37 protein-coding genes are annotated in these 46690 nt (G+C 71.2%); 15 read left to right on the forward strand and 22 right to left on the reverse strand.

Features of this window, described 5'->3' with window-relative positions:
* Positions 1 to 54: 54 nt before the first annotated feature.
* Entirely contained in the window at positions 55 to 3219 is a 3165-nt protein-coding gene (locus ACFVYS_RS38340; RefSeq protein WP_389509759.1) for a BTAD domain-containing putative transcriptional regulator, read from the reverse strand.
* Positions 3220 to 3710: 491 nt separating this feature from the next.
* Here ACFVYS_RS38340 and ACFVYS_RS38345 point away from each other — a divergent pair, with 491 nt between their 5' ends.
* Complete coding sequence (locus ACFVYS_RS38345; RefSeq protein WP_389509761.1) at positions 3711 to 4259, forward strand: GNAT family N-acetyltransferase; 549 nt, start codon at positions 3711 to 3713, stop codon at positions 4257 to 4259.
* Between the two features lie 116 nt (positions 4260 to 4375).
* Here the strand turns inward: ACFVYS_RS38345 and ACFVYS_RS38350 are convergent, their stop codons facing one another.
* Complete coding sequence (locus tag ACFVYS_RS38350) at positions 4376 to 5281, reverse strand: Ppx/GppA phosphatase family protein (RefSeq protein WP_389509762.1); 906 nt, start codon at positions 5279 to 5281, stop codon at positions 4376 to 4378.
* A gap of 578 nt (positions 5282 to 5859) precedes the next feature.
* On the opposite strand from ACFVYS_RS38350, the gene ACFVYS_RS38355 reads away from it, so the two are divergent.
* On the forward strand, positions 5860 to 6402 hold the full coding sequence (locus ACFVYS_RS38355; protein WP_389509763.1) for a GNAT family N-acetyltransferase: 543 nt from the start codon (positions 5860 to 5862) through the stop codon (positions 6400 to 6402).
* Positions 6403 to 6542: 140 nt separating this feature from the next.
* Here ACFVYS_RS38355 and dmpI read toward each other — a convergent pair whose 3' ends face one another.
* Positions 6543 to 6725 carry a 4-oxalocrotonate tautomerase DmpI gene (gene dmpI / locus ACFVYS_RS38360; RefSeq protein WP_389509765.1) on the reverse strand — a complete coding sequence of 61 codons (183 nt, stop codon included), beginning with the start codon at positions 6723 to 6725 and terminating at the stop codon, positions 6543 to 6545.
* A 138-nt stretch (positions 6726 to 6863) separates the two neighbouring features.
* Between dmpI and ACFVYS_RS38365 the strand changes: the two genes are divergently transcribed.
* Entirely contained in the window at positions 6864 to 7748 is an 885-nt protein-coding gene (locus ACFVYS_RS38365) for a LysR substrate-binding domain-containing protein (RefSeq protein WP_389509767.1), read from the forward strand.
* Between the two features lie 144 nt (positions 7749 to 7892).
* On the opposite strand, the gene ACFVYS_RS38370 is transcribed toward ACFVYS_RS38365, so the two are convergent.
* From ACFVYS_RS38370 to ACFVYS_RS38395, 6 genes are read right to left on the reverse strand one after another with little or no spacing between them, the layout of a single operon-like run.
* Entirely contained in the window at positions 7893 to 9125 is a 1233-nt protein-coding gene (locus ACFVYS_RS38370) for a cytochrome P450 (protein ID WP_389509769.1), read from the reverse strand.
* A gap of 2 nt (positions 9126 to 9127) precedes the next feature.
* Positions 9128 to 10345, reverse strand: coding sequence for a cytochrome P450 (locus ACFVYS_RS38375; protein WP_389509771.1), 1218 nt, complete (start codon positions 10343 to 10345; stop codon positions 9128 to 9130).
* Entirely contained in the window at positions 10342 to 10968 is a 627-nt protein-coding gene (locus tag ACFVYS_RS38380) for an ATP/GTP-binding protein (protein ID WP_389509773.1), read from the reverse strand. Before ACFVYS_RS38380 ends, ACFVYS_RS38375 begins: the two co-directional genes overlap by 4 nt.
* Positions 10949 to 11296, reverse strand: coding sequence for a DUF742 domain-containing protein (locus ACFVYS_RS38385; protein ID WP_314225445.1), 348 nt, complete (start codon positions 11294 to 11296; stop codon positions 10949 to 10951). Before ACFVYS_RS38385 ends, ACFVYS_RS38380 begins: the two co-directional genes overlap by 20 nt.
* Positions 11293 to 11700: a roadblock/LC7 domain-containing protein gene (locus ACFVYS_RS38390; RefSeq protein WP_020126464.1), complete on the reverse strand. Its 408-nt coding sequence runs from the start codon at positions 11698 to 11700 to the stop codon at positions 11293 to 11295. The genes ACFVYS_RS38385 and ACFVYS_RS38390 overlap by 4 nt, the downstream gene beginning before the upstream one ends.
* On the reverse strand, positions 11697 to 13277 hold the full coding sequence (locus ACFVYS_RS38395; RefSeq protein WP_389509775.1) for an ATP-binding protein: 1581 nt from the start codon (positions 13275 to 13277) through the stop codon (positions 11697 to 11699). Before ACFVYS_RS38395 ends, ACFVYS_RS38390 begins: the two co-directional genes overlap by 4 nt.
* Positions 13278 to 13817: 540 nt before the next feature.
* Here ACFVYS_RS38395 and ACFVYS_RS38400 point away from each other — a divergent pair.
* On the forward strand, positions 13818 to 14612 hold the full coding sequence (locus ACFVYS_RS38400) for an SDR family NAD(P)-dependent oxidoreductase (RefSeq protein WP_389509777.1): 795 nt from the start codon (positions 13818 to 13820) through the stop codon (positions 14610 to 14612).
* Between the two features lie 79 nt (positions 14613 to 14691).
* On the opposite strand, the gene ACFVYS_RS38405 is transcribed toward ACFVYS_RS38400, so the two are convergent.
* Positions 14692 to 15270 carry a dihydrofolate reductase family protein gene (locus ACFVYS_RS38405; RefSeq protein ID WP_389509779.1) on the reverse strand — a complete coding sequence of 193 codons (579 nt, stop codon included), beginning with the start codon at positions 15268 to 15270 and terminating at the stop codon, positions 14692 to 14694.
* 514 nt (positions 15271 to 15784) lie between these two features.
* Positions 15785 to 16363 carry a helix-turn-helix domain-containing protein gene (locus ACFVYS_RS38410; RefSeq protein ID WP_389509781.1) on the reverse strand — a complete coding sequence of 193 codons (579 nt, stop codon included), beginning with the start codon at positions 16361 to 16363 and terminating at the stop codon, positions 15785 to 15787.
* Between the two features lie 95 nt (positions 16364 to 16458).
* On the opposite strand from ACFVYS_RS38410, the gene ACFVYS_RS38415 reads away from it, so the two are divergent.
* Positions 16459 to 17859, forward strand: a complete 1401-nt coding sequence (locus ACFVYS_RS38415; RefSeq protein WP_389509782.1) for an MFS transporter — start codon at positions 16459 to 16461, stop codon at positions 17857 to 17859.
* A gap of 112 nt (positions 17860 to 17971) precedes the next feature.
* Here the strand turns inward: ACFVYS_RS38415 and leuE are convergent, their stop codons facing one another.
* Positions 17972 to 18622, reverse strand: coding sequence for a leucine efflux protein LeuE (gene leuE / locus ACFVYS_RS38420; RefSeq protein ID WP_389509784.1), 651 nt, complete (start codon positions 18620 to 18622; stop codon positions 17972 to 17974).
* A gap of 566 nt (positions 18623 to 19188) precedes the next feature.
* Between leuE and ACFVYS_RS38425 the strand changes: the two genes are divergently transcribed.
* Positions 19189 to 20118 carry an ADP-ribosylglycohydrolase family protein gene (locus ACFVYS_RS38425; RefSeq protein WP_389509785.1) on the forward strand — a complete coding sequence of 310 codons (930 nt, stop codon included), beginning with the start codon at positions 19189 to 19191 and terminating at the stop codon, positions 20116 to 20118.
* 238 nt (positions 20119 to 20356) lie between these two features.
* Here the strand turns inward: ACFVYS_RS38425 and rox are convergent, their stop codons facing one another.
* On the reverse strand, positions 20357 to 21904 hold the full coding sequence (gene rox, locus ACFVYS_RS38430; protein ID WP_389509787.1) for a rifampin monooxygenase: 1548 nt from the start codon (positions 21902 to 21904) through the stop codon (positions 20357 to 20359).
* A gap of 469 nt (positions 21905 to 22373) precedes the next feature.
* On the opposite strand from rox, the gene ACFVYS_RS38435 reads away from it, so the two are divergent.
* Positions 22374 to 23621, forward strand: a complete 1248-nt coding sequence (locus ACFVYS_RS38435; RefSeq protein WP_389509789.1) for an Ig-like domain-containing protein — start codon at positions 22374 to 22376, stop codon at positions 23619 to 23621.
* Positions 23622 to 24136: 515 nt separating this feature from the next.
* On the opposite strand, the gene ACFVYS_RS38440 is transcribed toward ACFVYS_RS38435, so the two are convergent.
* Positions 24137 to 25000, reverse strand: a complete 864-nt coding sequence (locus ACFVYS_RS38440) for a hypothetical protein (RefSeq protein ID WP_389509791.1) — start codon at positions 24998 to 25000, stop codon at positions 24137 to 24139.
* A gap of 56 nt (positions 25001 to 25056) precedes the next feature.
* On the reverse strand, positions 25057 to 25764 hold the full coding sequence (locus ACFVYS_RS38445) for a GntR family transcriptional regulator (RefSeq protein WP_389509792.1): 708 nt from the start codon (positions 25762 to 25764) through the stop codon (positions 25057 to 25059).
* 166 nt (positions 25765 to 25930) lie between these two features.
* Between ACFVYS_RS38445 and ACFVYS_RS38450 the strand changes: the two genes are divergently transcribed.
* The gene (locus ACFVYS_RS38450; RefSeq protein ID WP_389509794.1) at positions 25931 to 26470 is read left to right on the forward strand and encodes a YbhB/YbcL family Raf kinase inhibitor-like protein; all 540 of its coding nucleotides are present in this window, start codon (positions 25931 to 25933) and stop codon (positions 26468 to 26470) included.
* 378 nt (positions 26471 to 26848) lie between these two features.
* The gene (locus ACFVYS_RS38455) at positions 26849 to 28900 is read left to right on the forward strand and encodes a PA14 domain-containing protein (RefSeq protein ID WP_389509795.1); all 2052 of its coding nucleotides are present in this window, start codon (positions 26849 to 26851) and stop codon (positions 28898 to 28900) included.
* A gap of 82 nt (positions 28901 to 28982) precedes the next feature.
* Here the strand turns inward: ACFVYS_RS38455 and ACFVYS_RS38460 are convergent, their stop codons facing one another.
* Complete coding sequence (locus tag ACFVYS_RS38460) at positions 28983 to 29240, reverse strand: hypothetical protein (RefSeq protein WP_389509817.1); 258 nt, start codon at positions 29238 to 29240, stop codon at positions 28983 to 28985.
* Between the two features lie 232 nt (positions 29241 to 29472).
* Here ACFVYS_RS38460 and ACFVYS_RS38465 point away from each other — a divergent pair, with 232 nt between their 5' ends.
* The 3 genes from ACFVYS_RS38465 to ACFVYS_RS38475 all read left to right on the forward strand — a co-directional run bounded on the left by ACFVYS_RS38465 (position 29473) and on the right by ACFVYS_RS38475 (position 35786).
* Positions 29473 to 30561, forward strand: coding sequence for a PP2C family protein-serine/threonine phosphatase (locus ACFVYS_RS38465; protein WP_389509819.1), 1089 nt, complete (start codon positions 29473 to 29475; stop codon positions 30559 to 30561).
* Positions 30562 to 30719: 158 nt separating this feature from the next.
* Positions 30720 to 34115 carry a hypothetical protein gene (locus tag ACFVYS_RS38470; RefSeq protein WP_389509797.1) on the forward strand — a complete coding sequence of 1132 codons (3396 nt, stop codon included), beginning with the start codon at positions 30720 to 30722 and terminating at the stop codon, positions 34113 to 34115.
* 1263 nt (positions 34116 to 35378) lie between these two features.
* Entirely contained in the window at positions 35379 to 35786 is a 408-nt protein-coding gene (locus tag ACFVYS_RS38475; RefSeq protein WP_389509799.1) for a hypothetical protein, read from the forward strand.
* A gap of 125 nt (positions 35787 to 35911) precedes the next feature.
* Here the strand turns inward: ACFVYS_RS38475 and ACFVYS_RS38480 are convergent, their stop codons facing one another.
* From ACFVYS_RS38480 to ACFVYS_RS38505, 6 genes are all read right to left on the reverse strand, one after another.
* Positions 35912 to 36202 (reverse strand): hypothetical protein, encoded by a 291-nt coding sequence (locus tag ACFVYS_RS38480; protein WP_389509801.1) that lies wholly within the window; start codon positions 36200 to 36202, stop codon positions 35912 to 35914.
* A 198-nt stretch (positions 36203 to 36400) separates the two neighbouring features.
* Positions 36401 to 37834, reverse strand: a complete 1434-nt coding sequence (locus ACFVYS_RS38485) for a cellulose binding domain-containing protein (RefSeq protein WP_389509803.1) — start codon at positions 37832 to 37834, stop codon at positions 36401 to 36403.
* A 63-nt stretch (positions 37835 to 37897) separates the two neighbouring features.
* Positions 37898 to 39427, reverse strand: coding sequence for a beta-N-acetylhexosaminidase (locus ACFVYS_RS38490; RefSeq protein ID WP_389509805.1), 1530 nt, complete (start codon positions 39425 to 39427; stop codon positions 37898 to 37900).
* A gap of 42 nt (positions 39428 to 39469) precedes the next feature.
* The gene (locus tag ACFVYS_RS38495) at positions 39470 to 40309 is read right to left on the reverse strand and encodes a carbohydrate ABC transporter permease (protein WP_389509807.1); all 840 of its coding nucleotides are present in this window, start codon (positions 40307 to 40309) and stop codon (positions 39470 to 39472) included.
* Positions 40306 to 41325, reverse strand: coding sequence for a carbohydrate ABC transporter permease (locus ACFVYS_RS38500; RefSeq protein ID WP_389509809.1), 1020 nt, complete (start codon positions 41323 to 41325; stop codon positions 40306 to 40308). Before ACFVYS_RS38500 ends, ACFVYS_RS38495 begins: the two co-directional genes overlap by 4 nt.
* A gap of 62 nt (positions 41326 to 41387) precedes the next feature.
* Positions 41388 to 42653 carry an extracellular solute-binding protein gene (locus ACFVYS_RS38505; RefSeq protein WP_389509811.1) on the reverse strand — a complete coding sequence of 422 codons (1266 nt, stop codon included), beginning with the start codon at positions 42651 to 42653 and terminating at the stop codon, positions 41388 to 41390.
* A gap of 321 nt (positions 42654 to 42974) precedes the next feature.
* Between ACFVYS_RS38505 and ACFVYS_RS38510 the strand changes: the two genes are divergently transcribed.
* From ACFVYS_RS38510 to glpK, 3 genes are all read left to right on the forward strand, one after another.
* On the forward strand, positions 42975 to 43817 hold the full coding sequence (locus ACFVYS_RS38510) for a GntR family transcriptional regulator (protein WP_142270388.1): 843 nt from the start codon (positions 42975 to 42977) through the stop codon (positions 43815 to 43817).
* 462 nt (positions 43818 to 44279) lie between these two features.
* Positions 44280 to 45125 (forward strand): MIP/aquaporin family protein, encoded by an 846-nt coding sequence (locus tag ACFVYS_RS38515; RefSeq protein WP_389509814.1) that lies wholly within the window; start codon positions 44280 to 44282, stop codon positions 45123 to 45125.
* Positions 45126 to 45149: 24 nt separating this feature from the next.
* Complete coding sequence (glpK, locus tag ACFVYS_RS38520) at positions 45150 to 46667, forward strand: glycerol kinase GlpK (RefSeq protein WP_389509816.1); 1518 nt, start codon at positions 45150 to 45152, stop codon at positions 46665 to 46667.
* Positions 46668 to 46690 lie beyond the last annotated feature (23 nt).

A 46690-nucleotide genomic window follows, 5' to 3' on the forward strand; every position in this document is an offset into this window, starting at 1 on the left:
CCGCACCCACAGTGCGGACCCCGCCCGGCTGTCCGCATGACCGCGCACGCCTCGTCAGATCCGCGGCACCGCCCGCAAGGTCTCTGCCTCCAGCCACCGCAGCGCGTCCGCACGGGAGTACGCGGCCCCCTCCTCGTACGCCTGCTTGAAGCCGTCCTCTCCCAGCGTCGCCACGATGCGGTCGACCAGCTCGCGCCACTCCGGCTCGCCCCAGTCGAAGGCGCCGCGCATCACCTGGCTCATGCCGAGTGCCCTGGCGCCCTCTTCCGGAGCACCCTCCAATGCCCGCAGTCCGCCGAGCAGTTCGGCCACCCAGGCGAGCGCTGCGCCCGCTCCCTGGCCGAACAGGGCGCCGGCCGCCTCGGGCAGCAGGGCCCTGGCCCGCACCGCGTCTCCCTCGGCGAGACGATTCTCGACGCGGGTGCTGACGATGAGGTCGCGCGCCAGCTCTCTGAGGGAGGGGCGCCGGGCGCTCAGCGCCTCGAGACGGTCGAGGGTCGCGTCGGACTGCTCCAGGTCACCGGCCCTGCGGTACACGTTGGCCAGGCCGACGAGGATGTTGGCCTCCAAGCGCAGCTGTCCGTGCTCCCGGGCCTGCCGGTGGGCGGCGCGCAGGTCACGGAAGGCGCCTGCCAGGTCGCCGCTGCGGCGCCGTTCGCGGGCGAGCCTGGCCTTGCTGAGGTAGAGGTAGTCCTCGGTGCCGAGTTCGGAGCTGAGTGCCACGGTTCGTTCGAAGGTGGCAATGGCCTGGGGGTACTCGCCGCGCAGGGAGTGGTCGCGGCCGATCGGGAGCAGGCTCATCACGAGCCCCCAGCGGTCGCCCACCTCCTCGAAGCCACGCAGGGCCTCGATCCGGGACTCGGCGCCGGTGACGAGATCGCCCTGTTCGGTGAGGGCGAAGTCCCGCGCCAGGTGGGCGCTGGCACGCACCCAGGGATCGGGCGCGTCGAGCGCGCTCTGGTCCGCGGTTCCGACCGACCCCGACGCCCCGGCAGGGAAGGAGACCTGGGACATCCGCAGGAGCAGTACGGCCGGGTGGAACTCACGTGCCGTCGCCGACTCGCCCTCGACGGCAGCCCGTTGGCCGACCACGGCCCGTACGGAATTCCGCGCCCGTACGGAATCCGGTGCCGGTGCGGAGTCCCGTGCCGGTGCGGAGTCCGGTGCCTCCATGGCATCCGGTCCGGCGACCTCCGCCAGATACCTGTCGAGCCGAGTGCCCATCCCCCTGATCCCCCAGTACCAGAACATCGCCTCGGCGAAGCGTGCGGCCAGGCCCGCGTCCCGCGCGTCGACGACCAGGCGCAGCGCGAGGACGAGGTTGTCGTGTTCGGCGTCGAAGACCTCGATCGCACGCAGCTGTTCGCCGGTACGAAGGCGGGGTTCGTGTTCTTCCGCGAGGGCCAGGAAGTACGCGGCATAGCGATGGGTGAGGGCGTCCCCGGACTCGGCGCCGGCAAGCTGCCTCGCGGCGTACGCGCGTACCGTCTCGAGCATGCGGTAGCGCGGCTCGCCCGCACCGTCGTCGGCATGGTCGACCAGCGATTTCTCGACCAGGGCGTCCAGGACGTACGGGATGTCGGCCGCCGGGAGCGACGGGTCCGCGCACACGGCTTCGAGCGCCGGGACGGTCGCGCCGCCCGGGAACGCCGACAGTCTGCGGGCGAGGATCCGCTCGGGCTCGTCGAGCAGGTCCCAGCTCCACTCGACGAGCGCGAGCAGGGTGCGCTGGCGGGGCAGGGCGGTGCGGCTGCCCGAGGCGAGGAGGCGGAAGCGGTCGTCCAGGCGACGTGCGATCTGCTCGACGCTCATCGAACGGAGCTTCGCCGCGGCCAGCTCAAGGGCCAGCGGCATCCCGTCGAGCCGTCGGCAGACCTCGACCACGGCGTCGAGGGTCACGTCGTCGAGCGTGAAGTCCGGCCGGACTCCGGCGGCCCGCTCGACGAAGAGGCGGACGGCGGGCGACTGCGCGGCCTCGGCAGGCTCCGGCGATCCCGTCGGCACGTCGAGAGGGCCCAGGTGACACAGGGACTCGCCGGTGATGGCGAGGGCCTCGCGGCTCGTGGTGAGGATCCGCAACTCCGGCAGCTGATCGAGGAGTTCGGCGGCCAGTTCCGCGGCCGCCTCGACGAGGTGCTCGCAGTTGTCGAGCAGGAGCAGGGCGTCGCCGCTGCCGAAGAGCCCGGCCATCCGCTCGACCGGGGTGGCCCGCTGCCCCTGCCCGGCGTCGTAGAGGCGGCCGTCGGTCGAGCTGAGGGCGCCGAGTACCGCGTCGGCCAGCTGGTCCGGTGCGCTCACCCCGGCGAGCGGGACGAACCAGACCCGGCCGCGCGCGTGGGCGCGGTCTCGGGTGGCCGCTTCGAAGGAGAGGCGGGTCTTGCCCGCGCCACCGGGGCCGACGATGGTGACCAGTCGACTGTGGGCCAACTGCCCGCCCAGCCGGATCAGTTCCTCGTCACGACCGACGAAGCTGGTCAGCCTGGCCGGAAGGCGGCTCGCGGCGGCCTCGGCCCGCTCGGCGGGCGTCTCCAACTCGCCCCGCAGCAGGGCCAGATGGATCTCCCGCAGCTCGGCCGAGGGGACGACGCCGAGCTCGTCGTCGAGCCGCTCACGTATCGCCTCGTACACCGCGAGGGCATCGGACTGCCGTCCGGCCGCGGACAGCGCCCGCATCCGCAGCCCGGCGACCCGCTCGCTCAACGGCCGCTCGGCGCCGGCCGCTTCGAGGTCCGCCAGCACCTCTCCGTGCCGTCCGAGCCGTAGCTCGGCATCGCAGCGGTCCTCGGCCGCCGCCGCCCGCAGAGCGTCGAGCCGGGTCGCGACGGGCCCGGCGAACGGAGCGTCCAGGACATCGGCGAGCGCCGCGCCCTGCCACAGCCCGAGCGCCGTTCCCAGCAGCGAGGCCGCCTCGCCGGCCCGCCCGGCCGCGAGTTCCCGCCTGCCCCGAGCAGTCAGCTCCTCGAAGCGGTGAACGTCCACGTCCTCCGCCCGCACCGAGAGCCGGTAGCCGCCGGACGCGGACTCCACCGACGCGGACCCGCGCAGCACCCTGCGCAGCCGGGACACCAGCGCCTGCAGCGCGTTGGCCGCGTCCGAGGGCGGCTCCTCTCCCCACAGACCGTCGACGAGCGAGTCGACGGACACCGCCCGGCCCTCTTCGAGGGCGAGCCTGGCGAGGAGCATCCGCAGCCGGACGCCACCCACCCCGACCGGAGTCACATCATCGGCGTACACCTGAATCGGTCCAAGCAGCACTACGCGCACCACGGCGGTCTCCCCCTCCGGACCGACCCGCTCCTGCCGTGTCGATCATCCCTCAACGCCGGGTCAGCATCACCCAACTGACGCCCCCAGTAAAGCGAAGGCGCAACGTGGAGCCGCCTGGACGGGCCATGTCGGTCGTGCCCCGTCAGGGCGACGACCTCCCTTCCCTCGGATCACCGACCCGGTTCGTGCGCGGCTGCCGTCAAAGGCTCACAGCAGATCCCGGACCACGGCGGGCTGGGACAGGAACGGGCGGTGGCCGGCGTCGAGTTCGACGACGCTGCCGGCCCGGCGGGCGAACTCGCGCTGTAGTCACGGCGGAAGACTTCCTCCCAGACTTCCTCGCCGCCTCGCCGCGGTCGAGCACTTGCCCGGCGTCGACCCCTCAGCCACCCACCGATCGTCCGAGGTCACAGACTGGCACGGGCGGGCGATAGATTCCCGCCATGACCGGACTCGGAACCATCGCCTGGCCACCCGCCCCGATCAGGACCGAACGGCTCGTGCTCCGCGAGTCCGAGGCCCGGGACCGTGCCGCGTTCATCGAGCTGTTCACCTCGCCGGACGTGGGCGTCTACCTGGGCGGCCCGCGGCCACGTGATGAGTTGGAGCGCTCAGTGCCTGAGACGCCCGGGAGGCGCCCCGGCCTCTTCGTGATCGAGCTCGACGGAGCGATGATCGGCACCGTCGAGCTCAATCGGCGCGACGCGGAGCATCGGAGTCATGTCCGCCCGGATGCCGGGGAGGCCGAGCTCGGCTACCTGTTCCTGCCGGAGGTCTGGGGACGCGGGTACGCCGCCGAGGCGTGCGCGGCGGCGCTCGGCTGGTTCGCGGACGCGCTTCCCGGCGAGCCGGTGGTGCTCTGCACCCAGACCGCCAACGACCGCTCGATGCGCCTCGCCGCGAAGCTGGGGTTCACCGAGGTGCAACGGTTCGAGGAGTGGGGCGCCGAGCAGTGGTTCGGCGTGTGGTCCTCGGTCACGCAGCCCGCTTGAGCGCCCTGAGGCCGTCGGGGCCTGCGGAATAGGAGCTGGATGCCCGTTGGCTCATGCCCGTTCATGGCCGCCACCGTGATGGTCCCGGACGCCGGCGCTTTCGACGCCCGTTGGGTTCAGGCGACGACGCGGGGGCGTACGGCGGGCGTGGGAGGCACGCCGAGGCGTTCGAGCAGCAGTCCTTCACGGGTGGACCAGGGGCAGATCTCGACGCTCTTGACGCCACAGGCTTCCATGAGGGCCTGTGCGATCAGGGCTCCGGCCAGGGACTGTTCGGCGCGGTGCCGGGAGATGCCCGGCAGCTTGGCCCGACGGGACGGTTTCGCGTCGGCCAGCAGGGAGACCGATGTGCGCAGTTGCGGCAGCGCCAGCCGCCGTCCGGCTCGAGGTCTCTTGCTCCGGGCGGCGGCGAGCCGGGCAAGCTGTTCGAAGGTCTTGGAGCAGGCCAGCACTCGGCCGCCCGGTTCGGCCTGCGGCAGGCCGGGGACATCTGCCAGGGACCGGTGGAGGTACTGCCGGATCTCGGCCAGGCGGCGCTGGGACGGCGCGGTGCCGCCGGGAAGCCAGTCCCGGGTGATCCTGCGGGCGCCCAGCGGCAGCGAGTGGACGACGCCGGGCTGCTCTCCGGAGCCGGAGGCGATCTCCACGGTGCCGCCCCCGATGTCCAGGACCAGCAGTTGTCCCGGCGTCGGGCCTGCCCAGCGGCGGGCGGCCACGTAGGCCAGCCGCGCCTCCTCCTCGCCGGCCAGCACGCGCAGCCGGGTGCCTGTGGTCCGTGCCACACGCGCGATGATCTCGTCGCAGTTGGGTGCGTCCCGGATGACGGAGGTCGCGAACGCGAACACGTCCTGTCCGCCCAGCCGCGGGTCGGCGTCGACAGCCTCGGCCACGGCCCGTTCGACGCTCTTCACCCCGGCCTTGTCCAGCCGCCCCTTGGCGTCGAGGGTCTCGTGCAGGCTCAGGCGCACCTTGCGGGAGAACACCGGCTCCAGCTCCAGCTCCGCACCAGGGCGCCCTCGCACCACCGTAAGCAGAGCACTGTGGCACCCGACATCGAGCACACTCGCCTGCCGCATCCCATCGCCTCCTTCTGACCCCGCGCCCGGCCGGACCGGCCTTCTCCGATCCTCCGACAACCCCTTCGACGACGCGACGGGAATTCCGGCCCACCGAGTGAGCATATCGTCACCACCCGAGCACCCTCCGCCGCAGCCCGTCGTCGACGGCCGGGGCCCGGTCCGGGCGGCTCCTCGCCGGGACCGGGGCCACCGCCCCGAAAACCGCCGGCGTGAGCGTGCGCGACCTGACATCCGGGCGCCACGGATCCGCGTCACCACGCACGGCTCGCACTCCGGCTCCGGTTCCGGTTCCGGTTCCGAGCGAGCAGGCTCGGCGCGCCCGCCCCTATGAAAGGGCCCGTTACCGCCTCCAACTCGCCGAAAGCCGTATTCGCCAGAACCAATCGACAGGCTCCGCCACTTGACCCGGTTGTTCTCGTCATCTCCGACGCGAGAACTCCGCGGACGGACCGCGCCCACGCGCCGGTCTCGGCATGCTTATTGGTTTGCCGCCGACCGGCCTGGCCGGATAGGAAGCTCGCATGCTCAAAGGCAACAAGGTCGGGCTCAGGGCCCGCCACGAGGACGACCTCCCGATCCTGCGGACCGAGCTCTACGACGACGTGGTCAACTCCTCGCGGGCCGAAAGCGGGCCGTGGCGGCCGGTCACGCCCGGCTCGAAGGATCCGCGGCTCGTGGTGGACGACACGGAGCAGGGAATCGTCAAGTTCTCCGTCGTGGAGCTGGAGGGCGGCACCCTGATCGGGACCGCGGCGCTGTGGGGCATCGACAACCACAACCGGGCCGCGCACATCGGCCTCGGACTGCTGCCGTCCGCCCGCGGCAAGGGCTACGGCACGGATGTGGTCGCGGTGCTGTGCCACTACGGTTTCGTCGTGCGCGGCCTGCAGCGGCTACAGATCGAGACGCTGTCGGACAACGCCGCGATGCTGCGCTCGGCCGAGCGCAACGGCTTCGTGCGCGAGGGCGTGCTGCGCTCCTCGGCCTGGGTGATGGGCGAGTTCCTGGACGAGGTACTGCTCGGGCTCCTCGTCCAGGACTGGAAGCAGGACTCGAAGGTCTAGATCGACGTCCGGCCGTCGACCGTCAGGTGCGGGCCGCGGAGCAGACAGAGTCGGCCCGAGGCACCTCCTCCCACCCACCCGCTCCGTTCCTCAGCGGGGTGGGAAGCTACGCGACCGCACGGCACGCAGCGGGCGTGGTGTCACTTGTCGGCGGCGAGCCTGCCGCCGACGCCGAAGCTGTCGGTGGGGGTCTCCTCGATGAAGACCATCACCGTCTCGGCCGGGATCCGGTAGGTCTCGACGAATGCGTCGGTGATCTTCTTGATCAGCTCCCGCTTGAGCGCGATGTCGCGGGGGCCCTGCTGGATGGTCACTGCGGGCATGGCTGCCTCCTGGCTTTTCTCGGCGCCGTACAGCTGGTGCCGTGGCGTGGGACCAGTTCACCGCCCGGGCTGGTGGTGATCAAGGCGCACTTGGCTCCTACACTCATCACGGATCGTGATGGGTGAAGGGGGTGGGGCATGGAGCTGCGGCAGGTCAGGTACTTCCTGGCGGTGGCCGAGGAACTGCACTTCGGACGTGCCGCCGGGCGGCTGCGCATCGTCCAGTCCGCTGTCAGTCAGCAAGTCCGCCGACTGGAACGCGAACTCGGCCTGGACCTGTTCGACAGGACCACCCGCAATGTCACGCTGACCGCGGCAGGGCAGGCCTTCCTGCCACGGGCCAGGACCCTGGCGGCCGCCGAGGAGGCGGCACTGGAGACGATGGCCGTGTTCCGCGCCGACCAGCTCACGACGTTGCACGTCGGTACCAGCACCGGCCTCGGCACCCGGCTGGAGCGGCTGTTGGCGGACATGGCACACCGCGCGCCGGAGATCACCGTGGAACTGCACAGCGCCCCACCCGCGTCTCGGCTGCAACGGGTACGGGACGGCGAACTGGACGCCGCCTTCGTCCGCGGGGTCGGCCGAAGCCCGGGACTCGACCTGATCCCGGTATGGCGGGACGAACTGGTCGCGGCACTTCCCGCATCACATCCGCTGGCCGCACGCGACCACGTCGAACTCGCCGACCTGGCCTCCCTGCCGCTGCGCATCGCGCCGCGGCACGCCAACCCGCACCTGGTCGACCTGATCACCGGCGCGTGCCAAGCCGCGGGCTTCGAGCCCGTCATGGGCCCCGCCTTCACCACCGACCAGGACACCCTCGCGGTCATCGGCAGCGGCAAGCCCACCTGGACCGTCTTCTACTCCGCCAAGGCCGCGGTCCTGCCCACCGCCCGCACCGCCTTCCGCCCGTTCGCCTCGCCCGCACCCGCGCTGCAGACCTACCTCGCGGTCCGCCCGACCACGTCCGCGCGGCGACTGGCGCCTCTACTGGAAGCCTGCCGCTCCCAGGAATCCTGACCGGCGCCGGGTGAGACCCGCTCGGCCGGGGCGAGACGGCTCCCGTCCCGGCTCGGGGGGTACGGGACGGGAGCGCGTCACCTGGCTCTTCCTCGCGCACGGCCGTACGGATGCACGTGTGCGGGAGTGGCGCTCGTGAGCGCGTCAGGGGGTCGAGGTGAGCCGTACGGGGAGTTCGAAGAGGTCGTTCTGGGTCACCACCGGCTTGTTGCGCAGAGCCGACGGGGCCACCGCCAGGTCCAGCCCGGGGAAGCGGGCGTACAGCGCGGGCAGCGCCACGCCCGCCTCCAGGCGGGACAGGGCGGCGCCCGGGCAGACGTGCGGGCCGTGGCCGAAGGATATGTGGCGGGTGCGGGTCTCGCGGGTGATGTCGAAGTCACCGGCCGAGGGGCCGTGCGCCTCTTCGTCGCGGCCTATCGCGCCGTAGGACACGATGAGCGCGTCGCCCGCCGGGATGACCCGGTCGCCGACCGGCACGTCCTCGGTCGCGAACCGGATCAGCACATGCGACGTCGGCGTCGACCAGCGGAGGGTCTCCTCGACCACCGCGGACCAGTCCGCCGCACCCGACAGGACCAGTGCCCGCTGCTCGGGGTGGGCGGAGAGGTTGACGACGGCGTTGACGATCAGGGAGATCGTCGTCTCGTGACCGGCGGCGACCATGAGCTGGAGGGTGGAGACGATCTCCTCGTCGGTGAGCCGGTCACCGTCCTCCGAGGCCAGGACGAGCGCGCTGGTCAGGTCGTCCCCGGGCTCGGCACGCTTGGCGGCGACGGTCTCGGCCATGATCCCGGCCAGTTCGACGAGGGTGGCGACGACCTCCGCGGGCGGGGTCTGGGTGGAGAAGAACTTCTCGAACAGCACCTTCAGCCGCGGCAGCCTGCTCTCCTCGATGCCCATGAGGTCGGCGACGACATACATGGGCAGGGGGTAGGCGAACTCCGCCTTGAGGTCGACGACTTCGGCGTCGGTGGGCAGCCGGTCCAGCAGTCGTCCGGTGAGTTCCGTGATCCGCTCCCGCATCGCCTCCACCCGGCGCGGGGTGAGGGCCTGGGCGACGAGGCCGCGCATCCTGCGGTGGTCGGCGCCGTCCACCGTCAGCATGGAGCGGCCGGGGTTGGCCAGGCCGATCAGGGGCCAGTCGGGCGGGATCTCGCCGCGCTGCCAGGCGCCCCACACGTTGATGTCCTTGACCAGCCGGGGGTCCGTCAGCAGCGCCTTGGCCTCGGCGTGCCGGGTGACCGCCCACACCGGGACCCCGCCGGGCAGCTCGACCGCGGCCAGCGGTCCCGCCGCCCGCAGCTTGGCGCTCTCCCCGTCCAGGTCGGTGACGAACGGATCCAGGGGAATCCGCAGCTCTTCGGTTCCGGACGTCATGATCAGTTGCCTCCCAGGGCAGGGGTGGGGGTGAACCGCACGGGCAGTTCCGTCAGCCCGCGCAGCCAGGGCGAGGGGCGACGGGTCAGGGACTCGGCCGGAACGTCGAGATCGATGTCGGGCAGCCGGTCCAGGACGACCTCGATCCCGGTCCGGGCGATCACCTCGGCGACCTCCTGGGCCGGGAACGGGCAACGGTGCTCGCCGTGGCCGAAGGAGAAGTGGGCGTTGTTGCCGCCGGTGAGTTCGTTGCCGACGGGACGCACCTGGGGGTCCGAGTTGGCCGCCTGGAGGCCGAGGAGGAGCAGGTCTCCGGCCCGGATGTGCTGGCCGCCGAGGTGGGTGTCCCGCGACGCCCAGCGGCCGGCGACGTTCTGGGTGGGCGTGTCCTCCCAGAGCACCTCGTTCATCGCCTCCGCGACGCTGTTGCGGCCGCCGAAGAGCGAGGCGGCGAAACGACCGTCGGTGAGCATCAGCCGCAGCGAGTTGCCGATCCAGTCGGCGGTGGGCTGGTGTCCGGCCGCCATCATCACCATCAGGTCCTGGGCGATCTCCTCGTCGGTGAAGCCACCGGGGTCGGCCAGCATGCGGGAGACGACGTCGTCGGCGGGCGCGGCCCGGCGCGCGGCGAGCAACTCGCCCATGGAGGAGGCCAGATGGCTCTGTCCGGCGAGAGCGCGCTCCCGGCCGTCGATCATGTCGTTGAGCGCGGTGACCAGGCCTGGACCGTCCTCGTCGGAGAAGCCGTACAGCCGCGCCAGCACGCGTACGGGCAGCAGCATGGCGTACTGGCCGACGAGATCGGCGGTTCCCTCGGCGCACAGGGCGTCGATCAGCTCGTCGGCGAACCGCTCGGCGTGGCGGCGCAGCCGGGTCGGATCGCTCGCCTCCAGCGCGTTGCTGATCATGGCGGCCCGCTCGCGGTGCCGCTCACCGACCGTGTAGAGGATCGACGGCTGCTTGCGGCCGATCATCGGCAGCAGGGGCCAGTCGCCGGGGATCGTGTCCCACTGGTTCCACAGCTCCGAGTCGCGGCTGAACAGGACGGGGTCACCCGTGACCTGGTGCAGTTCGCGGTAGCCGAGGACGAGCCAGGCCGGGACGCCGCCGTCCAGCAGGACGGGGGTGACGGCGCCGTGCTGCGCGCGCATCTCCCGGTACAGCCGGGCGGGTTCGGTCTGGAAGCGCGAACCGCTGAGCGGAACGGCGTCGGTGCTCACACGAACTCCCGTGGTGAAGCGGCGGCTTGGGCCCGCTGACCGGCGTACCGGCTCTGGATGTGCTGGACGAGCGTGATGAGGACCTGCTTGCTGGACTCCCGGGTACGGGCGTCGCAGTCGATCAGGGGCACCTGCGGATCGAGATCCAGGGCCTCGCGGACATCGCTGTGCGCGTGGCGGGCGCCGCCGAAGTCGTTGCAGGCCACGATGAACGGCGTGCCGTGGCGCTCCAGACGGTCGATGGCGTACCAGGAGTCGTCGATGCGCCGGGTGTCGACCAGGACGACCGCGCCGAGGGTGCCGGAGAACAGCCGGTCCCACAGGAACCAGAAGCGTTCCTGGCCGGGCGCGCCGAAGAGGTACAGCACGTTGCGCTCGTCGAGGGTGATCCGGCCGAAGTCGAAGGCCACGGTGGTGGCGGTCTTCCCGCGGATCTCGCTGATGTCGTCGACCGTCTCGCCGGCCCTCGTCATCGTCTCCTCGGTGTTGAGGGGACGGATCTCGCTGACCGAGCGGACCATGGTCGTCTTTCCGACGCCGAAGCCACCCACGACGACGATCTTCAGACCGTTGTCGGCGGTGGCACCCAGGGGGGTGCGCACGTCAGAGGTTGCGGAGTCCAACGAGCACCTGCTCCAAGACGTCGGGATCGGGAAGGGCGGAGTTGCGGGGGTGGCGGGCGCTGACCCGGCCGGCGGCGAGCAGGTCGGACAGCAGGATCTTGGTGATGCTCACGGGAAGCCCCAGTTCGGCGGCGACCTCCACCACGGCGGTGGGCGCCTGTGTCAGCCTGAGCACCGCCGCGTGCTCGGACTGCATGCCGACGGTGGGGTCGCTCTCGGCCACCACCAGCGTCACCAGGTCGAAGGGACTGTCGGGCCCCGAGCGGCTGCGTCCCCCGGTGAGGGTGTAGAGCCGGTCGGGGGCGTCGTCCCTGCCCGGGCGCTTCACGCCGTGCGAGGCGGGGCCGTCAGGTGCTCGCCGAGCTGTTCGACCAGCTCGCTCATGTTGTGCCCGACGAGTCCGGGCTCGGCCTCCTCGGTGGTGACCACGGCCAGATGCGCGCCTTCACCGGCCTCCACGATGAAGAGGGTTCCGCCGTAGAACTCGGTCATCGAGGAACGCACGCCTCCGCTGCCGTCGCCGAACTCGACCGAGGCGCCGTGCGACAGCGACTGGATGCCGGCGGCGATGGCGGCGAGCTGGTCGGCCTGGTCGACCGTCAGTTCCGGGGTACGGCACAGCTTCAGCCCGTCACGGGAGAGCACGAGGGCGTGCCGGGCCCCCGGGGTGCGCTCGAGGAGTCCTTCTATGAGCCAGGTGAGCTTCTCGTCGGCGGTCGTCGTGCCGGTCATGAGGTGGTGTCGCCTTCCGGGTGCGAGGGGGTGGGACTGCCGGGCGCTGTCTCGGTCTGCGGAGACGGCGTGGTGTGCGAGTCGTCGGGGTCGGCCGGCAGCGGGTGGCCGCCCGTGCGCTCCGCCGGGCCTGCGGCGCGCACCGCCTGGCGGAAGGCGCCGAAGCGGTTGGCGCGGACGCGGATGTCCTCGGGCGGGCTCGTGCGGCGCTCGGCGCTCTGGGCGGCGGCGCGTGCGTTCTCGGCGGCGGCCAGGGTGCGGCCGCGCCGGCGCTTGGGCAGTCCGTCGCCGGTTTGCGGGGCTTCGGCGCCGGTCTCCTGCGGCTGGACCTGCTCCGGGGGCGTGGCGGCTTCGGCGGGAGCGGGCGCGCCGAGGTCCGGCTGCGGGGCCCGCGTCGAGGTGCTGCGCGCGGGCGGGTCCGCCGGACGCCGTACGGGCGACGGCGCCGCGGTGAGGATGTCCTGGGGAATGAGCATGAGCACACCGGTGCCGCCCCGCGCGGAGGGCCGGAAGGACACCTTCATGCCGTGTTTGCGCGAGAGGCGTCCCACCACGGCGAGGCCGAGCCGGGTGCCGGTGAGTCCGCCGAGTCCGCCCGCGTCGCCGGAGACGGCCTGCTCCGCGCGGCGCAGCTGGACGTCGCTCATGACGAGCCCGCTGTCCTCCACGGAGACGATGGCGCCGGCCGGCACTTCCTCGACGTAGACGTGCACCTCGGCGTTGGGAGGCGAGAAGTTGGCGGCGTTGTCCAGTACTTCGGCGAGCGCGTGCATCACGCCCTCGGCCGCGTGTCCGGCCACCGCGGTGTCACTGACGGAGTGCAGGCGGATGCGCTGGTAGCCGCTGATCCGGCCCATGGCGCCGCGCAGAACGGACTCCATGGAGATGGGGCGCGCCCAACGGCGTCCCGAACGCGCGCCGGTGAGGACGGCGACGGAGTCGGCGAGACGGCCGGCCTGGGCGGTGCGGTGGTCCAGGTGCAGCAGGTCGGCGAGGACGTCCTCGTCGCTGTGCCGTTCCTCCATGGCGCGCAGGTCGGCCAGGGTGCCGGTGGCCTGTGCCTGCATTCGGGCCGCGGCGTTGGCGGTCGCGGCGATCGCGGTGTCGCGGTCGCCGAGGGCGCGGTCGAGTTCCCCGGTGAGCCTGCGCACCTCGGCCGCGAGCCGGGCCCTTTCGACCTCGGCCTCCTGGGCGCGCACCGCGCGCTCCCTGGTGAACTCCTCGGCGAGCCTGGCTCGTTCGTGTGCGGTGGCGTCGGTGTGCCGTTGGTGTTCACGGCGCCATCGTTCCGCCTGGAGGTCGCGCTCCTGGGCGGCCCGCTCGGCCTCGGCGGTCGCCGTCCGCAGCGCGGCACGTACGGAGCGCGCGGTGCGTCGCGCGTGTACGGCGACGGTGACGGCCACGCACAGCAGCACCGCGGCGACGGCGCCGCCGCAGCCCACGAGCGCCTGGGCCGACTCGGGTACGGATGTGACGGTCCATACGACGGCAAGGGCGGACAGGGCAGCGGTCAACAGGGGTAGGGGAAGCAGCGAACGGATGGTGGATCGGTCGCCGGAAGGGGCGGGCGCGGTCATCGCTCAGGTCCTCGGGTGGCCGCTCGGGAACGCGACCCTTGTGTTGTCCTAAGGGGCAGATAGTGCACAGAAGTCTGTAGTCGGTGATCAACCGGGCGTCACTATACGAGAGTTTCGATCAGCCCGAACAGTGTTCGACCAGCACAGTTCGCAAACTCGCCATCAAGGGGTGCCGGATGTCGGCGCGGGACGACCCGACTCGACCGCTCCCTCCCCTTGCTGACCAGAGATTCTTTGTGCGGGCTGTCCGAATGGTGCGGCGGCCGGGGGTCCGACCGGAATCACGCCGACGGCATTGACCGACAGGGTGCGTGCCCCGCGGCTCGCGTGTCCGCGGCTCGCGTGTCCGCGGCTCGGGTGTTCCCCCGCGCGACACGAGCCCGACACGCGTGTCCCCCGTCGCCGAGTGGGCAGACGCAGCCGAGGCCGTCGGCAGCGGCCGGAGTGGCGAGCCGATCGCCCTGCCGCCAGGCTGACGGTGGCGGCGGAGGTACCGGCACGCAGGACGGACGGACAGACGCACAAAGGGACTGGTTCCACATGCAGATCGATCTGGCGGGACGCACCGCCCTGGTGACGGGCTCGACGCAGGGCATCGGCGCGGCCATCGCCGCCGGGCTCGCGCGCTCCGGCGCCCGCGTAGGGGTGAACGGCCGAGACGAGCGGCGGGTCGCCGAGGGCGTGGCGCGGCTGGCGACGGAGGTGCCGGGGGCATCCTTCGTGCCCGTGGCCGCCGACGTGGCGAGCGAGGAGGGCGCCCAGCGTGTCCTGGAGGCGCTGCCCGAGGTGGACATCCTCGTCAACAACCTCGGCATCTTCGGCTCCGCCGACCCCCTGGAGATCAGCGACGAGGAGTGGCGGCGCTACTTCGAGGTGAACGTGCTGGCCGCCGTACGGCTGACCCGGTTGTACCTTCCGGGCATGACGGAGCGCGGCTGGGGCCGGATCCAGTACATCGCCAGCGACTCGGCGGTCGTCATCCCGGCCGAGATGATCCACTACGGCATGTCCAAGACCGCGCTCCTCGCCGTGGGCCGCGGCTTCGCGAAGCAGGCGGCGGGCACGGGGGTGACGGTCAACTCGGTCATCGCCGGCCCCACCCACACCGGCGGGGTCGAGGACTTCGTCCACCAACTCGTCGACCGCGACCTCCCCTGGGACGAGGCCCAGCGCGCATTCATGCGGAAGCACCGGCCGCAGTCCCTTCTGCAACGGCTGATCGAGCCCGAGGAGATCGCCCACATGGTCGTCTACCTCAGCTCCGACCAGGCTTCGGCCACGACGGGAGGAGCCCTGCGGGTCGACGGCGGATACGTCGACTCGATCCTGCCCTGACGGCCCGGGGCCGACGGTCGCCACACATCACCGGGAGGCGCCGGTGCGGCCTTCCGCAGGATCGGTCGTCATGCGTGACTCAGACATGCAGGACGGGCCGGTAGACGAGTTCCTGGGTGTGGCCGTCGAGCGTGCGGTGCTCGATCAGCTCGAGGTCGAAGTCGGCCGCACCCTGGAAGATCGGGTCCAGCCCGGTCCGACCGGTGATCACGGGGAAGAGCGTCACCTGGACGCGGTCGACCAGACCGGCGGCCATCAGCGCGCGGTTCATCGACAGGCTGCCGTGCGAGCGCAACGGCACCTCGGACTCCTCTTTGAGCCGGGCGACGACGTCGACGGCATCGCCGCTCAGGACGTTCGCGTCCGGCCAGTCGAGGGGTTCTTCCAGCGTGGTCGACACCACCGTCGCCGGCAGGCTTCGCATCCGTGTGACCCATGGGTCACGCACCTCGGACTCCTCGGTGCTCGCAGCCAGCATCCGTGCGAACGCCCGATAGGTGTTGGCCCCGAAGACCATCCGCTGCTCCTCGGCGTACAGGTCGAGGCGGTGGTCGAGAAGCTCGGGGCCCTGCTTGCCCCAGTAGCCGGTCCAGTTGCCACTGGCGGCGCCGAAGCCGTCGAGGCTGGAGAAGACGTCAAAGGTGTAGGTGGCGGTCATGAGGCTCTCCTCGATCGAGTGCGGTTGATCGCGTCTCGGGAATACAGACCGACGACCGCCGCGAGACTCATCGCCCTTGGACCTCGGGTCCCTGGAGTCCGGCCGCTCCGGACGCGGCCCCAGCGGCTTCACCATGCTTCACCACGGCAAAGGCAAAGCAGGCGCGCCTCGACCGAGGGAACGGGCAGAGCCGTGCCCGGGGCGCCTCTCCAACGGAGACGAGGACGCCGAGCCGGCCGCGGCTTGAGCGCGGACGCGACCGCCGAAGGCGGCCGCCCGACGTGGCCGACGGACGTGCTCCGTGGCCGACTCACAGCGGCCGCCCGTCAGCGGTCTCACTATGTCCGCCTCCGTGGCCGTCACCCCCACAGCACGCCGTCGTCCTCGTGCTCGCGCACGCGGAACGCGATGATCCGGCGCAGCAGGTCGCCCGGCACGGGCTCGCCGTACGGGCCATCGATCGTCCGCGGCTTTCCCATGGCGTCCGTGTGGCACTGCCGCCCTTCGGCACCGTTCAGTCGTGCGCTGTCGGGCCCGCACGGACGACGGCCTGGTCGCCGTGGGGGCCGAACAGGTGCAGGATCTCGACCGCTTCGGCGTCGGCGGGGCCGAACCAGTGGGGTTCGCCGGTGTCGAACTCGGCCACCTCGCCCGGCCGCAGAGTGATCTCGCGCTCCCCCAGGATGAGGCGGAGCCGGCCGGCGAGCACGTAGAGCCACTCGTAGCCGGAGTGGGTGACCAGCCGCGGTTCACGGTGCGAGAGCACCTGCTTGAAGACCTGGACCCGGCCCGGGTACTGCGTCAGCGGGACGAGGACACTCCCGCGCTCCCGGCTTCGAGGCTGCAGATGGACCCGCGGATCACCGGTCGCCGGAGCCGTCACCAGCTGGTCCAGCGCGACGCGGTGGGCGCGGGCGAGCGGGATGAGGAGATCGAGCGTCGGGCGCCGTCGGCCCGACTCCAGGCGCGACAGCGTGCTGACGGAGATTCCGGTGTCCTTCGACAGGGCTTCCAGGGTGAGGCCGCGGTCGCGCCGCAGGCCGCGCAGCCGGGGCCCGATGCTGTCGAGGAGTTCCGCGAGGTCGGCGTCCATGCGGCCATTTTGCGGTCTTCGCAAAGTTCCTGGGCCCGGACCCTCCCCCGGTCCGAGTCTGGGCGGCAGCCGATCCCGTAGAAGGGGGACCTCCCGTGCTCACGACATCCCTGGCCGCTCCGCCCTCCCCGCTCAGCGCGCGCAGGCGCTGGACGGTACTGGCCGTCTGCGCGCTCAGCATGTTCCTGGTGGGTGTGGACACCACCATCGTCAACGTGGGCCTGCCCGAGATCGGGGACGGCCTCGACGTGGGCACCCGCGGTCTGGAGTGGGTCGTCAACGCTTACACCGTGGTCCTGGCCGGCCTCCTCATGGTCTCCGGCGCGCTCGCGGACCGCTTCGGACGCCGCCGTGTCTTCCAGTGCGGACTGCTCGTCTTCGGCCTGGCCTCCCTCGCCTGCGCCCTCGCCCCGTCACTCGGCGTGCTGGTCGCCGCCCGGGCCGTTCAGGGGGTCGGGGCCTCCATGCTGAGCCCGGTGGCCCTGGCGATCGTGGTGAACGCGATGCCCGACCCACGGGAACGGGCCCGGGCGATCGGCGTGTGGGCGTCGGTCTTCGGGCTCAGCATGGCGGCGGGCCCGGTCACCGGCGGAGGGCTCATCGCCGCGTTCGGCTGGCGTTCGGTGTTCTGGATCAACGCGCCGGTCGTCGTCGCCTCGCTCGTCCTGGTCGCCGTGTTCGTGCCGGAGTCCCGCGCAGAGCGCGCCCGGCGCCTCGACCTGCCCGGCCAGGTGCTCCTCACCGTGGTCCTCGGCCTCTTCGTCGGCGTCCTCATCGAAGGACCCGGCATCGGCTGGACCTCGCCCCTGGCCCTGACCGGCTATGCGCTGATCACGGCGGCGACGACAGGGTTCGTCCTGGTCGAGCTGCGCCGACGTGAACCCCTGATGGACCTCGGCCTCTTCCGCCGGCCGCCGTTCGCCACGGCGGTGCTCGGCGCCATGGCGGTGTTCGTCGCGCTGAACGTGAGCCTGCTGCTCAACACCCTCTACCTCCAGCACACCCGTGGCTGGACACCCCTCGCGAGCGGCGCCGCGACCCTGCCCATGGCACTCGGGGCCACCCTGTGCGCGCCCTGGTCCGGAGCCCTGGTCGGGCGCCTCGGACCGCGGCGTCCGCTGATCCTCGCGGGTGCCTTCATCGCGGCCGGCGGTCTGTGCCTGACGAACCTGGACCAGGACACGAGCGTGCCGCTGATTCTCCTCGCCCACCTGCTGATCGGCATCGGGTTCGGCTTCGCCAACGCCCCTCTCACCAACACCGCGGTCAGCGGTCTGCCGCTCTCCCGGGCCGGCGTGGCAGGGGCGATCACCTCCACCGCGCGCCAGGTCGGGGCGGCGGTCGGTATCGCCCTCGCCGGGGGCCTGGTCGCGGGCGCCGGCGCCACCGGCCTAGCCGCCGCGTCCCGTCCGGGATGGCTGCTCGTCGCGGCCTGCGGACTGTTCCTCTTCGTCGTGGCCCGCGCCGCGCAGCCGACCGCCGTCCGCACCCGCTAGCCCACGGCCGGGATGCACGCCGTGTGCCGCGCGGCCCCGTCCCCCGGCACAGGCCCGCCACCGTGGTTCGGCAGGTTCTTCAGGTGTTGTACGGCAACGACATCTGCAAGGGTCAGGCGCTGGCGAGGGAGAGCTTCACCGCGAACCCGAGGAACAGCACGCCGGCCGCCGAGGTGGCCCCCGCCGTCAGCCGCCTGCGGCGGCGGAAGGCGCCGGCCAGCCGGGTGCCGCCGAAGATCAGGGCGCTGAGGTACAGCACGCTGGCGAGTTGGGCCAGCACGCCGAGGACGACGAAGGAGAGCGCCGGGTAGGCGTACCCCGGGTCGACGAACTGCACGAAGAAGGCGACGAAGAACAGGATCGCCTTGGGGTTGAACAGGCTGACGACCAGCGCCCGCCGGAAGGGCCGTTCGACGGAGACCGCGGCGGGTCCGTCCTCCGCGAGCACCCGCTCACGACGCGTCCGCCACATCCCCCAGGCGGCCCGCAGCATCCCGACGGCCAGCCAGGTCAGATAGCCGGCGCCCGCGTACCTCACGATGCCGAAGAGCACGGCATTGGCCTGGAGCAGCGAGGCCACCCCGGCCGCGGAGAGAGTCATCAGCACGGTGTCCCCGCACCACACCCCGGCCGAGGCCGTGTACCCGGCCCGTACCCCGCGCCGCGCGGCGACGGACAGGAGGTACAGGGAGTTGGGCCCTGGAAGGAGGACGATCAGGACGAGTCCTGCCAGATAGGTGGGAAGGTCGATGACTCCGAACATGTGCAGCAGTGTCGCATGCGAGCACGACACCCGGCAGGGGTGGTCGCCTCTCAGAACCAACCGGCAATACCCCAGGCCAACAGCCACCCCACGCATCCGGACGCCTTGCCCGAGGCGGCCTGTCCGCCCGACCCCCTCCCCCCACACGCATGTACATCTCAAGCCTGATCGCAGCCGTCAGCTCGCGGCTGTCCCCCGCTGACAAGAGCCGGACAACCGGCCAGGGCATCTCAGCTGCGACGCCACGGCAGGGAACCAGGCATGACCAAGCCGTCGTGGGGACCACCCCTTGCAAGGGGCGCCAGTCCGTGAGCACTCCACCAGCACATATCCCAAGTGGCACGGCTACCGCGCCCAGTTCGCCCGCTACGGCGATGGCGGCGTGCTGCGGCGCTCCCGGCGCGGCATCGACCTGAACGCGTTGTGTGACCTGCACGGGTGTCAAACGTAGGGTGATGCACGCGGCGCGCCTCCGGATGCGCGACGCGTTGACCGCCGATGGTTCGGGAGCCGAAGAAGGAAATAGGGCCGCGCGGTCGTCGGCGCGGCGCAGATAACCTGCCCGGATGGAGCGGATGCAGCGGGCCGCCGGGGCGATCGTCGGCTCGGCGGTGGGTGACGCCCTGGGCGGTCCCTTCGAGTTCGGTCCCCAGGGGGTGTTCTCCGCGCGGTTCCCCGCGCCCGGTGCCGGTGGCGAGATGTGCGGAGGCGGTGGCTGGGACCCCGGCGAGGCCACTGACGACACGCAGCTGGCCGTCCTGGTCGCGGAGTCGCTGCTGGAGCGGCACGGACTGGATCTGCCGGACATCTTCGCCCGCTTCCAGCGGTGGGCAGCCTCGGAACCGAAGGACATCGGCCTGCAGACCGAAGACGTCCTGACCAGTGGCATGCCCTGGGACCTCGCCGCCGCGATCCACTTCCAGGTCAACCAGCGAGCAGCGGGCAACGGCTCCTTGATGCGGGCATCGACCTCCGCGGTCCACTTCGCACCCGCCGGCCAGGAAGCCACCATGGATGCGGCCCGCCGCATCGCCGCCCTCACCCACGGCGACCGCGCAGCCTGGGAAGGCACCGCGATCTTCCACGAACTCATCCGCGTCATCCTCGAGGACACCGACCCCCTCACCGCGCTCCCCGCCATCCTGGCCCTCGTCCACCCCGACCACCGCGGTCGCTACGCCACCGTCCTCGCGCCCGACTGGCACCCCGATCAGGCGACCGAGTTCAACGGCGCCGTCTGGCCCTGCCTGGGCTCCGCCGTCTGGGCCCTGCGCACCACCACCAGCTTCGAAGACGCGATACGCGCGGCGATCGACCTCGGCGGTGACACGGACACCGTCGCCGCGGTGACCGGAGGCCTCGCGGGGGCGTACTACGGGCTGGACGCAATCCCCACCCGCTGGACCCAGCCGCTCCATGTCCCCCTCCCCGGCTTCGACGGACGGATACTGCACCTGCCAGACCTGCTCCGCCTCGCACGCCGCCTCGGAGGCTGAACCGGATCCTGCTCATCGGCCCGCCGTCGGACGAACGCCTGGCCGCCTGCGCCGATCCACTCCGTGGTGCTCTTCCGCCGTCCTCCGGTCGCCACTCGGAGGCCGACCCTCCTCGCAGGCCGACCCTGGCGACCCTGGCGTCAGAGCACCACGGCTGATGCTGCCTCCAGCCTTCCGATGGTCAGTCGCTACCGACCGTTCGATCCTCCTTACGGGCGTTTCGGTTGCTCAGGCGACATCAGTGGGCGGGCTCGCCGAACCAGCGGGAGAGGTGGTCGTCCAGGTCCTGCTGATCGTCGCCGATCCAGGCGACGTGGCCGTCGGGGCGCAGCAGGACGCACGGAACATCCAGTGCCGCAGTGCGATCCGCGAGGTGATCGACCCGGTCCGACCAGTCGCCGACAGTCAGGCGTTCGGTGCGATCCAGCAGCAGGCCGCGGCCTCGATGCATCAGACCGTAGAGACTGCCCTGCTGCACGTCGATGTCCCGCAGGCGGCGGCCGAGCAGGTCGGGGCCTGCGCCGAAGTCGTAGCGGATATCGATCGCGGTGATCTTCTCGATGAGACGGCGGTTCACCTCGTCGATGTCCATCAGTTCGCTGAGGAGCCTGCGCACGGCCTGCGGGCCCGGTTCGGTGGACTGCAGTTCCATCTGGGCGCGGGTGTTGTCCAGCACGGCCTCGGCGACCGGACGGCGTTCGGCCGAGTAGGTGTCCAGCAGAGTTCTCGGCGCCCGGCCACGGATCTGTGCGGCCAGCTTCCAGCCGAGGTTGCACGCGTCCTGAAGTCCCAGGTTGAGTCCCTGTCCGCCGGTGGGCGGGTGGATGTGGGCCGCGTCGCCGGCCAGCAGCACCCGCCCCACCCGATAGCGTTCGGCCAGCCTGGTGGCATCGCCGAAGCGGGACAACCAGCGCGGGGAGTGCACGCCGAAATCGGTTCCGGCGACGGCGCGCAGCTGTTGTTTGAAATCCTCGAAGGTGGGCGGCTGCGCGCGATCGCTGACGCCCGCGGCGGGGACCACGACGCTGTACGCGCCTTCACCGAAGGGCCTGAGCCAGAACCGGTGATGGGTCTTGCGGATTTCGGTCACCCTGGCGGCGATCTCCGCCTGCGGCACGCCCACTTCCATCTCGCCCATCAGCGTCTCGGTCCGCGAGGGCTCACCGGGGAAGCCGACACCGAGCAGTTTGCGCACCGTGCTGCGCCCGCCGTCACAACCGACGAGATAGCGCGCACGCAGCTGTTCGCCGTCGGCCAGCTCGACGGTCACGCCCTCGTCGTCCTGCTCGAAGGCGGCCACCGCGCAACCGCGCCGGACCTGCGCGCCCAGTGCGGTCGCATGCTCTTCGAGCAGCCGGACGATGACGGGCTGCGGGATGCCCAGCAGATAGGCGTGCGCGGAATCCAGGCCCTGGGGCGCGGGCTTGTCGATGGCGGCGAAGAATCCGCCTGCCGGACGCTGTCTTCCGTGTGGACGGATGCGCTCCAGGAGTCCGCGCATGGCCATCAGCTCGAGACTGCGAATGTGCAGACCGACGATGCGGACGAACGACGCGGGCTCGGTTTCCTTCTCCAGGACGAGTACCCGCACGTCGTGCAGCCGTAGTTCGGCGGCCAGCATCGCGCCGGCAGGCCCGCACCCGGCGATGATCACGTCGAACATGAGGGGTGCGCGATCGGCGCGCGAGGCCGGCGACCGGAGAACCCCGAGGACCTCGGCCACGGTGAAGTCGCGCTCGACCGTGCCGTTCGACGACGGCTCGGTGGTGAACTGCGGAGAGTCCATAGGTGTTGCCTTTCGGGAGTGCCTTGTTGTCGAGGCGCTCCCGGCGACACCTGCGTCAGTCGCCGGCCGTGACGGGAAGGGGGAGCGCCCACGTCGATACAGCGTTCATGGGTCTCACCTCCTTGGGCGGTGTCGCGGTCGACTGCAAGCTACAAGCCCCGGCGTCAGTCCGTCCAACCATTTCCCCTCGTCGCCGGCGCTCACATCGCCGATGGCGGACATGCCCGGGGCCTCGGCGCGGCGATGTGGCCGGCCCCGCTCGCCTTCACCTGTTGTCTCGCACACCGTCGAGCGGCGCCACCAGCGCGTCACGACGGCCTGACCGCGGCGAGCCATCCACATCACGCATGGCATTCATCACAATTTACATACACATGGGCACAGATACGCCTATACGTAGGTTTACCGATAGTTGCGCTGCTTCGGCGATCAACACAGGGATGCAAAGACCAGCGACAGGGAGAAGCGCTTGATCACGCTCTACAGACGACGCGCCGGGCTGGCTGCCACGGCCGGAGTACTCGGCTGCACACTCGCAGTCACGGCCTTCGGCGGCACGAGCATCGCCGCCGCCAGCGGCAACGACGCCGACGCCCACTCGGCATCGCAGCCGTCGGCGCAGGCGACCGAGGCCGACCCCCAGGACGCTTCCGACGCCCGCATAGAGATCACGCCGGGCGAAGGCACGCACAACGTCGCGGTCGACGGTCCGGTCGACGTGACAGTCAGTAACGGCAAGCTCACCAAGGTGACCATGACCGCCGTCGCGACGGGTGACGAGATCCCGGGCACTCTGTCCGCGGACGGCGCCTCGTGGAAGCCGAACGGCCGGCTGGAGCGTGCCACCAAGTATCAGATCGCCGCAGAGGCCGAGGACGCCAAGGGCCGCTCCGCCACCGGTAACGCCACGATCACCACGGTCTCCCCGGCCAACGACTTCATCGGGCATCTCTCGCCCGCGGACGGATCGACCGTCGGCGTGGGCATGCCGGTGTCGGTCAACTTCAACTCGGCGATCAGCGACAAGGCCGCCGTGGAGTCGGAGATCCAGGTCAGCTCCAGCAGCGGCCAGCGGGCCGTCGGCCACTGGCTCAACGACCACCGCCTGGACTTCCGCCCCGAGAAGTACTGGAAGTCCGGCTCCACCGTCACCGTCACGCTCAACCGCCACGGCATCCAGAAGACGGTCACGTTCAAGATCGGCCGCAGCCAGATCAGCACCGTGGACGCGAGGACGAAGCAGATGACGGTCGTCCGGGACGGCAAGACGATCAAGACCATCCCGATCTCGTCAGGCAGCACCGAGCACCCGACGTACAACGGTCAGATGGTGATCTCCGAGAAGTTCAAGAAGCTCCATATGAACGGTGCGAGCGTCGGCCTCACGGAGAAGGACGGCAAGCCCTCGTACGACATCAAGGCCGTGCCGCACGCCATGCGCCTGACCGACTCGGGCACGTTCATCCACGGCAACTACTGGGGCACCGACTCGGTCTTCGGGAAGGTCAACACCAGCCACGGCTGCGTGGGCCTGAAGGATGTCAGGGGCGGCGGCGACGGCAGCCAGCCCGCCGCGTGGTTCTTCGACCAGTCGATGATCGGTGACATCGTGATCATCAAGCACTCCCAGGACAAGACCAAGTTGGCCTCGGACAACGGGCTCAGCGATTGGAACATGCCGTGGAGCGCGTGGGTCGCGGACGGCCCGAACAGCTGACACGACGTCCCTCGCCACCAGCCGCACCGGAAAATCGACGGCGCGCCCTCCTCCGCCAGGTGGTGGCGCCACCATGTCGGCCACTGGCTGCGGCCCTTGGGCGCTCGGCCGGCCCCCGTCCTGCGTCCCGGGCGCCCCGCAACCCACCCCGCACCCGGGGAACGGCCAAGCCCGTTCGGTGGCGGTCGGGAGAATCGGAACGATGGCAACACCGGCGTCGCGCTCCGCTGATCGAGCGTCACCTGACCGGCCAATTTGCGGAACAGGCGGCCGGCACCCGAGAAGCCCTCGCTCCGGACAACGCCGGCCGGCACCAGTGGCGCCGCTGCACGTGCACATGAACAGGTCGAGGCAGAGGCTCGACCTTGCCTATGTTCCGGCTCCGGCAGGCCGACTGATGAGGCCCGTCCGACGGTCGGTTCGAGCAGCCGTCGCCGGTCGCTTCGAACGGCGCGAAGCCGTTGGCACCCTCGGTGGCGAACAGGGCGTGGACCCGTCCCCCCTGCCCCGGCCCCTCAGCCCTTGCCGAAGAGCGCAGCAGGGAAGGCGCCCGCTGCTCTCAAGGTGCTGGAGAAGTCACCGGCCAGTTCGGTCAGGCGTGCTGTGGCGGCCGGGCCGAGGTGGTCGTACGGGGCTGCGTCCAGGCGGTCGGTGAGCGCCTCGGCCTCGCCGCGCAGGGTCGTGCCCGCCTGCGTGAGGTCCCCTGCGTCGTCCAGCAGGCCGCGCTCGAGCAACTGCTCCCTGGCGGCGTCCCACTGCTGCGCGGACCACCCGCGGGTCCGCATGAACAGTGCCGAAGTCGGTGCCGTGCCGGTGGCGTTGTGCAGGACCAGCGCCTCGATGCCGGACAGGCCGGCGATGGCCAGGGCGGCGAGGTGACCGTCCCCCCGGTGCTCGCGCAGCAGTGTCGCGGCGTGCCACAGGGCCAGGTGGGTTGCCTCGGGCACCGGGAGGCCGGCGTGCGCCGCATACAGCGGGCGCGCCTCGCGGTGGCACGCTTCGGTGGCGCGCAGCGCCAGCTCGGCCGCCTCGGCCATCTCCTTCGACGCGAGGACCTCCGCTCCGAGCAGCCGCCGCAGCATCCCGTCCACACCGCGCAGCACCGCCGCGAGCACCGCCTCCGGTGTGGCGACCGTCCAGGCGGCGGGGATGTACCGCCGCACATGCTCGTGGTTGAAGTTGTAGAACGTCGCGGTGACCGTGCCCGCGCCCACGGCACCGAGCGGGGCGGCGCGTCCCGCGTAGTAGGACATGGCTCCTCGCTCCAGCCCGAGCGCCGCGAGTTCGCCCTGCCGCTCCGGTGCGAAGTACACGGCCGCGTGCAGGGGACTGACGGCGTGGTGACAGCGGCGGCCTGTGGTCGCCTCGCTGGAAGTCATGCTGTGGCTCCGGTGTCGGTGATCAGATGCGGTCGTGCGGCCGAGTGGGCGAGACATCAGGCCTCCGCTGTGGGTTGGTCGTGGGGGCAGTCGGTCAGTCCGGCCGCGGTCTGGGTGAGGTGTCGGGTCAGGACCTCGGCCGCGGTGTCGGCGTCGCGGGCGAGCGCGGCCTCTTCCAGCCGGCGATGTTCCAGGGCGCCGTCCCTGCCGGGGTTGCGGTGCGCGGACCAGCGGCGTGCCAGTTCACTCGCGGTCCACATCCGGTCGAAGGTCTCCAGCAGGACGAGGTTGCCGCACCCCTCCAGCAGGGTGCGGTGGAAGACCCGATGGGCTTCGGCCCATGCGCTGCTGTAGTGCTCGCCCTCCTCCGGTACGTACGCCGGGGTACGGCTCAGACGGTGATGGGCGGCTCTTACGCGGGCTTCCCAGTCGACGTCGCCGCGCTCGACGGACATGCGCAGCATGGCCGGTTCGACGGTCCGGCGTGCTTCCGCGATCTCCTGCCAGCGGCGGTCGGAAAAGGCCGGGACGGCGAAGCCCCGGTTGGGCAGGCGGTCGGCGAGGCCCTCGCCGACCACCCGCACGAGCGCCTCGCGTACGACGGCCAGGCTCACGCCCTGCTCTTTGGCGAGGTCCTGGGGCTTGAGGGCGGCACCGGGGGCGTGGTCTCCGCGCATGATCGCGTCCCGCAGGTGTGCGTAGACCTGCTCGGAGAGCATCTGCTTCTTCCCCGACGAGGTGGAGGTGTGGGTCGTCTGACTCATGCCTACAGAATAGACGATCGGATAGATAATCGATTATTGATGTTATCGTCGATCTCAGTAGATCTCATGGGTGCGCAGCGGGCGTAGCGACTCCAGGCGGCGCCAGCGCCGAACCTCCGTCGGCCGCATCACGCCACCCCACAGCACGGACTGGAAGGAAGACGCCATGAGCGCCAACGACCCCTTTGCCCGCCTCCCCGAGGCGGCCTCCTTCAGCGTTGCGAGCACCACCGTCACCGACGGCGCGGCCTGGTCGATCGAGCAGTACTCCGGCCTCTTCGGCGTTCCCGGCGGGAAGGACGTCTCCCCGCAGCTGTCCTGGAGTGGCGCACCGGAAGGCACCAGGAGCTACGCCGTCACCGTCTACGACCCCGACGCCCCCACCGGGTCCGGGTTCTGGCACTGGGCGGTTGCCGACATCCCGGCCACCGTCACCGAGTTGCCCGAAGGCGCCGGCGACGAGACGGGCTCGGGACTTCCCGGAGGCGCCTTCCAGCTGCCCAACGACGCCCGCGCCGCCCGCTTCATAGGCGCCGCCCCGCCGGCGGGTCACGGCCCGCACCGCTACTTCACCGTGGTGCACGCCCTCGATGTCGACGCCATCGGCATCCCCGCCGACGCCACCCCGGCCGTCCTCGGCTTCACCATGTCCGGCCACATCCTCGGCCGCGCGATACTGACCGCCACCGCCGAAAAGCCCGCCTGAGGAACAGCCATGAGGCCCGCCGAGCGCGAACTGTCCGCGAGGCGAAGCCGACTTCGCGCACAGCAGCCGGAGGGCGAGCTCCACCCGAGCCCGTCACCAAGCGGCAGGGGCCGATGAGGGCGGGCGATGAGGAGGAATCCGACGGGCCGTCACCCTCCGGGCCGGCAGTGAGGACAGCTGGGGCAGGTTCGCCCGCCGGCTCCATGCCCGCGCGTCCCGCGACCGCCGCCTTCACGGCCTGACGTGCACCGGTACCACCGTCGCCCGGCCGAGTTCCGTGAAGAAGGTGAGGGGGCGGGCGCAACCCTGCCCCCGCCTCGTGAGTCACACACGCGCCACCTGATTCGCCTTGGTCCGGAAAGGGCCCCACCTTCTGTGATGACTCGTACCCGGCTGACCGCGCTCGCCGCGACGGCCGCCCTCGCCGCCACCGGCGATCTGATGCTCGCCGCTCCGGCCTCCGCGGCCGTCACCTGCGTCTCTCCCGTCTGGAAAGCGCAGTACTTCAACAACTCCACGTTCAGCGGCACGCCGAAGCTGACCGCCTGCGACTCCGCCGTGAACGAGAACTACGGGTACGGCGATCCGACCGGCGTCACGCTGCCCAAGGACAACTTCTCCGTCCGCTGGTCCCTCACCCGGGACTTCGGCTCCGGCGGCCCCTTCCGGCTCTCCGCCGCCACCCAGGACGGCATGCGCGTCTACGTCGACGGCGTGCGGAAGATCAACCTGTGGAAGAACGTCTCCACCACGGCCCGCAAGACCGTCGACCTGACCGTCCCGGCCGGCAAGCACACGCTCCGCGTGGACTACGTCGCCTGGACCGGCCTCGCCCAAGCCGCGTTCACGTACGCCCCACGCACGCAGGCCGCCGTCGACACGGTCAAGCCGCTCGCCCCGACCGGTCTCACCGCCGCGTACAACCGGGACACCGCGAAGACCACCCTGCGCTGGGCCGCGAACAAGGAGATGGACCTCGCCGGTTACCGCGTCTACCGCCGGCTGGGCACCACCCAGTGGGTGAGGGCCGGCGGCTCGGCGCTGCTCACTTCCCCGTCCTTCGTGGACGCGACGCCCGCCACGGGCCAGACCTTCCTGTACGAGGTCCGCGCCGTCGACAAGGCAGGCCGCGAGTCCGTCGGCAGCCCCGACGCCACCGCTGTGACCGTGGACCGCACCGGCCCGGCGGCACCGACCGGTCTCACGGTCACCGGCGACGCGTGGTGGGCCACCCTGGCCTGGCAGGGGTCCGCCGACGCCGCGAGGTACGAGGTGTACGCCGCCTCCGCGGCCACCGGGCCGTTCGAGCTGCTGGGCACGACGACCACGGCGTCGTACCGCACCGACGCACCCGTGAACACCGTCCGGTTCTACCGGGTCCGCGCTCTCGACGCGCTCGGCAATCCGTCGGCGTACGCCGCCGTCACCGGCGACGGCGTCGACCGTACGCCGCCGAAGTCCCCGGCCTCCCTCGGCTCCGTCGTCCGCTTCGGCTACGCAGATGTGTACTGGAAGCAGCCCGACGGCTTCTACGAGGACTTCGACAACGGCGGCTCCTACCGCGTCTACCGCTCGCCCGGCAAGACCCTCGACCCGGCCGCGCTCACCCGCGTGACCTGCGCCGAGGAGAGCGACGAGACCAGCACCGGCGGCCTCTGCCACGACCTGGACATGCCCGCGGGCACGTACGTGACGTACGCGGTCGCGGCGGTGGACCCGGCCGGCAACGAGTCGGCGCTGTCCGCCCCGCTCGTCGTCCGCACCGGCGACCGCGTCGCACCCGGGCCCGTCACCGGCGTGGCGGCCACCCCGCGCGCCGACGGCATCCTGATGAGCTGGGCGGCCTCGACCGAGGACGACGTCGAGCGCTACGCGGTCTGGACCGGCGTCCGGCAGGCCGACGGCACGGTGAAGTGGCTCAGCTCCACCTCCTGCCGGGAGGGCACGAGCGATCCGCTCGCGGTCCTCTGCGGCGATCTGCCGGACGGCGAGACGTACGTGTACGCGGTCGTCGCCAGGGACCTCTGGGGCAACGCGCTGCCCCCGAGCGACCCGAAGGTCACGGTCGTCGAGGCCACCGAGCTGGACGTCCGGCCGTCCGTGACGGTCGCCCGGGACTGGGACCTCGGCAGCCTGGGCCACGGCACCGTGATCGGCGGACCCGACGAGGACGGGCCGTCCATCAGCTGGCGGTGCGACAACGCGGCCGAGTGCGACACCGTCGCGGGCTACCGGGTCAGCAGGTGGAACGCGACCACGCAGGCCTACGAGCCGCTGCACGTCGGGCTCCTGCCGGCGCAGACGCGCGCCTACACGGACACCACGGCCGCGCGGGGGACCACGCACTTCTACACGCTGGAAGCGGTGCGCGCCGACGGCGGTGTCGCGGGCACGCACGTGTGGAGCTGCGTCTTCCAGGACCGCGTCTAGCCAGTCGGGTCCGCCCGGCCTTCGCCCCGAGCCGCACCGCGCGGGCGCCCGAGGCCAGTCGGCGTAGGGCCGTGCCGTTCCGCTACCGCGGCACCGCCCTCCGCCTGCGCTCCTTGGCCAGTTCCCGCAGATACGCCTGCGCGTCCACCTGGATGGTGTGCCGGGTCGAGGCGACGCAGCGCCGGGCCGTCCGGGCGCGGTACGTGCGGATCTCGTCGAGCATCTCCTCCCGTCCGGGCAGCGCGCACCGGCCCTCCAGCAGGTCGGCGACCCAGTGCGACTGGGCCTCCGCGAGCGGCATGACGGCACCGAGCGGCTGGACCAGACCATCCCCACCAATCGTCGTGCGGGCGGCCCCCGGAAGGCTTCATGGCTGCCCGCACGGCCAGGGACCACGTGCCGGTCTCCCGCCCCGGCAGCGTGATCGTGGTTCGGCAGGGCCCCACCGAGGGTGATCGCAGAGTGGCGGATCCGTTCGGTGCCCGCTTAGCCCCGATAAGATCGCAATTGTGACCAGGTCAGTGCAGCTCCGGCGCCGCCACCGTCCCTACGGCGGCCAGCGGCAGGCCGTCATGCTGTCACCGGTGCTTGTCACCGTCGTCATCGCCGGCCTGGCCTTCTCCACTCCGAGAGAGATCGCCTTCAGCCGCCTGCTGCCCGCGGCACCCGCCCTCGCAGCCGCGCTGTGGCCGGTGCTCCCGACGGTCCTGCTGGGGACGTTCTGCCTTCTGATCATGATCGGCATCAGCTTCGTCCACACCGATCTGGGAACGCCGTACACGGTGGCCACGATCGCTGCGGTCACCTTGGCCGCCGCCTATGCGAGCCATCTCCGACTCCAGCGCGAGGAGACGCTCTTCCAGGTCCGGCTCGTCGCCGACGCGGCCCAGAAGGTGCTGCTCCGTCCGCTGCCGCACCGTATCCAGGGCATCGAGATCGAGTCGCTCTACCGGGCGGCCCAGGAGCAGGCCCGGATCGGGGGCGACTTCTACGAGGTGGCCGACACGCCGTACGGCGTCCGCCTGCTCATCGGTGACGTACGCGGCAAGGGCTTGTCGGCGGTGGGGGCGGCCGCGGCAGTGATCAACTGTTTCCGGGAGAACGCGTACGACCAGCCGGACCTGAAGGGGCTGGTCCGTCGCCTGCAGATCACCATGACCCGCTACAGCGCCGCGATCCCCACCGACGATCAGCAGGAGCACTTCGCCACCGCCCTGATCACCGAGATCCCCTACGGCAGCGGGCACGTCAAGGTCCTCAACTGCGGGCATCCTCCGCCGGTGTTCGTGCAGAGCGGCGAGATCCACGTTCTCGAGCCCACCCGCCCCTCCACTCCGCTCAATCTCGCGGCGCTGCTCGGAGACCACTACCACGTGGACACCGTCGCCTTCGTCCCCGGCGATCAGATGCTGCTCTACACCGACGGCGTGACGGAGACCCGCGACCGCGGCGGCACGTTCTTCCCGCTGCCGGACTGGATGCGCCGGCACCGCGCGGACTCGCCCCATGAGCTGCTGACGGAGCTTCGCAGGGACTTGCTCCGCTACGCCGGGGGAAGGCTGGACGACGACATCGCGGCCCTCGCCGTGCGCTGCCTCCACATCTCGGCTCAGGAGCACCAGGGTCCGTCCACCCACGGGTCTCCCCCGGAGCAGGAATGACGCGAGATCGACGGCCGCCTCGTACGCGGTGGCCGCCCGCTCGTGTCCGGTGACGACGCCGCGAGGCCCATGCGGCGAGGGGCGGGCCGGCCACGGCCCTCGCAGGTGGGCCGCCTTATTCGATCGCGTGAACATATGTCGCCGGGCACAATCGGCGGATGCCGATCAACGCGGAGCAACTGCTCTCCGCCCTCGAACCGCTGCCGTTCCCCGCACGCCTGACCCTGACGGCGCGGACCGCACGCGGGCTCGCGGACGACGGGACGCTCGCCCCGCTCCTGACCGAGCTGGACGGGCGCGGGCCGTACGAGCGGCGGCTCGCGGCGTTGGCGGCCCTCGTCGGACGGGACGCCGGGTTCCTCGCGGAGCGGCTGGCCGACCCGGACCCGGTCGTCGCCGGATACGCGCGGCGCGCCGCACGCGACCTGCCCGTACCGGACCGGGCGGTGGAGGCGGCGTACGACGACGCGCCGGCGGTGCTGCGGCAGCGGCTGGCCCGGCTGCTCGCCGCGGGAGGCCGTACCGCGCTCGCCGAGCGGCTGGTGGCGCGGCTGCGCGCGGAATGGGGCGACGCCGAGGCCGCGCGGCTGCTGCCGGCCTGCTCTCCCTCTTTCGTGGCACGGGAGTTGCCGGGGCTGGCACACGCCGTCGACGGCTGGACGCGACTGGCCTGCCGGCATCCCGATCCGGTGCTGGACCACGCCGAGCAGACCCTGGCCGACCGGGCGGGCGGACAGCAGCGGGACGATTGGTGGCGTCTGCACGCCACCACGGTCGCGGCACTCGCGCCGCTGCGCCCCGAGCGGGTGATGGGCCTGCTGGAGCGGCACGGGCCGGGGAGTCTGCCGCCCGCGCTGAACAACGGGCTCGGCCCCCTCGTCACCGTGGACGCCGAGCGCGTGATCCGCTGGATCACCTCCACCGACCGCCGGGAGCAGCGCCATGAGCCGATTCCGCCACCGGGAGTGCTGCACAGGCTCGTGCGGGCCGAACCCGCGTCGCTGACCGCGCTGGGCCGTCACTGGCTGAACCGGGGCGGCCACTTCACGGCACTGATGAAGGCCATCGCGCCCGGCCTGCGCCCCGCGTTCGTGGACGCGGTCACCGTCGGAGGGACGCAGGGGGACCCCGCGCTGAGCGTCCTCGGCCTGCTGCCGCGCGAGCGCCGCTGGGCGGAAGTCCGGCGTGCGGCGGCCGAGTTCGACGGCACCGGCTACTGGTGGGACGACCTGGACACCCTCGCCCACGGCCCGATCGACGAGGCACGTCCCGCGTTGCTCGCGGCGATCGGACGCTCCGACGCCGACGACCGGGCCGCCGCCTGGCCGCTGTTCGTGGCCTGCGCCGCCCGGGACGGCAGCCGGGAGTCGATCACCGAGCTGCTGACCACGGCGGGCCGCCGTCTGCGCAACGAGCGGGATCCGGTGCGCGCCGAGGCGCTCGGCGCGCTCGCCGGGACGCACCCGCGGCTTTTCGGCGCCGACGACGTCCCGCTGCTGGACGTGATCGCCGCCGGCGCACTCGAGGCGCGGGACAGTTCTGCCGACACCCTGACGGCGCTGCGCACCCTCGCGGTGCGTCTGCTCGTCGAGCACGCCACAGGCGAGCCCTCGGATCTGGGGCACTGGGCGCTGCGCACCCTGGAGCGCATCACGAGCCGCGTCGGCGTCCCCGACTTCGGCCCGCTGCACCGCGTCCTGCGACGGGGCCAGGAGCGCCAGGTGTTCGAGGCCCTGCGCCCCTGGCTCGACGCCGGGGCCGGACGGGCCGACTTCCGGTTGCTGCTGGGCCTGGCCGTCGCCCTGGGACCACGTGCCCGGCGGCTGCCCGAGCTCCAGGAGAGGCTGGTCACGGCCCTGGAACACGGCGACGACGAGACGTTCCGGGCGGCGGCCGAACTATGGCTGGCCGCACCGGCCACCCGCGGCGAACGGGTCGCCAGGATCGTCGCGCTGGAACCGTCGTCGGTCGTCCTCCCGCCCGTACGGCGGGTGCTGACCCGGCGGCGCACGGATCTGCTGGACTCCCTGCTCGACGCGTCTCCGCCCTACGGGCGCTTCCTGGTGGACGGGGCCCGGCGCCCGCTGCCGGACCTCGGCGACAGCGACCGCTGGCTGCCCCGCCAGCAGCGGACGGCGGTGCTGCTGGCCGGAGAGGCGGTCGCGGACGATTCCCTTCCGCTCGACGAGCGGGCCGCCCTGATCCGGGCCGCGGCCCCGGTGCCCGAGTTCGGGCGGGCGCTGGCGCTCGCGCACAAGGACGACACGGAGGTGGTCGTCGCCGAGGCCGCGCTCGGCGCCCTGCCCTGGACCGACCGGCCCCACGACACTCTCGCGGCACTGCTGGAACAGGCGGGCAGCGACCGGGCCCGGGTGGCCGTGTACGCGGCATCCCGCGCCGCCCGCTTCACCGCTCCGTCCGAACTCGCCGTTGCGCTGGGCGCGTTGCTCACCGGTGAGCGGCCCGCGAAGGTGACCTCCCGCAAGGAGGCCGTACGGCTCGCCGCGTGCTTCCTGCCGCCCCGGCGGGCGGTGTCCCTGCTGGCGAGCGCCTTCCACGCTCCGGACCGCCACCCCGACGTGCGGGCCGCCGTCGTCCGCGCACTGCCGCCACTGCTCGGCGAGCCGGAGGCCTGGCACCTGCTGGACGTCGTCGCGCGTGACGACGCCCGGCCCGTGCACGAAGCCCTCTTGGCCGTCACCCCCTGGGAGTTGGCCGAGACGCACCGCCGCGCGTACGCCGCGGTGGTCGTCGCGGCGTACGGCACCTCGCTCGCGCTCACGGAGGGTTTCGGGGGCGGCTATGCCCTGCTGTGTGCCATGGGGGTGTGGTGCCGCTACTCGACCGACCTGGCCGTCCGTATCGCTCGTACCGTCTGCGACCTCGGTGAGCGTACGCACTGGCGGTTCGCGGGGTGGGTGATGCGCGACCTGGCCGTGTCCGAACTGCCGCACCCCGTGGGCGGTGCCGCGCCGGGCAGTGTGTTCCACGGCGCGGTGGCCGAGTTGCTGACCGCGATGCACACGACGGAGGGCGGCTGTGACGCGCTGGCGGGCCGGGACCAGCCGGCGCTGCAGCGGCTCCGGAACCTGACGTCGTTCGGCTACGTCGACGCAGTGCGATCCGAGTTGCTCGAAGCGGTCGCGGAGCAGCTGGCGTCGGAACCCCTACTGATCGCCGAACGTGCCCATCTGCTCCGCCAGTTGGTCGATCGCACCGTGGATCCGTCCGCGCTGCTCGAACGGCTGCGGGACCTCGCGGAGGCTCTCGAGAGCGCCGGGACGACCGTCGCGGTCCAGACGTCCGACCGGTTGCGGTCGTCCTCGGCGTATCGCGCTGTTCCACAGCGCGCCGAGGCCCTGCTGACCGCGGCCGACCGGTTCGCCCGCGACGGCGGCACCGCGACGGGCCTGCTGGCGGTGGGCCTCGCGAAGGGAACGGGCGGCCCGCTCGACTGGCCCGAGGAGTGGCGGTCACTGCTGCGTCTGCTGCGCAGACACAAGAACGCCGACGTACGCCACGAGGCGTACCTAGCCATGACGGAGAACGAATGACCGCTGCCCGCCGGGTCGCCCGGCCCTTCGGGTCAACACCGACAGGGCCCTTCCGCCGGATCATCGCTGCTCACGAGGCTCGATCCGGGCCGGGCCCCCGAAGCCTGTTCGGGGTGAGCGAGGCGGAGCCCCCGCTGCCTGCGGACGTATGTCCCGCGCTGGTCTCGTCCCGTTTCGCCGCCCTCGCCCACGGTCGCCTTCGTCGCCACGATCGCCACCGGGGAACCGGCCTGCCGGGTCAGCCCCGGGCCACCGCTATGGTCTCCGCGAGCTATGGGACACCAGGCTCTTTGCCAGTGACACCCGAAGTCCCCGCCGCATGACCCCTCTTCAACCCGTTCCTCCCACGGATTCTTCCGCGGCAGCCCACACCCTGATCAACTACTGGACCATCCGCAGCCTTCTCGGCTCCCTAGATGGAGGGACCATGCAACGGCACCTGTCGATGTGGCTGTTGGCCGGCGACGACGAGGCGAACCGGGGGACCCGGCGTCGTACGGGCCTTCGCCCCTCGACAGGTGTGGCAGCAGCATGCCGGGACTGCGGTCGTCGGCCCCGCAAACCGGGTTGGCGGCCGAACCCGCAGTCGACACCTCGGTTTGGGACGTCAAGGGCATCGAGCCAGGTCCGCACACCGACGGCACAGCTCGCTGTACGGTCCGGAACCTGTAGGGCAGACTGCAAGGCATGGGGGATGTGCTCAGCAGTGGCCCGGACAGGCCGCCCTGGCGGCCACCGCGTCGGCTGATCGCAGCGGCCACCGTCACGGCCCTGTTCGCAGCGCTCGTGGTGGGCATCGTGACCATGAGCGGGTCGGACGAGGCGGCCCCGGCAGCGCCCTTGAACTCGTCGGCATCGGCATCCGGAAGTGCCCTTCCTGACGGCCCGGACGCGACCGTCGGGGCGGGGCAGACCCCTGGTCTGGTGATCACGGGGCTGCCACTGCCTCAGGGGGCCACGCTGATCAAGCGTGACCGCACAGCGAACGCAGGACCGTCGACGGTGGTGCTCCGACGCTCGGACGGGTCGCTGGGACGACACGGCGCGGTGGTCACATTCCCCGTTCCGGCGCCAACAAGGGGGCGCCCGGTCCAGGTCGGCGGCGTCTCGGGAAGGGGCCTCGATCGCGAGATCATCTGGCCGATCGGGGGCTCGTACGCACGGGTCCGAGGGGATCTGCCACAGTCCGAACTGATCGCTGTCGCCGCGGCCACTCGCGTCGTCTCGGGCCGCCCCGTCGTCGAATCGCCGCCCGGACTGTCGGTGACGGCCACCGGGAGTTCACGGCCGCCCTCCCTGCACGAGGCCCGATACGGATCAGCCGAGACCGGGGAGGCCAACGAGCTCTCAGGGGGCCTGACCTTCACCGGCGTCGCCCGGTGCGGCGGCCTTGAAGACCAGTTGTACGCCGGCCCGGTCCGGACGGCGGGGACCGTGAACGGCAGGCCCGCCGTCATCACGTCCGTGTTGGGTGGCAATGGCGCACTGGCCTGGGAGCCGGTGCCCGGTGTCGTGGCGTACGTCGGCTACAGCGGGGCACACCTGGACGAAGGCGCCGTCGCCGCTCTGCGCCGCCTGGCCGCGCGGACGCGTCTGCTGACTCCTGGGCAATGGCAGGCCACCAGCCCCACAACAAGCGATCAGATCAACGACTTCGACCGATTCGGCTGATGGCTTCGCACCGATGCATCCAGGGCCCTGGCTTCGCTCGCCCACACAGCCGCGCGGACTGCGCGCGGACCGTGCGACCCGTGACCGTCCGGGGCTGCCGAAGACCTCAGCAGACCTCAGCGACCTCAGGCCCTGTCGGCGACCTCTACCACGTTGTCGGCACCGGACGCATCGTCCTGGGCCATGCCAAGGAAACGCCGGATCGCTTCGACCGGCATGTCGAGCCCCTCCGACGCGGACTGCTCGTCGCCGAACACCTGCACTGCCTCGGTGACGGCCATGGCCAGTTCGACCTCCGCCTTGCGGGCCTTGGCCTCGGCCTTGTCCACGGTGTCCACCACCGCCAGCTGACGGCGCTGCTTCTCCTGAAGTCTCTGCTTGCGGGAGAGGTTCTTGTCAAAGCTCTGCACGGACATGACCAAGATCATAAACAGTCGCCTGCGTACCCACGAAATCGTCAACTCTCCAGCTGTACTGGGGCACATGGCCGCAGGCACCGCTCCCCCGCGAGCCGGCACCCTCGGCTCGGCGAGCAGAGGACCCGCGTGGTCACCACCCCGGCTGGTCCTACCCGTCCAGCCGGGGCCTCCTGAATGGAGTCTCAGGGGTGTGGCCTATCCGGCCGGGACGGTGTCCTCGAACGTGGTTCCGGCGGTGCGGTAGGCGTTGAGTTTGGCGGTGACCTGAGCGGGTGTCAGCACCTGGTCCTTGACGTGGAGAACGAAGTCGACTTGCTGGTCGTAGGCGCGGGCGGTCGTGGCGGTCTGGCCGGCGAGGTCGATCAGCCACTGGTTGAAGTTGATCGACATGGGTCGCTCGGGCAGGTAGGCGGCCTCATGGACGCCGAAGAGACGGCCGTCGATGTAGTACATGATGGTGCTGTTGTCGATGGTCAGGACAAGGTCGTGCCAGCCGGCGTAGCTCTGGCGGGACTCGGTGTGCTGGTTGACGGCCTGCCAGGGGTCCGGGTTGTAGGTCTCCCAGGAGGTTGTGTAGAGGATGTTCGAGGGCTCTCCCCAGCCACCGTTGGGCAGGTACTCGAAGTCGTACTCCGCGTAGTCGTCGGCCATCGGGGCGGTGAGGTCGTTGATGGTGAAGAAGGTCTGGACGAGGTGGTCGCCGTCGGGGCCGAAGAGCGGTGCGTCGGAGAACTTCACCCGAGCCGCGTAGGTGCCCTTCTTGAACTTCGTCGCCTTGGTGAGGACTTCGGCCTGCTTGGTGCTCTCCGGCGTCCCCGCGGTCGACGTCCGGAGGTTCATCACGGAGTTGCCGGCGGAGTCGGCGAAAGTGACGTTCTCCGGTGCCCAGGTGGCGCCGGGCACTCCGGGACCGCCCGCGTTCGAGCGCACGTTCCAGCCGTGGGCGGCGATCCTCGGGTCGCTGGAGGTGGTGTAGTCGAAGTCGTCGAACAGGCTCTGCCCGCCGGTGGGCGGGTCCGTGGGTGGGTCGGTCGGTGGGTCGGTCGGGTCATTGCCCTCGGGGGCGGTGCCCCACACCGTGGCGCCGGACAGCTGGGCGGTGACCTTCGACCAGTCCGCGTAGGCGGTCTGGGCGGGACCGAACGAGTAGTCGTCGCTCTGTCTGAGGGTCTGCCAGTCCGCACGGAAGAAGCGCAGTTGCATGTCGCCCGTGTCCGCTCCGGGCGCGAGGGTGCCCGCGCCCGGGGTGAAGCCGATCTCCAGATAGCGGTCGGCGGTCGCCGTGGGGTGGGCCAGTGCGCCGAAGGTGCCGGTGATGTTGCCGCAGCCCTTCACGGCCCAGGAACAGGCGAAGCGGTAGCCCGCGCCGGAGCTGTCGGCCTTGAAGTAGTAGCGGACCTTGACGGTGCTGAGCTGGACGGCCCCGTCACCGGTGTTCCTGACCTTGAACCACGGCTCGGCCTGGTCCGCCGTGGCGCCCGTGGCACTGGTGCGGTACTGGACGGCCACGTCGGCTGCCGCGGCGCTGGCGGTGACGGGCAGGGCGGCGAGGCCGGCCGCGCCCAGGGCGACGGCCACGGCTGAGGCTGCGGCGACGCGCAGCCGACTCGGGCGCTTTCTCGACTTCATGCTGATTCCTTTCCGGGGCTGGGTGCTGTGCTCTGTGCTGGGTCAGGACGGTCCGCGCGCGGCTCACGCATGGCGGCGGACCTCCAGTGCGTCGAGCCGCGTGGTGTGCAGGTCCAGGCGGGACCGGAAGTCGCCCCACTCGGTGGGGCCGCTCCAGCCGCGGTCCGCCAGGGCGCACATGCGCGGGTAGCTGAGGTATTCGAGCCGCTCGGGGGTGGCGGCGAACTCGGTCCACATCTGGGCCTGCGTGCCCAGCACCCGCGCGGCGACGTCCGGGGCCGCGCCTTCGGGCACCGGGTCGTGGCCGTGGACGTCCCGCAGACCGACGACGGCTCCCGGTTGGCCGGGGGGTTCCTGCGGACCGGCGCTCTGCGGATAGTCGAGATAGGTGGCCCGGTAGTGGGCGTTGATCACGTCATGGCCGCGGCGGGCGGCGGCGAGGACGTGCGCGGGGTCGCGCCAGGCCATCACGGTGAAGCCGGCGGGCAGTTCGGTGCCGTTCTCGGCCCAGCCGACCGGGCGCCGCCCGTTGCGGACGAGGAAGTCCCCGATCCGGCCGAGGAACCAGCGGTGCAGGTCGGCGGGCCCGCTCAGGCCTTCGGCCGCGATGCGTGCCCGGGCCAGTGGGCTGCGCTCCCACTCCGTGAGGGGGCATTCGTCGCCGCCGATGTGGAGGTACGGCGACGGGAAGAGTTCCATGACCTCCTCCAGCACGGTGCGGCAGAAGTCGAGGACCTCGTCGTGCACGCCGAGGACGGTGTCGCACACGCCCCATCGGGTCCACACCTCCAGGGACCGGCCGGGATCGTTGCCCAACCCCGGACGGGCGGCCAGGGCGGCGCGGACGTGGCCGGGCATCTCTATCTCCGGCATGACCGTCACGCCACGAGCGGAGGCGTACGCCACCAGGCCCGCCAGCTCGGCCCGGGTGTAGGCGCCGCTGTGGGCGATGCCGTCGAAGTCGTCGCCGGTCGGTCCGGTCATGGACTGGGTGCGGTGGCCGCCGATCTCGGTCAGTTCGGGGTACGCCGTGACCGGCATCCGCCATCCCTGGTCGTCGGTCAGGTGCAGATGGAACACGTTGATCTTGTGGAGGGCGAGGAGGTCGACGTAGCGCCGCAGATACTCCACCGGCTGGAAGTGGCGTGCCACGTCGAGCATGGCCCCGCGCCAGGGATGGCGGGGGACGTCGGTGATCTCGGCGCAGGGCAGGGTCCACCGCACCCCGCGCTGCGGCGTCCGCGCCAGGGCCCGCACGGGCAGGAGCTGCCGGATCGTCTGCACCCCGCGCAGCAGGCCGGTGAGCCGGGCGGCGCGCAGCAGCACGGAGTGGGGGCCGACCGTGAGGCCGTAGCCCTCGTGGCCGAGACCCGTCAGGTCCGGGTCCAGGGCGAGGACGACCTCCGCGTCGTCGGCGGGGCGAAGCGGCAGTCCCGCGGCGGGGGCGAGGAGGGTGCGCAGCAGCCGCGCGGCGCCCTCGGCCCCTTCGCCGACGCGCAGGCAGGTGTCGGCTGTGAACGTGAACTGTCCCGATCTCGCCCGGGCCTTGGTCGGCCGGGGCAGAAGCGTGGCGTCCAGAGGGGGTGCGGGCACGGTTGTCTCCCGGGGGTCACGCGTGCGGGGAAGGCCGGGCGGTCAGCCCTTGACGGCTCCGGCCGCGAAGCCGGCGGTCACATGGCGTTGGAGCAGCAGGAACACGGCCAGGGCCGGCAGGGCGAACAGGGTGGAGGCGGCCATGGTGGCGCCCCAGTCCGTACCGAAGACGTTCTGGAACGAGGAGAGCCAGACCGGCAGTGTGCGGCTGTCCTGGTGCTTGATGATCAGGAAGTTGGCGTAGGTGAACTCGTTCCAGGCCGTGATGTAGCCGAACAGCGAGGTGGCCATCAGGCCGGGGGCGAGCAGCGGGAAGGCGATGTGCCGGAAGGCGCCGACCCGGGTACAGCCGTCGACCTGCGCCGCTTCCTCCAGTTCGGCGGGGATGGCGGCGATGAATCCGCGCAGCACCACGATCGTGAACGGCAGCGTCATCATGAAGTAGATCACTGTGAGCGTGGGCAGCCGGTCGAGCATGCCGGTGTCGCGGGAGATGATGTACACCGGGATGATCAGTGCCTCCCACGGTGCCATCTGCGCGATGAACACCATGAGCATGAACTGGCGCCGGCCGCGCCATCGCATCCGGGCCACGGCGAAGGCGGCGCCGAGCGCCACCGCCAGGGCGAGCAGGACGGCGGCCAGGGTGACCAGGATGCTGTTGCGCCAGAACAGGGCGAACCCGTCGGCGTCGACGGCGGTGCGGAAGTGGTCCAGGGTCCAGGTCCGCGGCAGGAGTCGGGGGCTGTCGGACTGGAGGTCCCGGTTGGGCTTGAACGCGGTGACGACCATCCAGTAGACGGGGAAGAGGCAGACGACGATCGTCGTCCCCGCGGCGATGTGCAGCGGAAGGCGTCGAAGTCGGGGGCGCGGCGAACTCACAGGGCTTCGCCCTCCTGACGGAACAGCTGACGGAAGTGGAGGGCGAGCACCGCGGCCATCATCAGCACGGTGACCATGGAGGCCGCCGAGCCGAGGTCGTAGCGCTGGCTCGACAGGGCGGTCTGGACGGCGTACACCGGCAGGGTGGTGGTGGCGTCGCCCGGGCCGCCGTTCGTCATCACCCAGATCTGCACGAACGCCTTGAACGTCCAGATGACCTCCAGCGAGAGCACGAGCATGAAGATCGGCCGGACCATCGGGAAGGTGACGGAGCGGAAGATACGTCCGGCCGGGGCGCCGTCGATGCGAGCGGACTCGTACAGCTCCGACGGCACCGTGGCCAGCGCCGAGTACAGGGTGATGGCCGCGAACGGCACGGACTGCCAGACGATGAGCAGGACGAGGATCGTGAACGCGGCCGGGCCGTGCGCGAACCAGGGATAGCGGTCGAAGGAGTCGAAGCCCAGCCCGGTCAGCGTGTGGTTGACGATGCCGAACTCCGAGTGGAACAGCCACTGGAAGACGGTGGTGGCGGCGATGACCGGCATGGCCCAGGCGAGCACGAGCGCGCTGAGCACCGCGGTGCGGCCCAGACGGCCCAGCCGTTCGATCACCAGGGCGACGAGGGTGGCGAGCAGCATGATGAGCACGACGTCGACGGCCATGAACAGGAAGGTGCGGCGCACGACCTGCCAGAAGTGTCCGTCCGTCAGCAGCGTCTCGTAGTTGCGGAGCCCGACGAACCGTGCGTCACCGCTGATGAGCTGGCGCAGCCTGAAGTCCTGGAGCGATATCAGCACCGTCCGGGCGAGGGGATACACCAGCAGGTACAGCATTCCCAGCACGGTCGGGGCGACCAGCAGGTACGGCCATGCGTGGCCGGGACTGAACCGGCGCTCGTGTTGCCCGTGGCCCGGGCCCGGCGGGTCCGACCGCTGGGACCCCCGCCGTGGCTGCCGTCGTGACGGCCGGCCGAGCGGGAGGCGTGCCGCTGCGCGTTCGCGGATGATCGACACGACGTCGTCTCCTTTCCGGTTCTGAGCGCGAGGAGCGGGGGGTGCGGGGTACGGGGAGCGGCTCAGGAGCCCGACTGCATGGCGCCGGTGATCGACTCGGAGGCCCTGGCGGCCTCGGCCTCGGCGTCGGCGCCGGTGAGCACCGCGGTCATGTAGTCCTTGATGGGGTTCTTCGCCTCCACCGCGGCCCACCCGGGGGTGTTCGGCGTCGCCCGGCCGACGGCCGCACCCGCCGCCATGGCCGCGGCGCCCGGATCGGAGGCGACCGCGTCGGCCAGGGTCGTCTTGTTGGGTACGTAGCTCATGGCGACGGCGAGTTTGCGCTGCCAGGTGTCACCGGTCAGGTCCTTGATGAACGTGAACGCGGCGTCCTGCTTGCCAGAGGCCGCCGGGACGACCAGGTCGGAGCCGCCGATGAACACCGACCCGGGCCGGTCCGCCGTCTTTCCGGGGATGGGGAAGAAGCCGAGCCTGCCCTTGAGTTCGGGGTTGCTCTCGGTGACCACGTTGGCTCCGCCGGGCGTGGAGATGATCTGCGCGACCTGCCCCTTGGCCATGACCTCGGCCTGCGGCGGCTCCGCCTCGTCGGAGTCCCGCGGTCCCTTGCCCAGGGCCTGGAGTTTCTTGTAGAAGTCCATGCCGCGCAGGGCCTCGGGGGTGTCGAGGGTCCCCTCCCAGGAGTCACCGGACCGCTTGGCGAGGTCTCCGCCCTCGTCCCAGATGAACCCGGCCAGCGCGTACCAGGTCTGCCCTGGAAGATAGATCCCCTGGGTGCCGCCCTGGTTGAGCTTCTCGGTGGCGGCGATCCACTGGTCGCGGGTCTTGATGGCGGCCGGATCGACGCCGGCTTTCCGGAACAGGTCGGTGCGGTAGATCACGACGCGGTTGGCCGCGTAGTACGGGATGCCGTACTGCTTGCCCTCGTACGCGCCGGGCTCGGCCAACCCGCGCAGCCAGCCCCCGCCGCCGAGTTCGTCGACCTTGTCGCTGAGATCGAGCAGCCCGCCGCTCTGCGCGTACTGGGCCACCTGGGTGTTGCCCGTCTCGATGACGTCGGGAGCGTCGTTGCTGGCGAGCGCGGCGGTGACCTTCTCGCCGATCCCGTCCCACTCCTGGATCTGCACCTTGACCTCGATGTCCGGGTGTGCGACCCGGAAGCCTTGGACGAACTCCTTCTGGAACCGGGCCGAGACGCTGTCGCGCATCAGCCAGACGTCGATCGTCGTCGTGCCCCCGTCGGAGCCCGAGGACGAGTCGGAGTTGCTACAGGCGCTCAGGCCTCCAGCGATCACCAGTGCGCAAACACCTGCAAGCATGCGGAGCTTCACAGTTCACCCCTGGGAGAAAAGCGCCGGGCAACCTGACCAGTTGACCAAGTGGTCAGGTGACCTCTCGTTGGTCGATGAAGGTGGCATAGACCAATCGAGGCGTCAACCCCCTTCGCTGCGAAGGGCTTTGTGCGCACCACGTGAGGAATCACCCGCCCGAGGGGAACGAAGTGGCTAGACTGCAGCTGACCAGTGCCCGCCGAGTGGTCAACAAGGGGGAGCTGGTCAAGTGACATCGCAGGCACCGCGAAGAAGAGCCAGGCACCACAAGGCACCACAGGGCATGGCAGGGCATCACACGCAGTCGGGCAGGAGCGGCACATGAGCGCTGGCGGGTCAGGGGCGGTTCTCAAGCGGGAACGCGTCCGCGACTACATCCTCGAACTGATCGAGTCGCTGAGCCCCGGCGACGCCATCGCCTCCGAGCGGTCGCTGTGCTCCGACCTGGGCGTCTCACGGCCGACGCTGCGAGCGGCCGTGGACGAACTCGTCGCCGCGGGCCTCCTCGTGCGCGAGCACGGTCGCGGCATGTTCGTCGCGCCAGAGAAGATCACCCAGGAACTCGTCTCGGACCAGCGGACCATGGCCCTCCCCCGGGCCTCCGGTGCCTGGTCGAGCCGCCTGCTGGAGTTCACCATCATCGCCGCCGGCGCCCGCGTCGGGCGCAAGCTGCATCTGTCACCGGCCGCCGACGTCGTCTACGCGGCCAGGCTGCGCCTCGTCGACGGCGTCCCCATGGCCATCGAGCACCTGCACATCCGCGCCGACCTGGTACCCGCCCTGAGCGCTCGGGAACTGGAGGCCGGCGACCTGTACGACCATCTCCGCGACGGCCACGGAATCCAGGTCAGCGAAGCCGTGCAGACCATCGAGCCCACCGTCGTCAGCCAGGCGGAAGCCAAGCTCCTCGGGGTACCCCATCTGTCTCCCGCGCTCCTGTTCGAGCGCCTCACCAGCGACACCGGCGGCCGGCCCGTCGAGTACGTCCACTCCGTCTACCGGGGTGATCGCTACCGCATCGTCTCCCGTCTCACCCTGGGCCCCGCGGCCACCCGCGAGTCCACCGCGGCGGCGGGACACCTCCCGGGTATCCCGCCGGGCGCCTTCGCCCACCAGGACTCCGTCGCCCTGACCACCCAGGGCGACATCCAGCCCGCCCGCTGACAGCACCGGCATGAGCGGCCGGGCCGGAAGGCGCCTTCCGGCGGGCGGTCACGGGACGCACGCGGCTGCCGATCGCACCGATCACCCCGCAGCCCGGCGCTCGCCCACCCGGGCTCAGGCGGTCCGGCGCGAGCGACCCCAGCGGCGCCACCGCCTCCACCACCGTCGGCCGGACCGGCTGTCCGCGATCCGGTCGTGGAGGTAGGTGTGCGGCAGCCCGGAGGTCCGGCCGGCCTGTTCCTCCAACGCCGACAGGTAGGAGCCGTCACACCTTCGGCCACGGGCCGCTCACGGATGGTGGGCGGCCCGTGGCCGAAGGTGCCGCAGCCACGAGGATCGGGAGGCCCGGAAAGCAAAGAATCGCCCCATTTGTGCGCTTTATCCATGATCGCCCTATGCTGTTGTCCGGGAGAGCTCGAGCAGTCGACGTGCCGGCTCAGCGCCGGCGGGAAGCGGGCTTCCATGGCTGAGCGATTCAAAAGGTTGGGATTGGTCGGCGAAATGTCGGCCGAGTTCCTCGGCACCATGATTCTCATTCTCTTCGGCTGTGGCGTGGTGGCCCAGGTGGTCGCCGGTGGAGCGCTCACGACGCCGGCGGGAGGACTCGGAAACCACGACAGCATCGCCTGGGCCTGGGGCCTCGGCGTCACCCTGGGTGTCTACGTCGCGGCGCGACTGAGCGGCGCCCATCTCAATCCTGCGGTGACGGTCGCCCTGGCCACGTTCAAGGGCTTCCCGTGGAGCAAGGTGGCGCCCTACGCGCTGGCCCAGACCGCCGGCGCCTTCGTGGCGGCCCTCATCGTGCGGTGGAACTACACCGAGGCACTGGCGAAGGCCGACCCCGGGCACACCATCAAGACACAGGGCGTGTTCTCCACGCTCCCCGCCAACGGCAATCCGAACCTGCCGGTCCACGAGTGGGGCGCGTTCCGTGACCAGGTCATCGGCACCGCCATCCTGCTCCTGCTGATCCTGGCGGTCACGGACCTGCTGAACACGCCGCCGGGTGCCAATCTGGCCCCCTTCATCGTCGGTCTGATCGTCGTGGCCATCGGTATGGCGTGGGGCACCAACGCGGGTTACGCGATCAACCCGGCACGTGACTTCGGGCCCCGATTGGCGAGCTTCTTCACGGGCTACGGCACAGCATGGCGAGATCAGTACGGGAATCTCTACTTCTGGGTGCCGATCGTCGGTCCCCTGATCGGCGGGCTGCTCGGCGCCGGCATCTACAAGGTCTTCGTCGGTCGGTTCCTGCCGACGGCGGAGCCCGAGCCTCCCGGGCGGGTTCCGTCCCCCGAGGAATGACACCCACAGCAGAGGCGGCAACCCATGGCTGACTTCGTGGGCGCGGTGGACCAAGGCACCACCAGCACCCGATTCATGATCTTCGACCACTCCGGCAACGAAGTGGCGAAGCACCAGCTGGAGCACGCCCAGATCCTTCCACGCTCGGGTTGGGTCGAGCACGACCCGGTGGAGATCTGGGAGCGCACCAACTCGGTGATGCAGAACGCGCTGCGACACGGCAACCTCTCCCCCGAGGATCTGGCCGCGATCGGCATCACCAACCAGCGGGAGACCACCGTGGTGTGGGACCCGCGCAACGGACGTCCCTACTACAACGCCATCGTCTGGCAGGACACCCGCACCGACTCCATCGCGGCGGCCCTGGAACGCTCGGGCCAGGGCGACGTCATCCGCCGCAAGGCGGGGCTGCCGCCGGCGACCTACTTCTCCGGCGGCAAGATCCAGTGGATTCTGGAGAACGTCGACGGCGTCCGCCAAGCGGCGGAACAGGGTCACGCCCTCTTCGGCAACACGGACGCCTGGGTGCTGTGGAACCTGACCGGCGGCCCCGACGGCGGGGTCCACGCTACCGACGTGACCAACGCCAGCCGCACCATGCTGATGGACCTGGAGACCCTCGACTGGGACGACGAGCTGCTGGGCTTCTTCGACATCCCCCGGCAGATGCTGCCCACCATCAACCCGTCATCCCACCGCGAGGCGTTCGGCGTGACCCGCACCTCCCGGCCGCTGCGCGCCGCCATCCCCATCTGCGGGGTGCTCGGCGACCAGCAGGCTGCCACGGTCGGACAGGTCTGCTACGCGCCGGGCGAGGCCAAGAACACCTACGGCACGGGCAACTTCCTGGTCCTCAACACCGGTACGGAGCTGGTCCGTTCGCAGCACGGTCTGCTCACCACCGTGGCGTACCAGTTCGGCGACAGCCCGGCGATCTACGCCCTGGAGGGCTCCATCGCCGTCACCGGGTCCGCGGTGCAGTGGCTGCGCGACCAGATGAAGATCATCAACGATGCGGCGGAGAGCGAGACGCTGGCGCGCACCGTCGAGGACAACGGCGGGATGTACTTCGTTCCCGCCTTCTCGGGCCTGTTCGCTCCGTACTGGCGCTCCGACGCCCGCGGCGCGATCGTCGGTCTGGCCCGCTACAACGACAACGGCCACCTGGCCCGGGCGACCCTGGAGTCCATCTGCTACCAGAGCCGCGACGTGGTCGAGGCCATGGAGCAGGACTCCGGAGTCCACCTCGACGTGCTCAAGGTCGACGGCGGCGTCACGGCCAACGACCTGTGCATGCAGATCCAGGCCGACGTCCTCGGCGTACCGGTCAGCCGTCCGGTGGTCGCCGAGACCACCGCGCTCGGTGCCGCCTATGCGGCGGGTCTGGCCACCGGCTTCTGGCGCGACACCGACGAGCTGCGCACCCACTGGCAGGAGTCCAAGCGCTGGGAGCCCCAGTGGTCCGACGACCAGCGCACGGAAGGGTACGCGGGCTGGAAGAAGGCGGTGGAACGCACGCTCGACTGGGCCAAGGTCGAGTAGCCCGACGAAGGCGGTGAGAGGGG

Source organism: Streptomyces sp. NPDC058295 (assembly GCF_042880655.1).
Taxonomy (GTDB): domain Bacteria; phylum Actinomycetota; class Actinomycetes; order Streptomycetales; family Streptomycetaceae; genus Streptomyces; species Streptomyces coriariae.

What these genes read in the sequence shown, in the direction of transcription:
- ACFVYS_RS38365 (WP_389509767.1), top strand. Translation starts at nt 6,864, where the DNA reads ATGGAGCTGCGGCAGGTCAGGTACTTCCTGGCGGTGGCCGAGGAACTG.
- dmpI (WP_389509765.1), bottom strand. Translation starts at nt 6,725, where the DNA reads ATGCCCGCAGTGACCATCCAGCAGGGCCCCCGCGACATCGCGCTCAAG.
- ACFVYS_RS38370 (WP_389509769.1), bottom strand. Translation starts at nt 9,125, where the DNA reads ATGACGTCCGGAACCGAAGAGCTGCGGATTCCCCTGGATCCGTTCGTC.
- ACFVYS_RS38425 (WP_389509785.1), top strand. Translation starts at nt 19,189, where the DNA reads ATGGAGCGGATGCAGCGGGCCGCCGGGGCGATCGTCGGCTCGGCGGTG.
- ACFVYS_RS38410 (WP_389509781.1), bottom strand. Translation starts at nt 16,363, where the DNA reads ATGGACGCCGACCTCGCGGAACTCCTCGACAGCATCGGGCCCCGGCTG.
- ACFVYS_RS38355 (WP_389509763.1), top strand. Translation starts at nt 5,860, where the DNA reads ATGCTCAAAGGCAACAAGGTCGGGCTCAGGGCCCGCCACGAGGACGAC.
- ACFVYS_RS38440 (WP_389509791.1), bottom strand. Translation starts at nt 25,000, where the DNA reads ATGACTTCCAGCGAGGCGACCACAGGCCGCCGCTGTCACCACGCCGTC.
- ACFVYS_RS38470 (WP_389509797.1), top strand. Translation starts at nt 30,720, where the DNA reads ATGCCGATCAACGCGGAGCAACTGCTCTCCGCCCTCGAACCGCTGCCG.
- ACFVYS_RS38450 (WP_389509794.1), top strand. Translation starts at nt 25,931, where the DNA reads ATGAGCGCCAACGACCCCTTTGCCCGCCTCCCCGAGGCGGCCTCCTTC.
- ACFVYS_RS38485 (WP_389509803.1), bottom strand. Translation starts at nt 37,834, where the DNA reads ATGAAGTCGAGAAAGCGCCCGAGTCGGCTGCGCGTCGCCGCAGCCTCA.
- rox (WP_389509787.1), bottom strand. Translation starts at nt 21,904, where the DNA reads ATGGACTCTCCGCAGTTCACCACCGAGCCGTCGTCGAACGGCACGGTC.
- ACFVYS_RS38405 (WP_389509779.1), bottom strand. Translation starts at nt 15,270, where the DNA reads ATGACCGCCACCTACACCTTTGACGTCTTCTCCAGCCTCGACGGCTTC.
- ACFVYS_RS38465 (WP_389509819.1), top strand. Translation starts at nt 29,473, where the DNA reads ATGCTGTCACCGGTGCTTGTCACCGTCGTCATCGCCGGCCTGGCCTTC.
- ACFVYS_RS38345 (WP_389509761.1), top strand. Translation starts at nt 3,711, where the DNA reads ATGACCGGACTCGGAACCATCGCCTGGCCACCCGCCCCGATCAGGACC.
- ACFVYS_RS38510 (WP_142270388.1), top strand. Translation starts at nt 42,975, where the DNA reads ATGAGCGCTGGCGGGTCAGGGGCGGTTCTCAAGCGGGAACGCGTCCGC.
- glpK (WP_389509816.1), top strand. Translation starts at nt 45,150, where the DNA reads ATGGCTGACTTCGTGGGCGCGGTGGACCAAGGCACCACCAGCACCCGA.
- ACFVYS_RS38445 (WP_389509792.1), bottom strand. Translation starts at nt 25,764, where the DNA reads ATGAGTCAGACGACCCACACCTCCACCTCGTCGGGGAAGAAGCAGATG.
- ACFVYS_RS38480 (WP_389509801.1), bottom strand. Translation starts at nt 36,202, where the DNA reads ATGTCCGTGCAGAGCTTTGACAAGAACCTCTCCCGCAAGCAGAGACTT.
- ACFVYS_RS38400 (WP_389509777.1), top strand. Translation starts at nt 13,818, where the DNA reads ATGCAGATCGATCTGGCGGGACGCACCGCCCTGGTGACGGGCTCGACG.
- ACFVYS_RS38455 (WP_389509795.1), top strand. Translation starts at nt 26,849, where the DNA reads ATGACTCGTACCCGGCTGACCGCGCTCGCCGCGACGGCCGCCCTCGCC.
- ACFVYS_RS38515 (WP_389509814.1), top strand. Translation starts at nt 44,280, where the DNA reads ATGGCTGAGCGATTCAAAAGGTTGGGATTGGTCGGCGAAATGTCGGCC.
- leuE (WP_389509784.1), bottom strand. Translation starts at nt 18,622, where the DNA reads ATGTTCGGAGTCATCGACCTTCCCACCTATCTGGCAGGACTCGTCCTG.
- ACFVYS_RS38390 (WP_020126464.1), bottom strand. Translation starts at nt 11,700, where the DNA reads ATGACCGGCACGACGACCGCCGACGAGAAGCTCACCTGGCTCATAGAA.
- ACFVYS_RS38395 (WP_389509775.1), bottom strand. Translation starts at nt 13,277, where the DNA reads ATGACCGCGCCCGCCCCTTCCGGCGACCGATCCACCATCCGTTCGCTG.